Annotated in this window: 52 protein-coding genes and 1 tRNA gene (2 of these 53 cut by a window edge); 32 read left to right on the top strand and 21 right to left on the bottom strand. The window is 38.8% G+C overall.

Features of this window, described 5'->3' with window-relative positions:
• The 4 genes from ACWIB3_RS06140 to bglX all read left to right on the top strand — a co-directional run.
• A protein-coding gene (locus ACWIB3_RS06140) for a RagB/SusD family nutrient uptake outer membrane protein (RefSeq protein ID WP_185212130.1) crosses the window boundary here: on the top strand, nt 1-328 show its end. Its footprint begins 1,097 nt before the window's first position; only the last 328 of its 1,425 coding nucleotides appear in the window; its start codon lies beyond the left edge, outside the window; the stop codon is at nt 326-328.
• A gap of 59 nt (nt 329-387) precedes the next feature.
• On the top strand, nt 388-2,025 hold the full coding sequence (locus tag ACWIB3_RS06135; protein WP_454291175.1) for a glucoamylase family protein: 1,638 nt from the start codon (nt 388-390) through the stop codon (nt 2,023-2,025).
• A gap of 6 nt (nt 2,026-2,031) precedes the next feature.
• Nucleotides 2,032-3,405, top strand: coding sequence for a glucoamylase family protein (locus tag ACWIB3_RS06130; protein ID WP_454291174.1), 1,374 nt, complete (start codon nt 2,032-2,034; stop codon nt 3,403-3,405).
• A 61-nt stretch (nt 3,406-3,466) separates the two neighbouring features.
• Entirely contained in the window at nt 3,467-5,749 is a 2,283-nt protein-coding gene (bglX, locus tag ACWIB3_RS06125) for a beta-glucosidase BglX (RefSeq protein WP_454291173.1), read from the top strand.
• A gap of 62 nt (nt 5,750-5,811) precedes the next feature.
• Here the strand turns inward: bglX and ACWIB3_RS06120 are convergent, their stop codons facing one another.
• From ACWIB3_RS06120 to ACWIB3_RS06110, 3 genes are all read right to left on the bottom strand, one after another.
• Nucleotides 5,812-6,429, bottom strand: a complete 618-nt coding sequence (locus ACWIB3_RS06120; protein WP_313259227.1) for a hypothetical protein — start codon at nt 6,427-6,429, stop codon at nt 5,812-5,814.
• Between the two features lie 71 nt (nt 6,430-6,500).
• A complete protein-coding gene (locus ACWIB3_RS06115) occupies nt 6,501-7,031 on the bottom strand; it encodes a YfiT family bacillithiol transferase (protein ID WP_454291172.1) in 531 nt (176 codons plus the stop codon).
• A 24-nt stretch (nt 7,032-7,055) separates the two neighbouring features.
• Nucleotides 7,056-7,910: a tetratricopeptide repeat protein gene (locus ACWIB3_RS06110; RefSeq protein ID WP_454291171.1), complete on the bottom strand. Its 855-nt coding sequence runs from the start codon at nt 7,908-7,910 to the stop codon at nt 7,056-7,058.
• Nucleotides 7,911-8,102: 192 nt separating this feature from the next.
• On the opposite strand from ACWIB3_RS06110, the gene ACWIB3_RS06105 reads away from it, so the two are divergent.
• A tRNA-Ser gene (locus ACWIB3_RS06105) sits at nt 8,103-8,187 on the top strand.
• A gap of 230 nt (nt 8,188-8,417) precedes the next feature.
• Nucleotides 8,418-9,191, top strand: coding sequence for an alpha/beta fold hydrolase (locus tag ACWIB3_RS06100; protein WP_454291170.1), 774 nt, complete (start codon nt 8,418-8,420; stop codon nt 9,189-9,191).
• 50 nt (nt 9,192-9,241) lie between these two features.
• Here the strand turns inward: ACWIB3_RS06100 and ACWIB3_RS06095 are convergent, their stop codons facing one another.
• Complete coding sequence (locus ACWIB3_RS06095; RefSeq protein WP_185214453.1) at nt 9,242-9,598, bottom strand: hypothetical protein; 357 nt, start codon at nt 9,596-9,598, stop codon at nt 9,242-9,244.
• A 161-nt stretch (nt 9,599-9,759) separates the two neighbouring features.
• Between ACWIB3_RS06095 and ACWIB3_RS06090 the strand changes: the two genes are divergently transcribed.
• From ACWIB3_RS06090 to ACWIB3_RS06070, 5 genes are all read left to right on the top strand, one after another.
• A complete protein-coding gene (locus ACWIB3_RS06090; protein ID WP_214648406.1) occupies nt 9,760-10,104 on the top strand; it encodes a DUF3129 domain-containing protein in 345 nt (114 codons plus the stop codon).
• An 84-nt stretch (nt 10,105-10,188) separates the two neighbouring features.
• The gene (locus ACWIB3_RS06085) at nt 10,189-10,950 is read left to right on the top strand and encodes a histidine kinase (RefSeq protein ID WP_313259215.1); all 762 of its coding nucleotides are present in this window, start codon (nt 10,189-10,191) and stop codon (nt 10,948-10,950) included.
• Nucleotides 10,916-11,638: a LytR/AlgR family response regulator transcription factor gene (locus tag ACWIB3_RS06080; protein WP_454291169.1), complete on the top strand. Its 723-nt coding sequence runs from the start codon at nt 10,916-10,918 to the stop codon at nt 11,636-11,638. Before ACWIB3_RS06085 ends, ACWIB3_RS06080 begins: the two co-directional genes overlap by 35 nt.
• Before the next feature lie 147 nt (nt 11,639-11,785).
• A complete protein-coding gene (locus ACWIB3_RS06075; protein ID WP_454291168.1) occupies nt 11,786-14,056 on the top strand; it encodes a cation:proton antiporter in 2,271 nt (756 codons plus the stop codon).
• A gap of 89 nt (nt 14,057-14,145) precedes the next feature.
• The gene (locus tag ACWIB3_RS06070) at nt 14,146-14,763 is read left to right on the top strand and encodes a hypothetical protein (protein WP_454291167.1); all 618 of its coding nucleotides are present in this window, start codon (nt 14,146-14,148) and stop codon (nt 14,761-14,763) included.
• Between the two features lie 53 nt (nt 14,764-14,816).
• Here ACWIB3_RS06070 and ACWIB3_RS06065 read toward each other — a convergent pair whose 3' ends face one another.
• The 4 genes from ACWIB3_RS06065 to ACWIB3_RS06050 form a co-directional block, all read right to left on the bottom strand.
• On the bottom strand, nt 14,817-16,106 hold the full coding sequence (locus ACWIB3_RS06065) for a sugar porter family MFS transporter (RefSeq protein WP_254527126.1): 1,290 nt from the start codon (nt 16,104-16,106) through the stop codon (nt 14,817-14,819).
• A gap of 21 nt (nt 16,107-16,127) precedes the next feature.
• Nucleotides 16,128-17,291 carry a glycoside hydrolase family 130 protein gene (locus ACWIB3_RS06060; protein ID WP_454291166.1) on the bottom strand — a complete coding sequence of 388 codons (1,164 nt, stop codon included), beginning with the start codon at nt 17,289-17,291 and terminating at the stop codon, nt 16,128-16,130.
• 105 nt (nt 17,292-17,396) lie between these two features.
• A complete protein-coding gene (gene pdeM / locus ACWIB3_RS06055; protein WP_185214446.1) occupies nt 17,397-18,047 on the bottom strand; it encodes a ligase-associated DNA damage response endonuclease PdeM in 651 nt (216 codons plus the stop codon).
• Complete coding sequence (locus tag ACWIB3_RS06050; protein WP_454291165.1) at nt 18,040-20,484, bottom strand: ligase-associated DNA damage response DEXH box helicase; 2,445 nt, start codon at nt 20,482-20,484, stop codon at nt 18,040-18,042. The genes pdeM and ACWIB3_RS06050 overlap by 8 nt, the downstream gene beginning before the upstream one ends.
• Nucleotides 20,485-20,567: 83 nt before the next feature.
• Here ACWIB3_RS06050 and ACWIB3_RS06045 point away from each other — a divergent pair, with 83 nt between their 5' ends.
• Nucleotides 20,568-21,125: an NADPH-dependent FMN reductase gene (locus ACWIB3_RS06045; RefSeq protein ID WP_454291164.1), complete on the top strand. Its 558-nt coding sequence runs from the start codon at nt 20,568-20,570 to the stop codon at nt 21,123-21,125.
• A gap of 73 nt (nt 21,126-21,198) precedes the next feature.
• On the opposite strand, the gene ACWIB3_RS06040 is transcribed toward ACWIB3_RS06045, so the two are convergent.
• Together ACWIB3_RS06040 and ACWIB3_RS06035 are read right to left on the bottom strand one after the other, a co-directional pair.
• Nucleotides 21,199-21,837 carry a carbohydrate-binding family 9-like protein gene (locus ACWIB3_RS06040; RefSeq protein WP_454291163.1) on the bottom strand — a complete coding sequence of 213 codons (639 nt, stop codon included), beginning with the start codon at nt 21,835-21,837 and terminating at the stop codon, nt 21,199-21,201.
• A 1-nt stretch (nt 21,838) separates the two neighbouring features.
• Complete coding sequence (locus ACWIB3_RS06035; RefSeq protein WP_313259196.1) at nt 21,839-22,954, bottom strand: phosphotransferase enzyme family protein; 1,116 nt, start codon at nt 22,952-22,954, stop codon at nt 21,839-21,841.
• A 221-nt stretch (nt 22,955-23,175) separates the two neighbouring features.
• On the opposite strand from ACWIB3_RS06035, the gene ACWIB3_RS06030 reads away from it, so the two are divergent.
• Entirely contained in the window at nt 23,176-24,495 is a 1,320-nt protein-coding gene (locus ACWIB3_RS06030) for a hemolysin family protein (protein WP_185216267.1), read from the top strand.
• A 373-nt stretch (nt 24,496-24,868) separates the two neighbouring features.
• Here the strand turns inward: ACWIB3_RS06030 and trxA are convergent, their stop codons facing one another.
• Nucleotides 24,869-25,165, bottom strand: a complete 297-nt coding sequence (gene trxA / locus ACWIB3_RS06025; RefSeq protein WP_093096417.1) for a thioredoxin — start codon at nt 25,163-25,165, stop codon at nt 24,869-24,871.
• A gap of 99 nt (nt 25,166-25,264) precedes the next feature.
• Nucleotides 25,265-26,110, bottom strand: a complete 846-nt coding sequence (locus ACWIB3_RS06020) for a glycoside hydrolase family 25 protein (RefSeq protein ID WP_185214440.1) — start codon at nt 26,108-26,110, stop codon at nt 25,265-25,267.
• A 49-nt stretch (nt 26,111-26,159) separates the two neighbouring features.
• On the opposite strand from ACWIB3_RS06020, the gene ACWIB3_RS06015 reads away from it, so the two are divergent.
• Complete coding sequence (locus ACWIB3_RS06015) at nt 26,160-27,044, top strand: bestrophin family protein (RefSeq protein ID WP_185214439.1); 885 nt, start codon at nt 26,160-26,162, stop codon at nt 27,042-27,044.
• A 338-nt stretch (nt 27,045-27,382) separates the two neighbouring features.
• On the opposite strand, the gene leuS is transcribed toward ACWIB3_RS06015, so the two are convergent.
• Complete coding sequence (leuS, locus tag ACWIB3_RS06010; RefSeq protein ID WP_454291162.1) at nt 27,383-30,166, bottom strand: leucine--tRNA ligase; 2,784 nt, start codon at nt 30,164-30,166, stop codon at nt 27,383-27,385.
• A gap of 171 nt (nt 30,167-30,337) precedes the next feature.
• On the opposite strand from leuS, the gene ACWIB3_RS06005 reads away from it, so the two are divergent.
• The 5 genes from ACWIB3_RS06005 (at nt 30,338) to ACWIB3_RS05985 (ending at nt 34,279) form a co-directional block, all read left to right on the top strand.
• Complete coding sequence (locus ACWIB3_RS06005; protein WP_093096407.1) at nt 30,338-31,216, top strand: cell division protein FtsX; 879 nt, start codon at nt 30,338-30,340, stop codon at nt 31,214-31,216.
• A gap of 29 nt (nt 31,217-31,245) precedes the next feature.
• Nucleotides 31,246-31,500: a DUF3098 domain-containing protein gene (locus ACWIB3_RS06000; RefSeq protein WP_185214437.1), complete on the top strand. Its 255-nt coding sequence runs from the start codon at nt 31,246-31,248 to the stop codon at nt 31,498-31,500.
• Entirely contained in the window at nt 31,500-32,318 is an 819-nt protein-coding gene (locus tag ACWIB3_RS05995) for an undecaprenyl-diphosphate phosphatase (RefSeq protein ID WP_185214436.1), read from the top strand. Before ACWIB3_RS06000 ends, ACWIB3_RS05995 begins: the two co-directional genes overlap by 1 nt.
• Before the next feature lie 231 nt (nt 32,319-32,549).
• On the top strand, nt 32,550-33,272 hold the full coding sequence (gene truB, locus ACWIB3_RS05990) for a tRNA pseudouridine(55) synthase TruB (protein ID WP_254527111.1): 723 nt from the start codon (nt 32,550-32,552) through the stop codon (nt 33,270-33,272).
• A 26-nt stretch (nt 33,273-33,298) separates the two neighbouring features.
• On the top strand, nt 33,299-34,279 hold the full coding sequence (locus ACWIB3_RS05985; RefSeq protein WP_185214434.1) for a bifunctional riboflavin kinase/FAD synthetase: 981 nt from the start codon (nt 33,299-33,301) through the stop codon (nt 34,277-34,279).
• 147 nt (nt 34,280-34,426) lie between these two features.
• Here ACWIB3_RS05985 and bshB1 read toward each other — a convergent pair whose 3' ends face one another.
• The 3 genes from bshB1 to ACWIB3_RS05970 are packed head-to-tail and all read right to left on the bottom strand — an operon-like array spanning nt 34,427 to nt 36,350.
• On the bottom strand, nt 34,427-35,146 hold the full coding sequence (gene bshB1, locus ACWIB3_RS05980; protein ID WP_185214433.1) for a bacillithiol biosynthesis deacetylase BshB1: 720 nt from the start codon (nt 35,144-35,146) through the stop codon (nt 34,427-34,429).
• Between the two features lie 49 nt (nt 35,147-35,195).
• Nucleotides 35,196-35,693, bottom strand: a complete 498-nt coding sequence (locus tag ACWIB3_RS05975; protein WP_454291161.1) for a glutathione peroxidase — start codon at nt 35,691-35,693, stop codon at nt 35,196-35,198.
• Between the two features lie 12 nt (nt 35,694-35,705).
• Entirely contained in the window at nt 35,706-36,350 is a 645-nt protein-coding gene (locus ACWIB3_RS05970) for a DUF4294 domain-containing protein (protein ID WP_237219462.1), read from the bottom strand.
• Nucleotides 36,351-36,487: 137 nt separating this feature from the next.
• On the opposite strand from ACWIB3_RS05970, the gene ACWIB3_RS05965 reads away from it, so the two are divergent.
• The 6 genes from ACWIB3_RS05965 to ACWIB3_RS05940 all read left to right on the top strand — a co-directional run bounded on the left by ACWIB3_RS05965 (nt 36,488) and on the right by ACWIB3_RS05940 (nt 44,562).
• The gene (locus ACWIB3_RS05965) at nt 36,488-38,692 is read left to right on the top strand and encodes a RelA/SpoT family protein (protein WP_185214431.1); all 2,205 of its coding nucleotides are present in this window, start codon (nt 36,488-36,490) and stop codon (nt 38,690-38,692) included.
• Between the two features lie 81 nt (nt 38,693-38,773).
• Nucleotides 38,774-39,268 (top strand): Fur family transcriptional regulator, encoded by a 495-nt coding sequence (locus ACWIB3_RS05960; RefSeq protein WP_093096388.1) that lies wholly within the window; start codon nt 38,774-38,776, stop codon nt 39,266-39,268.
• 126 nt (nt 39,269-39,394) lie between these two features.
• Nucleotides 39,395-40,666, top strand: a complete 1,272-nt coding sequence (locus ACWIB3_RS05955; protein WP_185214429.1) for an adenylosuccinate synthase — start codon at nt 39,395-39,397, stop codon at nt 40,664-40,666.
• Nucleotides 40,667-40,671: 5 nt separating this feature from the next.
• Nucleotides 40,672-41,952, top strand: coding sequence for an anthranilate synthase component I family protein (locus ACWIB3_RS05950; RefSeq protein WP_454291160.1), 1,281 nt, complete (start codon nt 40,672-40,674; stop codon nt 41,950-41,952).
• A gap of 143 nt (nt 41,953-42,095) precedes the next feature.
• The gene (asnA, locus tag ACWIB3_RS05945) at nt 42,096-43,100 is read left to right on the top strand and encodes an aspartate--ammonia ligase (RefSeq protein ID WP_185214427.1); all 1,005 of its coding nucleotides are present in this window, start codon (nt 42,096-42,098) and stop codon (nt 43,098-43,100) included.
• Nucleotides 43,101-43,170: 70 nt separating this feature from the next.
• Complete coding sequence (locus tag ACWIB3_RS05940) at nt 43,171-44,562, top strand: exonuclease domain-containing protein (RefSeq protein WP_454291159.1); 1,392 nt, start codon at nt 43,171-43,173, stop codon at nt 44,560-44,562.
• Here the strand turns inward: ACWIB3_RS05940 and dinB are convergent.
• Nucleotides 44,554-45,621 carry a DNA polymerase IV gene (gene dinB / locus ACWIB3_RS05935; protein ID WP_313259183.1) on the bottom strand — a complete coding sequence of 356 codons (1,068 nt, stop codon included), beginning with the start codon at nt 45,619-45,621 and terminating at the stop codon, nt 44,554-44,556. The genes ACWIB3_RS05940 and dinB overlap by 9 nt on opposite strands.
• Nucleotides 45,622-45,730: 109 nt before the next feature.
• Between dinB and ACWIB3_RS05930 the strand changes: the two genes are divergently transcribed.
• The 5 genes from ACWIB3_RS05930 (at nt 45,731) to ACWIB3_RS05910 (ending at nt 50,877) form a co-directional block, all read left to right on the top strand.
• A complete protein-coding gene (locus ACWIB3_RS05930) occupies nt 45,731-46,606 on the top strand; it encodes a carbon-nitrogen hydrolase (RefSeq protein ID WP_454291158.1) in 876 nt (291 codons plus the stop codon).
• A 73-nt stretch (nt 46,607-46,679) separates the two neighbouring features.
• Complete coding sequence (locus ACWIB3_RS05925) at nt 46,680-47,753, top strand: agmatine deiminase family protein (protein WP_454291157.1); 1,074 nt, start codon at nt 46,680-46,682, stop codon at nt 47,751-47,753.
• A gap of 1 nt (nt 47,754) precedes the next feature.
• Nucleotides 47,755-48,957, top strand: coding sequence for a porin (locus ACWIB3_RS05920; RefSeq protein WP_254527103.1), 1,203 nt, complete (start codon nt 47,755-47,757; stop codon nt 48,955-48,957).
• 129 nt (nt 48,958-49,086) lie between these two features.
• Nucleotides 49,087-50,205: a lipid-A-disaccharide synthase gene (gene lpxB, locus ACWIB3_RS05915; RefSeq protein WP_454291156.1), complete on the top strand. Its 1,119-nt coding sequence runs from the start codon at nt 49,087-49,089 to the stop codon at nt 50,203-50,205.
• Nucleotides 50,206-50,250: 45 nt separating this feature from the next.
• Nucleotides 50,251-50,877, top strand: coding sequence for a hypothetical protein (locus ACWIB3_RS05910; protein WP_454291155.1), 627 nt, complete (start codon nt 50,251-50,253; stop codon nt 50,875-50,877).
• A 237-nt stretch (nt 50,878-51,114) separates the two neighbouring features.
• Here the strand turns inward: ACWIB3_RS05910 and ACWIB3_RS05905 are convergent, their stop codons facing one another.
• From ACWIB3_RS05905 to ACWIB3_RS05890, 4 genes are all read right to left on the bottom strand, one after another.
• Nucleotides 51,115-52,305, bottom strand: a complete 1,191-nt coding sequence (locus tag ACWIB3_RS05905) for an ABC transporter permease (RefSeq protein WP_454291154.1) — start codon at nt 52,303-52,305, stop codon at nt 51,115-51,117.
• Between the two features lie 5 nt (nt 52,306-52,310).
• The gene (locus tag ACWIB3_RS05900) at nt 52,311-53,276 is read right to left on the bottom strand and encodes an HlyD family secretion protein (RefSeq protein WP_185214418.1); all 966 of its coding nucleotides are present in this window, start codon (nt 53,274-53,276) and stop codon (nt 52,311-52,313) included.
• A gap of 2 nt (nt 53,277-53,278) precedes the next feature.
• Nucleotides 53,279-54,670 carry a TolC family protein gene (locus ACWIB3_RS05895; protein ID WP_454291153.1) on the bottom strand — a complete coding sequence of 464 codons (1,392 nt, stop codon included), beginning with the start codon at nt 54,668-54,670 and terminating at the stop codon, nt 53,279-53,281.
• 179 nt (nt 54,671-54,849) lie between these two features.
• On the bottom strand, nt 54,850-55,410 hold the full coding sequence (locus ACWIB3_RS05890) for a Crp/Fnr family transcriptional regulator (RefSeq protein ID WP_454291152.1): 561 nt from the start codon (nt 55,408-55,410) through the stop codon (nt 54,850-54,852).
• 179 nt (nt 55,411-55,589) lie between these two features.
• Here ACWIB3_RS05890 and ACWIB3_RS05885 point away from each other — a divergent pair, with 179 nt between their 5' ends.
• Both ACWIB3_RS05885 and ACWIB3_RS05880 read left to right on the top strand, forming a co-directional pair.
• Nucleotides 55,590-56,336 (top strand): head GIN domain-containing protein, encoded by a 747-nt coding sequence (locus ACWIB3_RS05885; RefSeq protein ID WP_454291151.1) that lies wholly within the window; start codon nt 55,590-55,592, stop codon nt 56,334-56,336.
• A gap of 1,062 nt (nt 56,337-57,398) precedes the next feature.
• Nucleotides 57,399-57,671, top strand: the 5' portion of a protein-coding gene (locus ACWIB3_RS05880) for a hypothetical protein (RefSeq protein ID WP_454291150.1). It continues 66 nt past the right edge of the window; only the first 273 of its 339 coding nucleotides appear in the window; the start codon lies at nt 57,399-57,401; the stop codon falls past the right edge of the window.

Here is a 57,671-nt window from a genome sequence, read left to right as displayed (position 1 = left end):
TGAAATCTACTTAATCAAAGCGGAAGCTGCCAATGAATTGGGCAATACATCCGAAGCCTTGACTGCTTTGAATGCTGTTCGCTCTCGTGTTAAGCTGGCTAATTCAACAGCTTCAGGCCAAGTAGCCATCCGTCAAGCGATCTGGAAGGAACGTCGTTTAGAGTTGGCAATGGAACATGATCGTTGGTTTGATTTGGTAAGGACCAAACAAGCTGAAGCAGCGATGAAAGCTGCCGGCAAACCGTTCGTTGCTAAACATTATCTATTCCCTATTCCAGATAATCAATTGATTCAGACACCAGATATGGTTCAAAATACTGGCTGGTAAATTTTCATACAATTAGAGGGAAGGTCTTCGGATCTTCCCTTCTATTACCACTTTCAAGCATGAGAAATCTATACTCCACTATTTTATTGTTCAGTTCAGTTTTCATGGCTTGTTCTAAAAACGAAGCCCCTGATAAACCTTCTAGTACCAGTTTTGCACTGACTTCTGTTAGCAACGGAAATAAGGTGTTGCAAATTGCTTCCAAAGGAATTGAGCTTCAGCCTGAATTTATTCTTGAGTTTGATGAGAATGTTTCGAATCAAGATCTAAATAACTCCATTCAGATTTTGGATGCCAATAAATCCACAATTTCAAGCACTGTAAAACTACTTGAAGCAGGTAAAAAGGTTTCCATTACTCCGACTAAAGCCTTAAACCCACTATCCAAATATGAGGTATTGGTAAATAATTCCCTGAAAAGCAATGCTAATAATCCCTTAAACCAACAATACAACTATTCATTCAACACAGCGTTTGACCCTTCTGACAAGTTCAAGAGGATTTCACAGGATGAGTTAATGACCTTGGTTCAAAAGCAGACCTTTAACTATTTCTGGACCTTTGCACATCCTAGCTCTGGAATGATCAGGGAACGAAATAGCTCTACTGAAACAGTTACCACTGGAGGAACTGGATTTGGTTTAATGGCTATCGTAACTGGGATTCATAGGAACTTTATCAGTAAATCTGAAGGATTGGAAAGAACCAAGAAAATTGTTTCCTTTCTCAAGACAGCGGATAGATATCATGGCGCTTTTTCGCATTGGTACCAAGGTGGGACGGGAAAAACCCAGCCTTTTAGTGAGAAAGATAATGGCGCCGATATCGTTGAGACCTCCCTACTCTTTCAAGGGCTAATGGTCGCTAGGGAATATTTTCAAGACGCCAATTTAACGGCTGATATCAATGCTTTATACCAAGCGGTGGAATGGAATTTCTTTCAGAACGGGCAGAATGTTCTCTTTTGGCATTGGAGTCCTAACCATAATTGGGATATGAACCTGAAGGTTCAAGGATGGAATGAATCATTGATCACTTATGTATTGTCGGCTGGAAGCAATAAGTTCAGCATTGACAAAAAGGTTTATGATGAAGGATGGGCCAGAAATGGACAGATGAAAAATGGAAAGCGTTTCTTTGAGATGGAACTACCTTTAGGTCCAGATCAAGGTGGACCACTTTTTACAGCACAATATAGTTTTCTTGGAATCAATCCAATGGGATTAAAAGATGCTTATGCCGATTATGAGGTACAGGTGAAAAACCAGACATTAATTAACCGAGCTTATTGTATTTCAAATCCGAAAGGATTTTATGGGTATTCTGCAAGTAGTTGGGGTCTTACAGCAGGTGATATCCCTAATGGATATTCAGCGATGTCACCCAGCAATGATCTAGGGATCATCAGTCCAACAGCTGCATTGACATCCATGGCATATACACCAAAAGAATCTATGGAAGCCATGGAGTTCTTTTATTATAAACTTGGTGACAAATTATGGGGCCAATATGGTTTCAAGGATGGCTTCTCCCTGGATGAACCTTGGTTTGCGGAAAGTTATATCGCAATCAATCAAGGACCTATTATCATAGGGATAGAGAACCACCGTAGTAAATTAATCTGGAACTTATTGATGAAGAGTCCAGAAGTAAAAAACGGATTAAAGAAATTAGGGTTTAATTCTCCTAACATTTAATATATTATGAAGATACGAGCAATTACAATCGGGTTATTATTAGCAGCTGCAGGGATTCAATCTTGTCAAAACGTACAGAAAACGGATAACAAGAAAGAAACAAGCCAATCTGTAGATAGTGTTGCCCATTCAAACGATTCCCTGATGAACAAGATTCAGCAGCAAACTTTCCAATATTTCTGGGAAGGTGCTGAACCTAATTCAGGAATGGCTAGAGAAAGAATCCATATCGATGGGGTCTATCCTGAGAACGATGAAAATGTCGTTACCATCGGTGGAAGTGGATTTGGCATTATGGGATTGATCGTGGGAATGGAGCGTGGCTATATTTCCAAGAAAGAAGGAGAAGATCGCTTAAACCATATCATGGATTACTTGGGGAAAATCCCAAGATTCAAGGGAGCTTGGTCACATTGGTACTATGGAGATACCGGAAAAGTTAAAGCTTTCAGTGAAAAGGATAATGGTGGTGATTTGGTGGAAACGGCATTTCTAGCACAATCACTGATCGTTGTGAGAGAATATTTGAAGAATGGGTCTGATACCCAGAAAACCATTGCCAACAAAGCTGATGAGCTATGGAAAGAAATCGACTGGAACCATTATACCAATGGTAAGAATGTCTTGTTATGGCATTGGAGTCCGACCCACGATTTCGGAATGAATCATCCTATCCAAGGATATGATGAATGTCTGGTAACCTATGTATTGGCGGCTTCCTCTCCTACACATGCCATTGATACCGCGGTGTACAACCAAGGTTGGGCAAGAGATGGAAAAATTAAGTCGGACCTTAAAAAATTTGATATTCCAATAGGTATCAAGCATAATGCAAAAGAAGGTCAGGTAGGACCTTTATTCTGGGCCCATTACTCCTTTTTAGGATTAAATCCAACGGGCTTAAAGGATCAGTATGTTGATTATGGTGAAGTAGTCGTGAACCATGCTAAGATCAATATCGCCTATGCTGAAGAAAATCCTAATCATTATAAAGGATATGGTGCTGATAAAGGTTGGGGATGGACCGCTTCATACTCCATCAAAGGATATGATGCCCATCATCCTGACAACGATAAGTCAGTGATCAGTCCGACTGCCGCCTTGTCCTCTACCCCTTATACCCCAAAAGAAAGTTTAGCATTTGCGAGGTATCTGTTCAATAATTTAGGTGATAAGGTATGGGGAAAATATGGTTTTTATGATGCTTATAGTGAAACTGAAAATTGGTTTCCGCAGCGATACTTAGCCATCGACCAAGGTCCTATCGTAGTCATGATGGAAAATTACCGTTCTGGTCTGATCTGGAATCTGTTTATGCAAGCTCCAGAGATTCAGTCAGGATTGAAAAAGTTAGGGTTTCAAAGTCCAAATTTGAAATAATAAGTGGTTAGTAATGAATGCTCAGCCCTTCCTGGGCTGAGTTTTTATGAATCAATTTGCAATGAAATTTTTTAAGAATATACTCTGTTGCGGACTAATCCTTAGTTCCAATACGTTATTTGCCCAACAGGATCAAAAGATGGATTCTTTCATCGATGGCCTGATGAACAAAATGACCATAGAAGAGAAAATTGGGCAATTGAACCTGGTTACCGCTGGTGAGGCGACGACTGGTTCTGTAGTATCTACGGATGTGGAATCTAAGATTAAAGCTGGAAATATCGGGGGAATATTTAGTATGACCTCTCCTGCTCGAATCCGTAAAGCCCAGGAATTGGCAGTAAATCAATCTCGTTTAAAGATTCCCATAATATTCGGAATGGATGTTATCCATGGTTATAAAACCATTTTCCCGATTCCATTGGGATTAGCGGCAACCTGGGATATGCCATTAATCCAAAAAACGGCGCGTGTAGCTGCTGTTGAGGCTTCAGCCGATGGGTTGAACTGGACCTTCTCACCAATGGTCGATATTTCGAGAGATGCCCGTTGGGGAAGAATCTCCGAAGGAAGCGGAGAAGACACCTACTTAAGCTCTCGGATTGCCAGAGAGATGGTCGTTGGCTATCAAGGTGATGATCTGAGCAAGAACAATACACTAATGGCTTGCGTCAAGCATTTTGCGCTCTATGGAGCTGCTGAATCTGGTAGAGATTATAATACCACAGACATGAGCTTGCATAGGATGTACAATGAATATCTACCTCCTTATAAAGCGGCTTTGGATGCAGGTGCGATGTCCGTAATGACTTCATTTAACGATATCAACGGAGTGCCGGCAAGTGCAAACCATTGGTTGTTGACCGATCTTTTGCGTAAAGACTGGAAATTTAATGGGCTTGTTGTAACGGATTATACGGCAGTCAATGAATTGATCGACCATGGCTTAGGGGATCTTCAGAAAGTTTCCGAATTATCCTTGAAAGCTGGAGTGGATATGGATATGGTCGGTGAAGGATTTTTGACTACCCTAAAGAAATCATTGGATGAAGGTAAAGTTTCAGAGGATGATATCAATAGGGCCTGTCGTTTTGTTTTGGAGGCAAAATATAGATTAGGATTATTTGAAGATCCTTTTAAATATTGTAGTGAAGACCGTGCGAAGAAAGAAATCCTGACTCCGGAGCACCTGAAACTTGCTAGAGAAGCAGCAGGTAAATCCTTCGTGCTCCTGAAAAATGAAAGCAATACATTACCCCTGAAAAAACAGGGAACGGTTGCTGTCATTGGACCATTGGCTAATACTGGAGCAAATATGCCAGGAACATGGAGCGTCAGTGCTGATCTGAAAAACACGCAGTCATTAGTGGAAGGCATGCAATCTGTTTTGGGTGATAAAGTAAAAATTGTAACTCATTTAGGCGCCAATCTTACCGATGATGCTGTCTTACAGGAACGTTCTACAATGTTTGGTCGTACCATTCCGAGAGATGACCGTAATCCAGAGGAAATCATTGCTTCAGCCATCCAGGTTTCTCAGGAAGCTGATGTAATCGTTGCTGCTTTGGGTGAAAGTTCAGAAATGAGCGGTGAAAGCTCAAGCCGTACTGACCTCAATATTCCTGAAAGCCAAAAGCGCTTGTTAGAAGCTTTAGTGAAAACTGGAAAGCCAGTGGTATTGGTGTTATTCGCAGGGAGACCTATGACGCTTTCCTGGGAAAATAAAAATGTCCCAGCAATCTTAAATGTATGGTTTGGTGGTACTGAAACCGGAAAAGCTGTAGCTGATGTGCTTTTTGGAGATGTAAATCCTTCAGGAAAACTTCCTGCAACCTTTCCTCAGAACGTTGGTCAAGTGCCCATGTACTACAGTCAAAAGAATACTGGAAGGCCTTTGGCTAAAGATGCCTGGTTTCAGAAGTTTAGGTCTAATTACCTAGATGTGAGCAATGAACCTTTATATCCTTTTGGATACGGATTGAGCTATACTAAATTTGAATATGCGGCTGTAAAACTGGATAAATCAAGCATCCATAAAGCAGATAAACTAAAAGTTTCGGTTACAGTAAAGAATAACGGTAATTTTGATGGCGAGGAAGTCGTTCAGTTGTACCTTCAAGACTTAGTAGGCTCCCAAACAAGACCTGTTAAGGAATTAAAAGGCTTCCAAAAAATCTTTATAGAAAAAGGGAAATCAATAGAAGTTGAATTCATTATTGAAGAAGAAGATCTTCGATTCTATAATCAACAGTTAGAATTTGTATCAGAGCCTGGAAAATTCAAGGTCTATGTGGGCACCAATTCAAGAGATGTTCAGGAAGCTGAATTTGAATTAATGGACTAGAAGAACTTGCATAATAATAGTTAAAACAATGAGTAAGAGCGACCATAATTGGTCGCTCTTCTTTATTTTGCTTCGCTGTAAAAGTCTACTTCAATAAACTTCTGGAATTCGCTTTCGTCATCCTGGGCCAATTGAAATTGTTTGATTACTCCAGCAATATTCAATTTTGCTTCTGCCAATAGTCCTGCATCCTTATCATGTGCTACCAGAACCGATTGACCAGAAAGCTCATCTTTTATTTCATAGACGATATAGGTTTCACTGATTGGTATCAGGGTAAATACATCAATTACCGGAATCGAGATATAACCAGAAATAACTCCTTCTCCTTCGATTTTTCTCGGTACTCCAGTTATAATAACAGCAGTCCCAGCATCCAAGGATTCCAATTCCCCATGTGAGTTTATTACTTGAGGTGCATACTTCTGGAAACTATCAGAAAGATTATCATCAAACCTACCCTCAATTTCCTGTTGTTCCCTAGGGGAAAGGTTTTTCATTGCTAAATTCAGGAACAGGACTGCCTTTTGTTTTTGAAGGACCGCCCCAGCAACCTTGGAAACCTCTGACTGTGAGATGAGATCATCGTCTGCTTTTGTGAAAATATTATAAAATTGACCACCATTGTCCAAGGCATCGATGGCTTGACTGGCACTATTAAAAGGTGTTATTTGTTCCATGTGTGAATTTATTATTGATATACTTAAATCTAAGGATTTTATTGTTCTAATAATAGCGATTTACCGGTTATCTAGGGTTTTTTAGCATTTATGACATGGGTAAGATGATGATTACAGTGCCAAGCATAGATTCCAATGGCAGTTTCAATACTGATTGTCTTCTTGCTTTCAGGATTAATAAATTGCTTTTTCAAATCCTCTTCCGAAAGACTTTCCAGTAGTGTCGCCCAGCGTTGATGTAGACCCTCCAATATCTTTATTGAACTTTCAATTTGTTGCAAACTATCTGCAAGGCAAGCCCATCTGTCTTCTTTATAAGGTTTTATTATCGGTGTATCTTCCGTGAGTGCCAGTTTAAAACGAATAAAACTATTCATATGGCTATCGGCGCAATGATGAACCAATTGTCTGATAGTCCAACCTCCTTCCCTATACGTCAATTCTAAATCTTTTTCCTGAAGCTTCTGTACTTCATTTTTTAGGTATTCAGGAAACTTAGCTATGGTATTGATCCAGCTTTCAATGGTTTCTTTACTAATATTTTCAGGTTGACTGAACTTACCGATTGGGTACCTCAGCTTTTCAAGTTGATCTTTTAGCATTTCATTAGGCTGTTATTCCTCAATTTAATTGGATTTATGCCAATTTTCCTCGAAGTAATTAATGTATTGACGATATTGCGATTCAGGTTCAGCATGCTGTACTACAATGCTTTTCCACTCATCAAATTTAGCTTTATCCTTGGCATGAAAGTAACTCTGAGCCATATTAATGGCCATTTCAGCGACTTGGTTTTTATCAGAAGCGAGTTCTATTCCTTTTCTATAAACCTTTTCGGCTTCAGGTAAGTTATTGAGATGCTTTAGGGAAAATCCAAGTTCACGGTAATACCAAAAGTTACTTGGATCATTTTCAATTGCCTTATTTAAGACGATTACAGCCTTATAAAAGCTTCCAGTAGCATTATAGGCATATCCAAGTTCAAATTCTAATCCCGGATAATGTGGATCTTCCTGATAGGCCTTTTGCAGGATTGGCAAAGCTTTGATACTCGCACCAGCACCATTCATCATGGATGCTCTATGGACGCGTGTCTCAATAAAATCAGCATTCTGTTTATAATTTTGGAGCCATTCTGGAGGGTTGGCTAATCCTAGCTTTTTAACTTGTTCATCTGTCAGGACCTTCACATTAAAAGTATTGCGATCTAGCCTCATTAATATATTGCTGCTAGTGTCCAATCTAGGGACTTTATGGAATTCACTGTTTTTATATTCCAATTCGCCCTGATAGCTAAAGGTATAACCAGCCTCAGAGTCCAAATAGACAAATCCTAATGCATAAGTATTCTGATTCTCCTTTTTATCAAAGATTACCCACCTGTCCTCGGCATCATAAAACTTGGTTTCAAAAGTCAGAGAGGACTTTTGAGCAAAGGCAAATTGTATCAAAGAAATAAAAAGGATAACAATTTTTTTCATGTCGTATGACTTTATGCTAAAATCGGGAAATAAACGGTAAAAACTAAAAGTTGCTATGTATTTTAAGGGTATTTAACTGAAAATATATGGTTAATTGCAGATTTTTTCGTTGAATAAAAAATAATCAGGCTCATTTTCAGGCTAATAATAATTAAGTTTTGGAGAGCGTACAAAAATTTCTACTTTTGTCGCGGAGAGTTGGCAGAGTGGTCGAATGCGGCGGTCTTGAAAACCGTTAACTGTCACAGGTTCGGGGGTTCGAATCCCTCACTCTCCGCACAAAAAGCCTTCATCGTAAGATGAAGGCTTTTTTGCGTCAGTGAGGGATAGAACCTTGTGCCGGACGGGATTCGACCCGGAGGGGGTTCAGGGTTTGAGTCTGGGGTATTTGGGGCTGAACCAATCCCTCACGGTTGCTGTGATTAGATATACCAAATTTCTTGTCCCAGGACAATTCAATTCCCCCTCCCATTCCTTAAATTTATCCTATCACAAATCCTCTTCAACATGCAACCCTCAATATCCAACAACGCCCTAATAAACGACATCCAAATCTACTACGAGATTTACGGCAATGGTTTCCCATTAATTATGCTACATGGTGGTGGATCTACCATCCAAAGCAGTTTTGAGCGAATCATTCCCTTATTATCAAAAAATCACCAGATCATCGCCATAGAATCTCAAGCCCATGGCAGAACAGCAGATAGGAATTCACCGTCTTCCTTTACTCAAGATGCCGAGGATGTCGCCCAACTCATGAACTATCTAGACATCAAGAAAGCAGATATTCTAGGCTTCAGCAATGGTGCAACTACAGCACTGCAACTAGCCATCAACCATACTCAGAAAGTAAACAAGCTTATCTTAGGATCTCCATTGGCGAAGCGCAATGGCGTACCGGATTGGTTTTGGGGATTTATGGCTAATGCCAGCTTAGATAATATGCCAACACTTTTAAAAGAGGCATTTCTAAAGGTTAATCCATCAGAGGATGCTTTAAAAAACATGCATGATAAGGATGCGGCAAGAATGATAAATTTTAAGGATATATCTGATCAAGATCTTCAATCTATCCAAGCTCCGACAATAATAATTATAGCAGAGCAAGATGTAATCCTTCCAGAACATGGAAAGGAACTTGAAAGATTAATTCCAAATGGCCAGTTGGCCATTGTTCCAGGCGTACATGGCGAGTATTACGGAGAAATCACTACTGTAGGTCCAGATTTCATGGATGAAGACCTTCCAGTTGCCATGATAGAAAAGTTTCTGAAATAAATAAAAATGCTGATTTAATCCTTAAATCAGCTTTTAGCATTTTATAGATATTACTTAATCTTTTGCAATCGGATAGTATCACCCTTTAAACTGAAGAACTTAAGCGTATCTACCTTTATATTAAATGGGATTTCCATGTCGGCGGTATCAATGATAATACCTTCATTCGATTCCAAATTAAAATTATAGGTTCCCTCCCACTTTGTTGTATCATAAACTGCATGGAGCATCCCATCTTTAAAGAAGCTTAATTCGAGATCTATAGAATCGGAATCTGCATCCAATTTTCCTTTTCCTTTCCATATCGAACCAACAATGGAAACTTCGTCATCTACATTAAATTCATCTTTCACACAGGCTGTAAATCCAATAGAAACCATTAATAAACCAATAAGCAGTTTTCTCATCTTAACCTAAATTTCTTGATAAGCCATCAAAATATCAAGATTAATGCCAATATCAGGTAATGGAAACAAAAATGCAGAACTATCTTTTTCATTTTTTTTCTTTGAAAGAACTATGATTTTAAAGATGAATGAAATAAATTTATTAAAAAATTATTCCTATTATGTTAATGGTAAACTATCATAACAAATCATTCCGCACGGTAAGTAATTCCGAAAACGGAGAAACTTCCTCAGAAACCATCTTTCATTATAAACAAATTGGCAATATTGTTTTTGCTGACTATCAGGGTGGCAATATTAAATACGGACATCTATTAGGCATAGTCAGTGAATATGGAACGATTGAAATGACATATCATCAGGTAAATAGCTCAGGCGCATTGATGACAGGAAAATGTGAATCAATACCTGAAATATTGGACAATGGAAAAATCAGGCTTCACGAAAATTGGGAATGGACTTCCGGAGATTTTTCAAAGGGAAAATCTATGGTAGATGAGCAATAATTTGCTTTAAAAGCATAAATCATTCATAAGCAATCTATTCAATATTTTTGGATACCATTTGAAATCCAGTATATTTAATCCCATATGTTACTGGTACAAATTCAATTCAATACCTATTCAGTCATCCTATTGGCGGCGCTACTGCTTGTCATAATCCTGCTATTGATTTATTTATTAAAGAGCCAAAAAGAGGTGAAATCATTGGCAAACAAACTTAATAAGATCGAAGGTGAACTGCATAGCCATCAATTGAAAGATATAGATTACAAGCTCAATCCCCATTTGTTCAAGAATGTATTAAATTCAATTCAATCCCATGCCTACCAGACTTTCCATTCCTTAGATTCGCTTTCCAATGTACTGGACTATATATTATACGAAAGCAGCAAGAAGTTTGTCACGCCTCAACAGGAGATTTCCTTTGCGATGAGCTTGATTGAAATCAATAAGATAAAACTGAGCCCATTATTCGATCTAAAGGTTAAACAGAAGGTAAGAGAAAATGAACCACTATTGAACCAAAAACTGATGGTTCCCATGTTGAGTACAGACCTGATCGAAAATGCCTTCAAACATGCTGATATCCAAAGTCCAAATGCATTTATTTCGGTTACTTTTGAATTCAAGGATAATGTATTCTCCTTGACTGTAGCCAATAAAATATCAAAGAAAGGGCCTATTCAAAAAGATAATGATGGCTATGGATCCAAAATGTTAGAACAAAGATTAAACATAGTCTACAAAGACAATTACAAACTTGATAAATTCATTGAAGGTGATGTCTACATCGCCCATTTAAAAATCAATCTACTTGACTACAAAGCTAAGGTGCTTGCTGCTCGATGATGAGCTGCCAAGCCTACAATATCTGAAACTACTATGTCAGCAGATTCCAGATCTGGAAATCGTTAAATCCTTTAATTCTCCGAAAGATTTATTGGCGGAACTTCCTATGCTGGAATATGACCTTTTGATCTCGGATATTGAAATGCCGGGCTTAAACGGCCTCGAATTAGCTGAACAACTAAGTGGCAAGCCCATTATTTTTATTACGGCTTATGCTGAATATGCAGCTGATGCATTCGACTTACAAGCTGTTGATTATATCCGGAAGCCATTAAAGATTGACCGCTTAAAACAAGCAATCCAAAAGCTATTAAGTATTCGTGGTAGTAAACCAATTGAAGAAAAAAATTTTGTTCAATTAAATACCGATCAAGGAAAATATCTGCTTTATTTTGATCAGATAGCATATATCCAAACATCCCCACTTGATAGCCGCGATAAAATCGTTCGCCTCCTAGACCAAAAAGAAGTAACATTGAAAAATATATCCTTTGATAAGTTAATGGAAATTCTTCCCGAAATGCAGTTTTGCAGAATCAATAAAAAAGAAATCATATCCATGAACATCATCAGTTCCTTTTCACATGATGAAATCAAAGCAAACTTCAGTTTAGGAACAGATGCTCCCTTAACCTTTAACTTGAGTGAAATCTATAAAACCACATTTATCCAAAAGCTGAGTTTATAGTTTCGCTACATAATAGCTCCCTTTCATTACATTTTTTGCCCTCTCAGAGCACTGAGCAGGTTATTTAAGTTTATTATTTTCTATTTTCAACCCGTCAGACTGCGCAGAAACTGACGCCAAAACAAAAATTGAAGAAGGAATTATTGTATGAAGAACTTAAAAAGCAGCTTCTTTTATATTGTTATCATTGGTGGATTTTCATTATTGATTTATTGGATCATCAACCATGGTGCTTTTATGGAAGAAGGTCGTCATGTAGAAAATATGGGCTCCAATCTTTCCAATTGGGAAGAGTTCCTGAGTTCCATGTTGCACAACTTACAGCATCCATTAGCTATTTTATTGGTACAGATTATTGTTATCATATTAGTCGCAAGGCTTTTTGGATGGCTCTTCAAAAAGATTGGCCAACCATCCGTTATCGGTGAAATTATTGCAGGTATTGTCTTAGGGCCATCTTTTTTAGGTATGTATTTTCCAGACTTTTCCGCTGCCCTATTTCCAGAGGCTTCTTTTGGAAACCTTCAGTTTTTGAGCCAGATTGGACTGATCCTATTTATGTTTGTGATCGGCATGGAGTTGGATTTAAAGGTCCTTCAGAAAAAAGCCCATGATGCAATAGTCATCAGCCATGCCAGTATTATCCTTCCGTTTGCTCTAGGAGTAGGATTGGCCTATTTTATCTATCAAAGCTTTGCTCCCGAGGGAATCGCATTCTCTTCCTTTGCCTTGTTTATTGGTATTTCGATGAGTATTACGGCCTTTCCAGTGTTAGCAAGGATTGTTCAGGAACGTCACATGCAGAAAACAAGGGTTGGAACCATTGCTATCACCTGTGCCGCTGCTGATGACATCACAGCTTGGTGTCTTTTAGCTGCTGTTATTGCTATCGTGAAGGCAGGTTCTTTTGTTAGTTCACTTTATGTGATAGCATTGGCAATTGCATACGTACTGTTGATGATCAAGGTAGTCAAACCTTTCCTTAAAAGGATTGGTGATATTCATTCTACTCGGGAAAACCTCAACAAATCCATTGTTGCCATCTTCTTTTTAACTTTACTGGTATCTTCCTACCTTACAGAGGTCATCGGTATTCATGCGCTGTTCGGAGCATTTATGGCCGGTGCTATCATGCCTGAAAACTCCAGATTTAGGAATATATTTATCGAAAAGGTAGAAGATGTAGCCTTAGTTCTTCTCTTGCCCTTATTCTTTGTTTTTACAGGATTAAGGACAGAAATAGGCCTGTTAAACGAACCCTATTTATGGAAAGTAACTGGCTGGATTATTTTAGTTGCTGTTGTCGGTAAATTTGTAGGGAGTTCCCTAGCTGCCAAGTTTATGGGGCAAAATTGGAAAGATAGTCTGACCATAGGTGCATTGATGAACACCCGTGGCTTGATGGAATTGATCGTACTGAATATTGGATTTGATCTAGGGGTATTGAATGCTGAAATATTCGCCATGATGGTTATTATGGCTCTGGTCACCACCTTTATGACCGGACCAGCAATCGATCTATTCAATAAGATTTTTAAATCTACGGAGGATGTCGTTCCAGAAGAAATCAGTCGTCAAGGCAAGTATAACATACTAATATCCTTCGGGAATCCAGAAACAAGTCCTTCTCTTCTGAGGCTTGCCAACGCTATGGTAAAGCAATTGGACCAAAGTTCATCCATTACCGCTATGCACCTCACACCTACGAGTGACTTGACCTATCTAAATTCAGATTTATATGAATTTGAAACTTTTGAACCTATCGTACAAGAATCAAAGTTCTTGGAGCAAAAGATCAGTACACTATTCAAGGCATCCAGTAATCTGGAAGCAGATGTAGCAGAAATTGCCAATGATGGTGATTTTGATCTACTTTTAATTGGAATAGGACAATCAATTTATGATGGAACATTCTTGGGTAAAATCCTTGGTGTTACCACTAGGATCATCAATCCGGAAACTTTGATCTATAGAGCTAAGGAAAAGGAAAGTCCTTTTAATAATTCTTCATTTTCTGATAGTACCATACAGATCATGCATAAAACTAAGGTGCCTGTAGGGATTTTCATGGACAAAGGATTAAAGAATTTGGATAAAATCCTACTACCTATTTATGGAAAGGAAGATTTGGATTTATTACTCTATATCCAAAAATTCATCCATAATTCCCAATCTCAGGTCACTATAATCGATTTCCATCATATTCTGCAGGATGATAAAAAGGCATCAGAAATGGTTCGCGCCATCGCTTTAAAGGCACCTAATCACATTAGCAAATTTGAAGCAATAGATCTGGATGCACAATTATTCAAGGATCATGATCTATTATTGATCAGTGCTGAAAGCTGGCGGGAATTGATCGAAAGTAATAAGGTATGGCAATCCGAAATGACCTCCGTATTAGTCTTAAAGAAATAATAGAACATGAATTAGCATTTACATTCAGCTTAATTTGAATTGATTATTATCATCAGATTTTATTTTTTAATCAATTTTTAATATTTTAAATGAAATCACGCTATATCAATATGGAAGAACAAGATCAAGAATTAAGAGCAATTATAGAAGAATTCAGGGTTAATCCAGATCCATCAAAACTAGATCGCTTTAAACTGGATACACATCCTACTCCAGACAACAAATGGTCCTATGATCGAAATGCTTGGGATCGGGCCATGTTGATTCTGGAACTGTTCAATGAAAACAATGCCGCCGATAAACCCTTGATTAAATGGATTCTTGACGAAGAGATCAAAGGTCAAGAACTTGAAATACCATATTATGCTTTAGATGTAATTGCCTATCTATTGTATAAGCATATGGACAATGAAGACATCTATCAACTTTTTATGTCCAAATTTGCCTATGGAAATGTATTCCATTTGGATGTTGAATTAATCTTCGGTCATGACAGGGAAGAAATGAAGGCCTACTTGAAAGATTCCCAAAATGCCAACCCTATGAGCAAAGATATATTGGCAACTATTTCTTCTTACGAGGAAAATCAAGATGCAAAATTCAAGAGTCGTGAGGAATATGTCAATTATTATGAAAACAGGAAAATTAAACATATCCGCAATGATATTGAAGCCAGCAAAAAATATATGCAAACTGGAGATTATTGATAATACATGCTCCAATCATAAAATGGGCTACAAGAAATTGTAGCCCATTTTATTTATTTTAATTCTTCTTGAATCTGTTCTAGAGACTTTCCTTTGGTCTCCGGCATGCGCATCACAAAGAAGAAGGATACTACCACCATGATGGCATAGAACAAAAAGATATAGAAACCACCAGAAGCAAAATTTTCGACCACGATCGGGAATACCCAAGAAATTAACGCAGCCATCACCCAATGCGTGGTACTCCCTAAGGATGTGCCTTGAGCTCGGACGGCATTCGGGAAAATTTCAGAAATAAAGACCCAAATTACGGCTCCCTGAGATAGTGCAAATGATGCAATAAAACCTATGATATAGAATAACAGGAACTCCGATGCTCCACCTTTCAAGCCAAATGCAGTCAATACCAAAAAGATAAACATCCCCACTGCCCCACTTAACAAGAGTTTCTTTCGACCATATTTATCGATAATGCTCATCCCGATCAGGGTAAACAACAGGTTGGTACCACCTATGAAAATTGGTTGTAGAAAGGCCAGATCCCTACTGAACCCTGCCATTTCAAATATTCGTGGCGCATAGTACAGAATGGCATTGATCCCAGTGAATTGGTTAAAAACCGCCAATAGGACTGCGTATATGATCGGTTTCCTATATTTCGCCTGGAACAATGGAACTTTTTCTGAACTTGCATTTTCTGTATTGAGCGTTTCCTCATAGGTTTGGCCTAAGTCATCAAATACTTTCTTGGCCTCTTCTTTTCTGTTATTCAATGCTAGCCAACGTGGAGAAAACGGAATGGTATTGAGCAATAATAGAAAAGCTAATGAAGGTATGGCCATGATTCCTAACATGTATCGCCAAGCATCGTCTCCGAAATTTGCAAATAAATAATTCGTCAGGAAAGCGATAAAGATACCGCTGACAATCATAATCTGGAACATTCCAGTCATTCTTCCCCTTAGTTTGGCTGGTGCTATTTCTGATATATATAGAGGACCTACCACGGAACTAACCCCAACAGATAATCCGCCCAAGAACCTGAAGAATAAAAACATATACCAGTTAAAAGATAGTCCACAGCCTATTGCCGAAAATAGGTACATTACGGCAACCACCTGTAGCACTCTTTTCCTACCATATTTTTGGGCAGGTTTTGCAGCAGCGATGGCTCCAAAGATGGTTCCGATCAAGGATATCGAAACTGTAAATCCATGCCAGAATGAATTAAGATGCCACAATTCCTGTATGATCTTTTCGGCTCCCGAAATGACAGCAGTCTCAAAACCGAATAGGAATCCTCCTAAAGAGGCTATAAATACGTATTTCCAAATTTTACTCATAGGTTTAGGTGTTTTCAGTGGTTATTTACTTTCGGGTACTGGATCAAAATCAGTTAATTTTGTGGGATCATAGACGGCAACTGCCACTCTAGAATCCGCACAGCCATAATAGAGATACCATTTATTCTTAAAATAGGTCAATCCTTGAATAAATACTGTCCCATCCTTATACTGACCTGATTTCTCAAATTCTTCCATAGGTCTCAGGAAAGGGACATCCATACGTTGGATGACATGTGTAGGATCGGTATTGGAAAATAACACCTGCCCTGCACTGTAAGTACCAATATTAAATCTTGGATCTGCTAATTCTTTTTTATCATGGTTCTTACCATTGTACAATAGTAAAATACCCTTATCGGTTAGGACAGCTGGAGGCCCGCATTCGGTCAGGGCTGAATCAAAATACCCTTCGCGAGGAGAAATAAATTTCGCTAGGTGTCCCTCTTCATCCAATACCGGTTCCCAATTGATCAGGTCTGTGGAAGTTGCTCCAGATACGCCATGTTCACCCCAATACATAAAATATTTGCCATTTACTTTACTTATGACCAATCTGTCATTCTTTAGGGTGGTCACAATCGAGGCCGATTTATGAGGCTCCTGATAGACCTTTTGGTATTTGGCATTCTTGAATATTGGTCCATGCTTTTGCCAAGTGATCAAATCTTTGGAAGTTGCAACTCCTAAGCGCGGCATTTTCCTGTTCCATTGTGTATAGAACACGACATAAGTGCCATCTTCTGTAACGGCCAATCGTGGATCTTCCAAACCTCCTGGCCATTCATATTCGCGTTGGCTGTCCTTATCCGGAAATAAGACAGGTTCTTTGCGCCTCTTAAAGTGGATGCCATCATTACTCTCCGCCAAACCCAATCTGGAAGTCCTAAAACCGATCCCAATGCCAAATTTATCCTCAGCACGGTACAGAACATATACTTTACCATCTTTCACGACAGCGCCAGGGTTAAAAGTGTCATTTTCCTCCCAACGGACCAAGGAGTCACTCATCGGATCCATAAAAGTAGAAGTGGAATCAGGAAGGATAATGGGATTGACAGCATTGGGCCGTTCAAATCCGCCTAAGGTCCAGACAATATCCTTAGTTATCGCCGCATCTGGTTTGGTCGATATGCAGCTGACAAAAAGAAACAATAGAGCAATGGAAAACAATCTATTGGACATGCTTTTCAGATTAATTAGGTTAATAAATCAAATCAGTAAACCGCTTTAGCAATTTGATATATCTAATATAAGACTAAAAATTATTTCTACAATAGCAATTGTTTATTAAAGCTCAAGTACAGAATCGTTTACAATGACGAAAATCTTGTTGTTTCTATCTTTCTTCACCAGGTGCAAACCTGTGTATTTTCCAAATGCCGGCATCGTGAGCACTTTATCCTGAATAAAAAAGCAAGGCAGTCGAAAAGATTGCCTTCCTCCTGCTTCGATGAGACAGCCTGGATGAATATGCCCTACTATATTGAACATGTAATCTGGTAAGCCAATTATAGGTTCATGGGAGAGAATCACTCCTTCAGCTAATAATACTTCATCCTTGATCTTCATGTTCATATCTTGAAAATGCTTTTCCTTCAAGATATCATGGTTCCCTTTGGTCAGGGTAAATTGGATCGAGTATTTACTGATGCTGTTTATATGGGATTTTAATTTTTCCCAATCGGAATTCCATTCGGAATGGAAAAGATCCCCTAAGAAAACGATTTCCTTGATATCAAGGTCATCAATCAATAGGTTCATCCTTTCCAGCTCTTCATCAATGTTTGGTGCTGGAACAAAAAGACCTTCCTTGCGAAAATGGGCTAATTTACCGAGATGCCAATCGGAGATGATCAACATAAAATATTTGGGAATATACATCACCTTTTGGGGTAACAGATACATTTCCAATCCATTTAACTCTAAGCGTTTAGCCATCTAATAGTTGATTTTTCAGCTTTTCCAATCGACTTTGCCAATCTTCATTGGAATAGCGCTCTCGAAAAGATTCTGCAAATATAGGGAACGCAAAGGGAGTTAATTTAGAAGGTCTACTAAAAATAATCTTATGTTTCGAGATTCGTTCAAAGGCAAGCTGCATTCTCCCTTCCTCCAATTGAAAATCAAAAACTTCATCATAAGCCTCCCGTAACAGAAGATTGGAGGGCTCATATTCAGAAAAAACAGAAAAAAACAGCCCGGCATTCGCCTGCAAATGCTTGCTTTTCATCTGCTTTCCTGGAAAACCCTGAAATATCAGTCCTGCAATACCAGCTATGTCCCGAAACCTCCTTCTTGCCATTTCCTGAACATTGATTCCAGAATTGATGTCCTTGTGCAGGTTCTGTGGACTGAAAATTTGCTTTAACAGTTGGGTGTCTATTTCATAATCTGTTTCGGAAAGAAGCTCAATCCCATATTCATTTGTCGCAATGGAGAAGGTTGCAGGTTTTAACAGACTCAATCGATAGGCCACAACCTGAGCCATTCCTTCATGGACGAGCTTTCCTTCAAATGGATAGAAAAAGAGATGGAAGCCATACTTTGTCTGTATATATTCGACCAAGAGCTCATCTTCTTTCGGAAGGGCCGAGAATTGCTCCTGCTCTTTAAATAATGGTTTCAAGAATTTTATTTCTGGACTTATCCCTACAGTTTTATGGATACTCTTAAAACTATGTCGAATGGCAATTCCAAGGTCTGGAGAAATGGCAAATCGCCCACCCATCCAGGATGGTACCACTCCTTTTTTCTTTTCGGATGCCTTCACAATGGCATCATTTGCTATAATCTGAACCAGCTCCAGCTGCCGACCGGAAAACCAAAAAAAATCGCCGATATTCAATTTTGAGATAAAGGACTCTTCTATGGATCCCAAATATTTTCCAGAAAGGAATTTCACCCGCATCATCAGATCTGATACAATGGCACCTATAGACAATCGATGTCGCATCGCCAACTTTCTTGAAGTCACCTTGTATACCCCTTCTTCCAAAACCAAGCGATGGAAATCATCATACGCTTGAAGGGTTGATCCCCCATGGATCAATAAGGACATGCATTGGTCAAATTCCTCTTGGGTTATCGATTCAAAACAGTGGGTTTGAGCTACTTCTTGCAGGATTTCATCTGCATAAAATCCATCTCCTACAGCCAAGGTCATAAGATATTGGATCAAAACATCAAAAGATCTTAAATAGGGAATCCGACTTTCCACGATTTTCTCCTTCACGGCAAATTTCAAGGAATCTCCCTCAATGATCTCTAAGGAATTGGTAGGCACGTAATAGATGATAGAGGTAGCATCAGGCCTATGGCCCGAGCGTCCTGCCCTTTGCAGGAACCTGGCAATACCTTTTGGCGATCCAACTTGGACTACGCAGTCCACAGGCCTAAAATCAACACCTAGGTCCAAGCTGCTCGTACAGACTACCGCCTTTAATTTTCCTTCATGCAGGGACTCCTCTACCCAATTGCGGACCTCGTCACTTAATGAGCCATGGTGGATGGCCAGCAGTCCGGCAAATTCTGGATAATAGGTAATGATCTGCTGGTACCAGATTTCGGCCTGCGACCTTGTATTGGTGAAAATTAAAGTTGTTTGGTAATTATTGATAATATCGACGACCTTGTCCAATAGTTTAATCCCTAAATGGCCAGCCCAAGGAAATTTCTCCAGATTATCCGGAAAGACCGTCTGAATGTCCATTTTTTTATGGATATCAGCCTTAATGAGAGTTCCAAGGGTTCCTGGACCTAATAGTATATCTTTTGCTTCCTCTAGGTTACCGATCGTTGCCGATATACCCCAAATCTTCAGGTTAGGATTTATGGCCTTTAAGCGACTTAGCGCAAGCTCAATTAACACACCTCGCTTGGATCCCAACAGTTCATGCCATTCATCAACTACAATGAACTCCAGATTCTTAAAATATTCCTGTCCTCCTTTTGTTGCAAGGATAAGATGCACACTCTCCGGCGTCGTAATTAAAGCTTGTGGTGGGTTTTTTCGCTGTTTCTGGCGAATGCTGGTGGAAGTATCTCCTGTCCGAAATTCAATCTGATAATCAAGGTCCAAGTCAGTTGAAACTTGATTGGTCGCTTTATGGATTTCCTTGGAAAGCGCTCGCAACGGGGTAATCCAAAGGGTATGCAGGTGTTTTTTCTTGCTTGCTTTGGGATTTGCCATTTTAGCATAGTATTGAGCAATGATCCCAAACCAGATCGCAAAGGTCTTTCCATAGCCAGTCGGCGCATTCAGGATTCCAGATTCTCCATTGGAAATTGCCTTCCAACACTGCTCCTGAAAGGCATGCGCCTTCCATCCCTGGTTAAAGAACCATACTTCCGCAAATTCATTTTTCACTGTAGACATCCAAAGAATGAAAATAAGAATTAATAATATCTTAATAACTTTTTATGAAGTAATTTGTTATAACCAATAACAAAGTAAATATTATGACAAATAAAAAAATAGGTGTTTTTGTAGGAAGTTTGAGAAAAGAGTCTTTCAATAAGAAAATCGCTAACTATCTGGTTTCTAATCCACCGGCAGGTTTGGAATTAGAGATTCTAGAAATTGGCCAACTTCCATATTATAACGAAGATTTAGATCAAGGAAATCCTCCTAAGGAATATGTTGATTTCAGGAAAGCCGTGTCCGAATTAGATGCACTGCTTTTTGTCACTCCAGAATATAACCGTGGGGTATCTGCAGTGCTGAAGAATGCCATAGATGTTGCTTCAAGACCATATGGTAAAAATGTTTGGGATGGTAAACCAGGCGGCGTGATCAGCTCCTCTATTGGAGCAATCGGTGGATTTGGTGCCAATCATCATTTAAGGCAATCATTGGTCTTTATCAATGTGCCAACCATGGCTCAACCGGAAGCCTATATAGGTAATGTTGCAGCAAATTTCGATGAACAAGGAAAATTGGTTAACAAAGATTGTCAGAAATTCTTGGACTCCTTTATGGTAGCCTATAAAGAATGGATTGAAAAATTCTTAAAATAGCCGAATAGTATAGGCTAATTGAATGCAATGTCGGCAAGTTGAAACTCAATCCACTTGCCGATGTTTTTTATTTTTATTGAAACTTGATTTCACCAAAGAATGCTGGCAAATGAAAATTAGGTTTCGGAAAATCGATGTCATTCCAAGCTACAAAATGAGGATTTGGTAAACTGTCACCACATTTATAGAAATTCGCTTGAACTGTTTTTCCCCCTAATTCATCCGCATTTTTACCAAATAAAGAAATCGGAATGACCAAGATCATATCCCAAGTCTTATCACCTTGAAGATTCTTTACTTGGGTGAAGGTACTCACACTTAATATCTCCTCCGCAGTCAATCTATTTCTGGATGTCTTATCCGAGGTTCCATAACCGATCAGACCTGCGCCTAATACATTAAATTCAAAATTATAATAGGTCTTGCGATCATCAAATGAAATAAAGAACTCAACACAGCTATCTTCCCAAATATTTTCATTCGGACGGATATATTGAGCCTTTACAAATTCCTCCTGAACATGATAATGGACATAAATCGACTCCTGATCATAGGCAATCTGAAATCTTACTTCTGGGTTTACCGGAAACTCAGTTTGCCAAGGTGCTTGGTCTATTTGGTTCCAATCTAATCCAAACAGTCCCTTTGAAAGGCTGGCGTAATCTAATTCAACGCCTGTAAGATCGATTTTTTTAACAATAAGTTCCTTCATATTAGTTAGACATTAGATTCTCCGCTAATATACTTGTTAATTTATCATTGTTTTCTTCAAGTTCATGAACAAGCTTCAATTGAGCTTTTGTCCTTACCAGGTTATGTTCTGGGTAAGCGATTTTATAATAGGTGTCCCCATTGATATAATCGGTCAAGAACCTGACTGCTTGCATATAGGGCAATAAATGAACAGCAGGAATAAGAGAATCCACTTCTGTTTCGGTCAAAAACTCCTTAGCTTCTGATAGATATCCAGCCGTAAATGATTGGAACAATGGAATATTTAAGACAATTTTTGATACATCAGCTTCATCTTCTGCTGCTGAATTGATAATGGTACGGATGGCGTCTCCAAAATCATAGGCTACATAACCTGGCATTACCGTATCCAAATCAATGACACATTGCACGTTATCGTCCTTATCCAACAAAACATTGTTGAATTTTGTGTCATTATGGGTAATTCTCAAAGGCAATTGATTGGAACGGCCTAATTCTAGGATCGTCCTCATCTTTTCCTCGCGCTCAAAGATATAATCCAATAGATCCTGGATTTTCTCCACACGCTTTGCCGGATTTTTCTCAATTGCTTCGCGAAGGTTATTCAATCTAAATTCGATGTTGTGGAAATTGGGAAGTATTTCAACTATGGTTTTAGGATCCAGGTCACTCAATTGTTTCTGGAATTGTCCAAATGCCATTCCACCAGAATAAGCCTGCTCTTGGGTCTCCAAGATATCATAACTCCTAGTATCAGGAATCAAATGGAATACGCGCCAATAATCACCATTTTCATCTTGATAGTAGTTTTTTTCATCTATGGTAGGAACAATAGTCATTGTTCTCTTCAAGACTTCCTTTTCCCCTAAGTGTGCTAATTTTTTCTTGAGGTGCTCACAGACACTTTCAATATTATTCATCAGGCCTTCCACGTCTTGGAAAATATGATGGTTAATGCGCTGCAATAAATAAAGGTTATTTTGTTGGCTATTGGTTGTTATCTTAAAGGTATCATTGATATGACCAGACCCAAAAGGTACAGAATCAATGATTTCACCTTCTAATTTAAATTTCTCCGCCGATCTAATGCTATTTTCAGTTTTTTTGGTTGACATTACTCTTAATTCATTCAACATGCTATGTAATGAATGCAATATCTATAAACAGAATCAATAAATAAAATATTTTTTATAATCAAACGGTTGCATAATAAAATTGCATGCAGTCAATTTAAAGTATTAATTATAGGTTGTTTCCTTGCTTTAAAATCAATTTTAATCAAGTATTGAAAAGAAAATTTCGTATTTTGCTACATGATTAGCGAGTTATATCCCATATGGTCACGGAAATAGTAATTATTCTTATATTAATAGTTTTAAATGGTATCCTATCTGCTTCTGAAATAGCGATAGTATCCAGCAGAAAAGCAAGATTGCAAGCTGCAAGTTCTAAAAATCAAGGTGCCAAAACCGCCCTTGAATTAAAAGAAAACCCAAACAACTTCTTATCGACCGTACAGATCGGTATTACCTTAATCGGTATCTTGACTGGTTTTTTCTCCGGAGGTTCAATCTCAGTCTACATTGCAGAACAACTCAATAAAATAGAAGCCTTAGCGCCTTACAGTAATCAAGTTTCTGTTTTGGTCGTGGTATTGATTATCACATACCTTTCCTTAATTATCGGTGAATTGGTTCCAAAACGAATCGGTATGGCTATTCCTGAAAAGTATGCTTCCTTTATTGCAGTTCCTATGAATGTACTGAGTAAGATCGTAAAACCATTTGTGTGGTTGCTGAGCATCTCTACTGAGTTTATCGTGAAGTTATTCAATATCAAGGTAAATCAGAATGCAGTGACCGAGGAAGAAATCAAGGCCTTGGTCGACGAAGGTGTGGATAGTGGAGCCATTGAAGGAATTGAACATGATATGGTGGATCGTGTATTGAGCCTAGGTGATAAAAAGGCAATAAACCTGATGGTACACCGAAGCAAGATCACTTATTTGGATATCCAAGATAGTTTTGAAGAAAACAAAGCTTGCATTATCGCTGATGAGCATACCGAATATCCTGTCTGTGACGGTAATTTTGACCATGTCATTGGAGTGGTGCATGTCAAAACCCTATTGAAGGAATACTTAACCTCCAAGGAAATGGACCTGGCGAAACTGGTCACTCCTATCCCCTTTGTCAACGAGAACACATACGCCTATAATGTCCTGAAAACCTTGAAAATTGGCAAGGTTCTACAGGCTGTAGTTGTTGATGAATACGGTAGTCCTCAAGGGATCATTACCATGACTGATATTGTAGCCTCTTTGGTAGGTGGTTTCGATTCTCCTGAAACAGAAGAGAAGAAAACTATCAGGCAGCGTGAAGATGGATCTTTTGTTATCGATGGTAGTTTCCAGCTGGATGATTTTATCGAAATGTTCAACTTGGATCTTACGGAGGAAGATGAAGATGAGATCGGTAATTTAACCACTGTGGCTGGATTGGTATTCTTATTATTGGATCATATACCTGAAGAAGGCGAAAAAGTGATGTACAAGAACCTAGAATTTGAAGTCTTGGACATGGATGGTCATAGGATCGATAAACTTAGTCTTATCGTCAAAGATCCTGCATCTGACGAAACAGCAAATATTGACTGATAATACTCATATAAAGACATCCGAAAAGCCACCAAATTTGGTGGCTTTTTTTATGCATATTAAGGAGCATATATTCTGAATTCTTCTTCATTTTTGACCGAAAAATTTTAACAGATATTCTACACCTCTCAGTTTACCCTTATTCGAGACATGTTCGGAAAATTCGGAATGTGTCTCGAATAAGGTCCATATAAAACCTAAGTATTTTTATCAATTTTTGGATTGAATTTCTAATCTTGGTACAGCAAATTTGGAAAGGAGACTTTAACCTAAAAAAGGCATAGTTAAAAGTCGAAATAATCGATTGAAAACCGAAAGATTATATTCAAAAAAATAAGAGGAAATCAGTTTTTGACTTCCTCTTATATATTCCTTAAGAAAAGGAATTAATAATTTTCAGAAGTTCATGTTTCGGCTGTAATCCACTTTGACGCCATACCTGATTTCCATCTTTATATAGGATTAAGGTTGGAACACCTTGAACATGGAATTTGCTTGCTACTGCTTGGTTCTTGTCGATGTCTATCTTAATGATCGAGAGCTTCTCTCCCATTTCATCTTTAACTTCTTTTAAGATTGGTGCCAACATTTGACATGGTCCACACCAAGCTGCTGAGAAGTCAATCAAGACCAAAGAATTTTTTTGAAGTATATCGTTAAATGATGCCATTGTATAATAATTTATGAAATTGAGCATTTAAGCCCATGGATTAAATGCTTCGTTAATTCACTTGTTTCTATTAATAATACAAAATTAAGCCTATTTCGTTTATTCTAAGCTCAATTTTTCTAGATCTTCAATATCGCCACTGAATAGATTGAGGTCCACTGGTCCCTTAATTCCCTTGACGGTGCCTTTCTCTGAGAATTGCCAGAAATTCCAATGTTTCTTGGGCTTCTCTACCCAAAAGTTATAGTTAGCAATCCAAAGGGTATAGTCTGCAAATTCTTTTTCCAGGAAGTCAGCAAAATATTTATCTCCTGAGTATAAAACGGGTTTTATTTTATAATGTTTTTCAACTTGGACCAGCCATCTCTTTAAGCCAGTCTTTAAACTGTCCATGGACTGGTTCCTAGGCATTTCTTCGATATCCAATACCGGAGGTAAGTCTCCAGGTTCAAGCTCTACAGTTTTGATAAAGTTATTAGCCTGCTTAACAGAATTTTCGTTTGGTCGGAAATAATGGTAAGCCCCCCTGAGTTTATTTCTTTTCTTGACCGCTTTCCAATTGGATCTGAATTTGCTGTCCTTTGCTTTTTCCCCCATGGTAGCTCGGATATATATGAAATCTACCGGGAATTCCCCATTGATCGTTAAGACCTCGTCCCAGGAAATATCACCTTGATACTGCGAAACATCGATTCCGAAGATTTTATCATCGTGCCTACGCATCAATTCGACATTTCGGATATCATATTTGCTATTATCCTCAGCGATCATCTTGTCCTTCTCAAACCATTTGACCATCAGGTAAGATAGACCCGCACGGTGCTGCCAAGCAAAAATACCTATGACGATCAGGCATGGAATGGCAATACTCCAAAAAAGTAGATTACGGTTAATTTCTCTTTCGGAGACAACTTTTTTCTTGACCGTTTTGCGCTTTTTTGTCATATTGCGTGAAATTAGGCTATTTATAGATTATAGCCAAAAAAATTATTCAATGATTGTTTACAACCCCAAAGACTGGTTTAAAACCATTTCCTACCTTCATAACAGTAAAATTTTCAAGAGACTTCTTCCCTATCTTATTATTTCGGTTTTGGTATCCTGGGCTCTAGCTTATTGGGAGTTGGAATACCTGAAATTGTCCGATAGGACTTGGATGAAAAACATTACCACGGTACATAATCTATTGGGCTTTGTCCTTTCCTTATTATTGGTTTTTAGAACAAATACTGCCTATGACCGCTGGTGGGAAGCCAGGAAACAATGGGGCGCCCTAACCAACACTAGCAGAACGCTTGCCATCAAGCTGAATGCCTTTTTAGCACCGGATGACAAGGTAAACCGAAGTTTCTATAAAAAGTCGATTGCCCTTTTTGCAGAGACGCTCTTTAGCTATTTAAGGTCTGACTATACCAAATTTATGCTGGATGAGAATGAACATCCTGAATTACAGGATCTGGATGAAAAGAAACATGGTCCCAACCAGGTTGCTGCCCTCATCTATAAAAAGACCAACAAAATCTATAAGGAAGGAATCCTTACAGGAGATCAACTTATTGTGCTGAATAAGGAATTGACATCTTTGACCGATGTGACCGGGGCCTGTGAAAGAATCAAGAACACACCTATCCCATTGGGTTATAGTGCTTTCATAAAAACTTTTATTGTGTTGTATACAGCCACATTGCCCATTGGCCTGGTCTTTTCAATGGGTTATTTTGTAGTAGCAGCTGTTCCATTTATATTTTATGTATTAGCTACGCTAGAAATGATTGGCGAATCTATCGAAGACCCATTTGGCGCAGATTCTGATGATCTACCGATCGATAAGATCGCAGCAAATATCAAAAAGCATTGCAATGAGATATTGTTGGGCTAATCTGGAAAGTTCCTAAATCTATCTAACTAACTGTCGTGTTGAGGAACGAAACATCTCGGAGTAAAACAAGGATTGCACTGGCTTACAGTTCCTGTGCCGAAAGTTCAGGTTGACAGGCCATTTTTTATAAGAACCGTACAGATTCTTCACTAATCGTTCAGAATTGGAAATGTGCTAAAGAAACATTGGCCAATTAATTGTTTGATGGGCTTAAAATCCTGGCCCATCCTCTAATCCCTTTAATCCTGGTTCAAATAACCCAAACCCAATCATCAATCCCCAAAAAAAGGGATAGCTTTCGCCATCCCTTTCATATTCATGTTTTGCAATGCTATTCCTTACACCACAATATTGATAATCTTTCCTTTTACAAAAATCACCTTTTTCACAGCTTTGCCATCCAATAATTTTTGGATATCTGCATTTTCTTTCAATATTCCTTCTACTGCTTGTTGATCAAGATCTAAAGCAAGAGGAAGGTTCATTTTCATCTTTCCGTTAATGGAAACAGGGTATGCAAATTCACTTTCTACCAAATATTCAGGATTGAAGACTGGGTAATTTGCATAAGAAATGCTGCCGGCTTCATTTCCTAGTTTAGACCATAGCTCTTCGGTAATATGTGGAGCATATGGTTCCAGGATGATCAAAAGATCTTGAAGGATCTTACGTTTGTTGGTTTTAAGATCGGTCAATTCATTTACACAGATCATAAAGGCCGATACGGAAGTATTGAAAGAGAAACGCTCAATATCTTCTTCAACTTTCTTGATGATCTTATGTAATGCTTTGTATTCCGCTTTTGTTGGCTCTTCATCTGATACGTTGAAGTTTCCTTCAGCGTCATGGAATAAGCGCCATACCTTACGTAAGAATTTATATACACCTTCAATACCATTTGTGTTCCAAGGCTTTGCCTGTTCCAAGGGACCTAAGAACATTTCATATAGGCGAAGGGTATCGGCGCCATATTGTTCGATGATATCATCAGGGTTGACCACGTTGAATTTAGATTTTGACATCTTTTCAACTTCTGTTCCGCAGATATATTTACCGTTTTCTAAAATGAATTCCGCATCATTATAATCAGGTCTAGACTGTTTGAATTTCTCCAGGTCTAGAACATCGTTATGTACAATATTTACATCCACATGTAATGGATTCACGGTATATTGATCTTTCAATCCTAAGGAAACAAATTGATTGGTTCCTTTTCCATCAGCATCCAATACACGATAAACAAAATTGGATCTTCCTTGGATCATACCTTGGTTGATCAATTTCTTGAACGGTTCTTCTTCGTTGTGATAACCGATATCTTTCAGGAACTTGTTCCAGAAGCGTGAGTATAGCAAGTGACCTGTAGCATGCTCAGAACCACCAATGTATAGATCCACAGCTTTCCAGTAATCCACTGCTTCTTTGGAAGCAAAATCCTGTTCGTTTTTAGGGTCCATATAGCGGAACCAATACCATGAAGAGCCTGCCCATCCTGGCATGGTACTCAATTCATACTCGTATTGGTCTTGGTATTTCCAACCTTCTGCACGACCCAATGGCGGCTCACCGGTTTCAGTTGGAAGGTATTTATCTACCTCAGGAAGTAATAAAGGTAATTCCTCTTCTTTGATCAAATAAGGTAATCCATCCTTGAAATAGACAGGAACTGGTTCTCCCCAGTATCTTTGTCTGCCGAAGATGGCATCGCGCATACGGAAGTTGATTTTTGCCTTTCCTAATTTGATGGCCTCCAATTTTTCGATCAATGCCGGAACAGCCTCTTGATAGCTCATTCCATTGATGAAATCCGAATTGATATATTTTCCATCCTTATTGGGATCTGCTGCTTCAGAGATATCCTGTGAATCAGAGATCGGAATGATAGGAAGGTTAAAATGCTTAGCGAATAGATAATCACGTTGATCACCAGAAGGTACTGCCATAACGGCTCCCGTCCCATATCCAGCCAATACATAATCAGCAATCCAGATCTGTACATCTTCTCCAGTCAACGGATGTTTGGCATATGAGCCTGTAAATGCTCCGGAAACGGTCTTGGTATCCGCCAGACGATCCAATTCGGATTTCTTGGAAGTCTTATCGATATAAGATTCGATTTCAGCTTTTTGAGCCTCCGTAGTTAAAGCAGAAACTAATTCATGTTCTGGAGCTAAAACTACAAAGCTAACACCGAAAATAGTATCAACACGTGTGGTAAATACTTCGATATTATCATTTAATTGAGGAACAGGAAATTTGACACTTGCACCTACTGATTTACCGATCCAGTTGCGCTGCATCTCAACCAAAGGTTCTGGCCAATCGATGGTATCCAACCCTCTTAATAGACGGTCTGCATAAGCAGTGATACGCATTGACCATTGCATCATTTTCTTTTGTTCCACTGGGAATCCACCACGTTCTGACAAACCGTTGATTACCTCATCGTTTGCCAATACAGTTCCTAACGCAGGACACCAGTTCACTGTACTCTCTCTCAAGAAAGCCAGTCTATATTTTAATAGTTCAGTTTGTTTTTCTGTTTCGGAGAATGCCTTCCATTCATCCGCTGTGAAGGTCAATACATCTTCGTCAGATTCGGCTTTGATACCTTCGGAACCTGATGTCTCAAATTTTTGGATTAAGGTAGAGATCGACTCAGCCTTATCGGACTCCTTATTATACCATGCATCGAATAGCTGCATAAAGATCCATTGGGTCCAACGGTAATAATCGGGCTCAGAGGTACGGACCTCACGAGACCAGTCATAGGAGAAACCAATGTTATCTAACTGCTCTCTATAGCGGTTGATATTCGCTTCAGTGGTGATAGCTGGATGCTGTCCAGTTTGGATGGCATATTGTTCAGCTGGCAGACCAAAAGAGTCATAACCCATGGGGTGCAATACATTGAAGCCTTTTAATCTCTTGTAGCGTGAAAAGATGTCGGAAGCAATATAGCCGAGCGGGTGACCAACATGCAGCCCAGCACCAGAAGGATAAGGAAACATGTCCAAAACATAGTATTTTGGTTTTTCAGTAGATTCAGAAGTCTTGAAGGTCTGGTTATCAGCCCAAAACTTTTGCCATTTTTGCTCGATAGATTGATGGTTATACTCCATTATAAATTATAAAAGTATGGTACAAAGAATTGCGAAATTAGCGAATTTAGGGTAAATTCGGTATAAAAGTTTTTTATTCTATACAATAAATTCTGATATTCGCTGTTAGAAAATTAGTATTGGGAAAAAATAAATCCTTACTTTCGCAAGGATAAACGCAGAATCAAATATATGTCAGTGATCGAACAGGGTTCACCAAGGAAAAAAACTAAATCAGTATACGTATCTACAGTAATCAGTATTGCACTGGTTTTATTGATGACAGGTCTTTTGGGACTAATTCTAGTCCATGCTAAAAACTTATCTCGCTATGTAAAAGAGAACATCGTCTTGAACGTCATCGTCAATGATAATGTCAATGAAGGTGATGTGCTGTCGCTACAAAAGGATCTTGAAAAAGACCCTTATGTTTTACGTTCGGAATATGTGAGCAAGGAACTCGCTGCAAAGAACCTTAGAGAGGATTTGGGTGAAGACTTTGTTGAATACTTAGGTAGAAACCCTTTGCTGCCATCTATTGATGTGTACATGAAGGAACAATACGCGAATAGCGATTCGATCCAGACCTTCATCAATAAGATTGGAAAAAACAGCCGCATTAAAGAGGTGGTTTACCAAGAGTCATTGATTGATATGGTCAACAAAAACATCCGTGTGATCAGTATCGTGATTCTTGCCTTTACCGTGATTCTTTTGATCATAGCCGTAGCTTTGATCAACAATACCATTCGTCTAGCAATCTACTCTCAGCGTTTCTTGATCAAGAGTATGCAGTTGATCGGTGCTACGAAAGGGTTCATCCGCAAACCATATATATTATACGGGATTGCCCATGGATTGATCGGTGCCTTGATTGCTATCTTACTATTGATTCTAACCTTACAATTTGCTCAAAAACAAGTGCCTGAATTGGTATTCTTACGCGATTGGTTTGAATTTGCAATGATTTTTGCCATCGTTTTAGGATTAGGTATCTTGATCTCTGGAGCAAGTACATACTTTGCCGTTACCAAATATTTACGTGCTAAATCAGCAAGTTTATATAGATAAAATCGATCAATTGTTAATCCGTTCAGAAAATGAGTCAAACTAAGAATGTAAAAGGAACTCCAGCAAATGCTTCAAATGCGGGGTTTGTATTTAAGAAAATAAACTATCAATTATTCGTTTTGAGTATCGTTGTGGTGGCCATTGGCTTCATCTTGATGATGGGTACAGAGGATATCTACAGCTTTACCAAAATCACTTTGGCACCTATTGTTGTGGTTGCTGGTTTTGCATTAGGATTTGTAGCAATTTTGTATAAACCTAAGAACAAAACAAACCAGGAATAATGAGTTATTTAGAAGCAATTATCCTCGCTATCGTCGAGGGTTTAACAGAGTACCTTCCTATTTCTTCTACTGCTCACATGGGCTTTACGGCCGCATTGATGGGTATGGAAGAAAGCGAATACCTAAAGATGTTCCAAGTTTCTATTCAGTTTGGAGCTATCCTTTCCATTGTTGTCCTTTATTGGAAAAGATTCTTTGATTTCAAAAACCTTAAATTTTACTACAAATTAGCCATTGCCGTTATTCCAGCCCTAGTATTGGGTAAATTATTGGATGATAAGATTGAGGCGGTGTTAGGAAACCAGATTGCCATTTCGACCGTATTGGTTTTAGGTGGTGTGGTCCTATTGTTTGTGGACAAATGGTTTAAGAATCCAAAGATTACCGATGAGAAGGAAATTCCGGTAAAGAAAGCCTTTATTATTGGTATTTGGCAATGTTTGGCGATGATGCCAGGAACTTCACGTTCTGCAGCATCCATTATCGGTGGTTTGACCCAAGGACTGGACCGTAAAGCAGCTGCTGAGTTTTCATTCTTTTTGGCCGTACCTACGATGCTTGCCGTAACTGTCTACTCCATTTTCGTAAAAACATGGGCTGAAGGAACAGAACATGCGGCAAAAGGTTATGAGATGATCATGGCCAGCAATGAAAACATCATGATTTTTATCATCGGGAATATCGTTGCGTTTATCGTTGCCATGATTGCCGTAAAAACCTTCATCAGCGTACTAACAAAATATGGCTTCAAATTCTGGGGCTGGTATAGAATTGTTATCGGTATAGCCCTGTTGGTGTTTTTTTATACGCAAGGATAGGTAAGACAATAGACCTGATACTTAAGACACAAGAAAATTCTAGCTGTATATGTTAGATAATATATTTAAGGACCTTTTTAGGTCCTTTTTTATTTCAAGTCTTTTGTCTGTTGACTGATATCTGATGTCTTGTTTCAAAATAAAATTCCTATTTTTGCAGAAAATTAGCCAGAGGAGACATTCTGAACTGATGCACAGATTGGAATGAATTCCATGAAACTTTAAGATTAAATGAGCGAAAATATAGAAGGACAAGCTAAGCCAAAATTTGCTTTTGCGGAGGGTGAAGTGTTATTAATCGATAAGCCATTAACGTGGACTAGTTTTGATGTCGTTGGTAAATTGCGAAACAGCATTAAACCGATGAAGGTTAAAGTTGGACACGCTGGTACCTTAGACCCTTTAGCAACAGGACTGCTGATCGTTTGTACTGGTAAGATGACCAAGCAAATCGATGGGTTCCAAGCTGAAGACAAAGAATATACTGGAAGCATAACCTTAGGAGCTACCACTCCTTCATATGACCTAGAAACTGAAATTGACCAAACTTTTGACTATTCTTTCTTGAAGGATGAAGATATCTTGAATACAGCAGCTTCTTTTGTTGGTGTCCAAGATCAGTTCCCTCCTGCCCACTCTGCTATTAAAATTGGGGGAGAGCGTGTTTATGAGAAAGCAAGACGTGGTGAAGAGGTCGAGTTAAAGGCCAGACGGGTTGAAATCATGGAATTTGATGTTGAAAAGATCGAATTGCCAAAGGTTTACTTCCGGATTAAATGCAGTAAAGGAACTTATATCCGTTCCATCGCCCATGACTTCGGCAAAAAACTGAATTGTGGCGGACATCTATCTTCTTTGAGAAGAACAAAATCGGGCGACTTTGATGTAAAAGACGCCTGGGAATTAACTGAATTAATTAATCAAGTAAGGGAGTTAAAGAACCAAACGGTTTAATAGTTCTAAGCTTAGAAAATCATATAATGAAAATATACAGAAATCTGGATGAATTCAAGGCGTTGGATTATGCTATCGTCACGATAGGGACATTTGACGGCGTGCATGTTGGTCATCAGAAGATTCTAAATAAGTTGACCGAATTGGCAAAGGATAATACTGGCGAGACAGTTTTGTTAACCTTTTTTCCGCATCCAAGATTAATTATCAATCCAGATGACGATAGCTTAAGGCTGATCAATGATATTGAAGAAAAGGTGGAGCGATTGGCACTGGCAGGTATCGACCACTTGATCATCACTCCTTTCACTAGAGACTTTTCCAATCAAAACCCAGAAGAATATATTTCAGATGTTCTGGTCAATAAAATTGGATGTAAGAAAATTGTAATCGGTTATGACCACCATTTTGGTAAGGACCGAAAAGGTACCATCAAGGATTTAATTCATTTTTCTGAGATCTTTGACTATACCGTAGATCAAATCCCTGAACAGGACATCGAAGATGTAGCGGTTTCTTCCACCAGAGTGCGAGAATCGTTGATCAAAGGTGATATTATAACGGCTAACAAATACTTAGGTTATCCCTTTGAATTGACGGGAACAGTGATTAAAGGAGATCAGATTGGACGTGAGATTGGTTTCCCGACCGCAAACTTACACGTGCATGAATCCCATAAATTAATTCCTGCTTATGGTATCTATGCCGTGGATGTGGAAATCTTCCCTAAAACCACTGAAGTAGTAACAGGCGATTATTTTGAACCGGTACCAGAACGTGTGGCAAAAGGTATGTGCTATATTGGAACCCGTCCTACCGTGGATGGCATGAACAGGAAAATCGAGGTCAATCTATTGGACTTCAACGATGATCTTTATACCAAAACCATCCGTGTAAAATTCCTTGAATTTATCCGCCATGATCAATGGTTCGAAAGCCTTGAACTCATGCAGGAACAGATCAAAAAAGACGAAGCTGATATCAGGAAATATTTCGAAGGGAAGTAGTTTTAGAAGATGTGAGATCTGAGTATTGAGATTTGAGATAGTAAATTAATTAAATATCAAGATTATAGAAAAGGACCAATTTGGTCCTTTTTTATTTCTCATATCTCATATCTCACATCTCATATCTCACATTTCCATCTAATAAAGCTAATAGAGATCAAACAGGTCATTCACACCTAAGATCTTTCTACTGGTAAATCCTTCGGCATACTTTACCTGGATGGATCTTCCGAACTCATGTGCCCTTGCTTTTGTGGAATCCATGAAGTCAGGGTTTGAGATATAGGTCTGCGGTTCGTCATCTTGGTTCTCGACATTGAATTGAGAGGTGTAAGCCAATATTGAACGCTCTTTGATACCCCAATACTTCGTAATGTCTATTAAGATGTCTGGTTGAATATATTTGTCTTGGATCAATTGAAGCTGTAGCCTAGGACGAAAGGGTTCTTGAGACTGACCTTCCAATTCAGTTTCTATCCTTCTCAGACCAGCAAGGAACAATGCGTCATTAACAAGCTTGCTAGCACGGCCATGGTCTGGATGACGGTCCTCCCAAGCATTGGTGATGACGATTTCAGGTTGAAACTTTCGAATTGCCTTAATCACTTCCTTCTGACCTTCTTCGTTGTTCTGGAAGAATCCATCACGTAACCTAAGGTTCTCACGAACGGCTACACCAAGTATTTTTGCAGCGTCTTGAGCTTCCTGGGCACGGATTTCTGGAGTACCACGTGTACCCAATTCGCCTAAAGTAAGGTCTACGATCCCTACTGTTTTACCTTCAGCTACATATTTGGCAATAACACCACCGGCTCCCAATTCTGCATCATCAGGATGTACGGTCATGACAAGTAAATCTAATTTCATCAAATTGTGTATTAAGTACAATACACAAAACTACTAAAATTTAAAGCGATTACTTATCTCCTAGAAGCTCTTCAATGCGATTGTGGACTTTTTTTGACATTGGGCTTGTCAATGAGTAGAAATGATCGACTACTTCACCTTTTTTATTAATTAAATATTTATGGAAATTCCACTTCGGGATAGTGCCAATCTTTCCGTTTTCCTCAATGTTGGTTAGATATTTGTAAAGTGGGTCAGTAAACTCCCCTTTCACATGGATTCGCTTAAAAACAGGAAATGTAACTTGCCTATTGATCCGGCAGTAAGTCTCCAAGGTCCTTCCGGTCAAGGGTTCTTGGTTCCTGAAATCATTGGAGGGAAAGGCCAACACCTCAAAACCCAACTCTTTATATTTCTTATACAGATTTTCAAGGGTCCTGAACTGTCTGCTGAAAAAACAATTGCTTGCGGTATTGACAATGAGTAAAACTTTGCCTTCAAAATCTCGAAGTGATCTCTTCTGTCCACTAAACTCTAATGCATCATAATCATATACGGTCTTACTCATAATAATAGGTTTTTAACGTTTTACCATCGGCCGCGAACGTTCGTACTCGCGAATAATATTCTCTATCTCATAATCTTCCTGAGGATCATATGTACTCTTTAAATTATGGCCAAATATCTTGGCCACACCTTGATATACAAATGCGGAGATACCGCCTTTCATGTCTTTTACAAGGTCATAACTGGTGTTTCCAGTCTGTCTTTCTATCAATTTGATCAAGATCTTACCTTGAGAAACGCTGAGGTTCTTGACTTCCGAAGTGATCTTATCCTTGATTTCCCGCTCACACTCCTTGATCAATCTTTTCTCTTCACGCCTTGAATTGGCCAAGGCTAAGTCCCGGTCTAATTGCTCATATCTTTTTTGGGCATAGATAGCATAAGGAAGAACCCGAATCACATTCCTTCTTAACCTTAAATATTTCTGCCTGTCTTCTTCTGTTTTAAATGTTCGCCTAGCGTATATGACAACTTCCTCAATTGGGAACCAAGGAACAACTTCACCATTATCAAGGGTTGTAGTTGCATAATGTTCTACCACCTCAGGTTTACCCGGTCCATACTGTGGTTTTATCAATGTTTGAGCAAAGCCAATCCCTGGCAATACAAACAAGATCGCTGCGATAAAAACCCACTTTATGTTACTTCCACACATCATCAATATAATAAGCCCTATGCGATAAAATTCATTTTTTTTCTGTATATTTATACTTTACAATTTAGTATAAAATCTTTAATTATTTGTTCAATAAATATAGCAAATTATTTTATTTTTTTTGATAGCAATGCAATTTTATGGAAGAATATGTGATTGATATTGAGGCTGAAAATAAGGAAATCCGTAAAAGATACCGCGCACTTTTAAGGGCTTGTAAGCCCACTCTTCAAAAAGGAGATAAGCAACAGATCAGAAAGGCCTTCGATTTAGCACTGGAAAGCCATAAAGATATGCGCCGGAAATCTGGCGAACCTTATATTTACCATCCTATCGCTGTAGCACAGATCGCTGCAGAAGAAATCGGACTTGGAACTACTTCTATTGTTTGTGCATTGCTACATGATGTTGTTGAGGATACTAGTGTTACCCTTCAAGATATCGAAGAACAGTTCGGAAAAAAAGTGGTCCGTATTATCGACGGCCTGACCAAGATCTCTGGGATCTTTGACCCGAACAGTTCCATGCAAGCCGAGAACTTTAGAAAAATGCTTTTGACCCTAGCGGATGATGTTAGGGTAATCTTAATTAAACTGGCTGACCGCCTTCATAATATGAGGACCATGGAATTCATGGCCCGCCATAAGCAATTGAAGATCGCTTCGGAAACCAGCTACCTTTATGCTCCCCTAGCCCATCGACTGGGATTGTATGCCATAAAATCTGAGCTGGAAGACCTCTCGATGAAATATACGGATCCCGATACGTATAAGTTTATCGCCAAGAAACTGAATGAAAAGAAGGCTGAACGTGAAAAGTTTATCGCTGACTTCATTTCTCCTATTCAGGAGATTCTTGCTGAAGAAGGTATCAATGCTTCTGTTTTTGGAAGACCTAAGTCCATCCACTCCATCTGGAACAAGATGCGCAAGAAGTCCATTCCTTTTGAAGAGGTTTATGACCTATTCGCCATCAGGATCATCATTGATACGGATGATGAAAAGGAAAAAACAGAATGTTGGAAGGTATATTCAATCGTAACTGACCTTTATCGTCCGAATCCAGACCGCTTGCGCGACTGGGTGTCTTCTCCGAAGGCAAATGGCTATGAGTCTTTGCACACTACCGTTATGGGCCCGAGAGGTCAATGGGTAGAAGTGCAGATCAGGACGAGAAGGATGAATGAGATTGCCGAAAAGGGTTTTGCTGCCCATTGGAAATATAAAGAGTCGAACTCTGACAATGGTTTGGATCAATGGATCCAAAAGGTACGAGATATTTTGAACAATCCGGAACCTAACGCCCTGGACTTTGTGGATGATTTTAAAATGAACTTGTTCTCGGACGAGATCTTTATCTTCACGCCTAAAGGTACCTTGGTGCAGCTTCCGAACGGTGCTACGGCCCTTGACTTTGCCTTTGAAATCCATACCGATATTGGGGCAACCTGTATTGGTGCCAAGGTAAACCATAAATTGGTGCCCCTGAGCCATGAACTTCTAAATGGTGATCAGGTAGAGATTATCACCTCCAGCAAACAGACTCCAAAAGAAGATTGGCTAAACTTTGTTGTAACGGCAAAGGCGAAGTCAAAAATCAAATCTTCCTTGAAGGAAGAGAAACGTCGTGTAGCTGAGGACGGTAAGGAGATCTTGGAAAGAAAACTGAAATCTCTAAAGATTACCTACAACACGGAAAACATCAATAAAATCGCTAATTTCTTTAAATTCCCTAGTTCGCAGGAGCTATTCTATAATGTAGCAAAGGGAGCTATCGATATTAAGAACCTTAGAAATTTTGTTGCCAATGAGCGTTCTGAAGACGCAAATCAAAATCAATTCCAATCCCATATCAATGGGTTGGTTGAGAAGATCAACAAAAAGGATGATACCATCCTGATCGGCGATGATTATCAGAAAGTAGATTATACATTGGCACCATGCTGTAACCCAATCCCTGGTGATGATATCTTTGGTTTCTTGACCGTTAATGATGGCATTAAGATCCACCGCACAAGCTGCCCGAATGCTTCGAAGTTGATGGCTAATTATGGCTATAGGATATTAAAAGCTAAATGGGCCTCATTGCACAATAATGTTGCCTTCTTAACCGGATTGAAGATTGTCGGTATTGATGATGTGGGCTTAGTAAATAAGATCACTACTGTCATTTCGCAGGACTTCAAGGTGAACATCCGCTCTCTTTCCATTTCCAGTAACGAAGGGATATTTGAAGGGGATATCATGGTCTTTGTAAACGACACCAATCAATTAGATAGTTTAATCAAGCATTTGAAACAGATTCCAGGCATTACTGGAGTAACACGATATGAGTCAGAAAACTAAAGACTTACAAGGTCTTGACATTTTCACATGGATATTACCATCCTATTTTGGTAAATTTGGAACTTATAAAGGAAATACCTTATGAAACAAGGGGAAAATTACGAAACCGTAAAGAAGATTTTTGAAGCCTATTTAGAAAACAAAAATCTCAGAAAAACACCTGAGCGTTATGCAATCTTAGAAGAAATCTACTCGAGATCAGATCATTTCGATGTAGAATCTCTATATATCCACATGAAAAACAAAAAATACCGTGTAAGTAGAGCGACGGTATATAATACCCTAGAATTATTGGTGTCATGTGACTTGGTGACCAAACATCAGTTTGGCCGCAATATGGCTCAGTTTGAAAAATCGTATGGTTACAAGCAACATGACCATGTTATCTGCATCGAATGCAATAAAGTAGTGGAGTTTTGTGATCCTAGGGTTTACCAGATCCAATCTATGATTGGCGACCTATTGAACTTTGATATCAAGCACCATTCCCTAAACCTATATGGAATCTGTGCTGACTGCAGAAAAAGTAAACTCAACCAAGAGGCACCCGTAAAAGAAGCAGTAATTTCAAATTAATTTAACATTCGAGGAATTAATATATACCTTTGTTCGGAAAAAGGCACATGAGCACCTTTTTCCGAATTTTTTTTTGATTCGTGAATAAACAAAATAAATTTTAACTAATAAATTTCAAGTAATACTATGCAAGTTGATGTGCTATTGGGATTGCAGTGGGGAGACGAGGGAAAAGGAAAAATCGTTGATGTTTTTTGTCCAAAATATGATTTGATCGCTCGCTTCCAAGGCGGACCAAACGCGGGACACACTTTAGAGTTTGACAACAAGAAATTTGTATTGAACACTATTCCTTCAGGAATCTTCAATGAAGGAACCCTAAACCTAATCGGTAACGGCGTTGTAATCGACCCTATCATCCTAAAAAGAGAATTGGACAACCTTAAAGCCGCTGGATTTGATCCAGTTGGTAAAGGAAACTTGGTAATTGCGCGTAAAGCACACTTAATTTTACCAACCCATCAACTATTGGATGCAGCATCTGAATCTAATATGGGCGCTGGTAAGATCGGTTCTACACTTAAAGGTATCGGTCCAACTTATATGGACAAAACTGGCCGTAATGGCTTAAGAGTCGGAGATACTACTCTTCCTGACTTTATGGAGCGTTACGAAAAACTTAAGCAAAAGCACCTTTCCATGTTAGCTCACTATGGTGAGATTCCTGATTTTTCTGAAAAGGAAAAAGCGTTCATGGATGCTATTGAATTCTTGAAATCTATCCCTCATGTAGATTCTGAACACTTAGTAAACCAATACCTAAAAGACGGTAAACGTGTGTTGGCAGAAGGTGCACAGGGAACTCTTCTGGATGTTGACTTCGGTTCTTATCCATTCGTAACTTCTTCAAATACCACTACTGCTGGTGCTTGTACAGGTTTAGGAATTGCTCCAAACAAAATCGGTGAAGTATTCGGAATCTTTAAAGCTTATGCAACCCGTGTAGGTGGCGGTCCATTCCCGACAGAACTTGAAAATGAAACTGGCGAGAAATTACGCCAATTAGGTCATGAGTTTGGCGCGACTACAGGTAGAGCTCGTCGTACCGGATGGATTGATCTTCCTGCATTGAAATATGCCATTATGATCAACGGTGTTACTGAATTGATCATGATGAAAGCGGATGTATTGGATACTTTTGACAAGATCTACGTTTGTACACACTATAAATACCAAGGTGAAACTATCGATTACATGCCATATGAAATCATAACTCACCAACCTGAGCCTATCCTGAAAGAAGTTGAAGGATGGAATACAGATTTAACTGGTATCCGTAGTAAAGATGAAATTCCAGCTGCATTGAACAATTACATCGCATTCTTAGAACAAGAATTGAATGTGCCAATTAAGTATTTGTCAGTAGGTCCAGATCGTACGCAAACTATTGTTTTATAAGAAACATGGCAAAAGCCATTTTTGAAACGGACCCTTCTGCATTTTTACTTCAGGCACTTAATTGGTCTAAAGGATTTGATACGGTATGTCTTTTTCAATCAAATGGTTTCCAAAATCAATATTCAAAGATTGGGAATCTATTAGCCATTGGTGCTAAGGAAGAATTCTCAGCCAATGTAGGATCAGTCTTTACTGATCTAGAAAACTTTAAATCCCGGTATCCAAACACTTTGATACCGGGATTTCTTAGTTATGACCTCAAAAACGAGGTCGAAGATCTTCAAACTAACCACCCTAACCCACTTGGTTTTCCAGACGCGTACTTCTTTATTCCTCAGATATTAATTGAATTCGACAAGGATTCAATCAGTATAACTGCGGAGGATCCTCAAAAAACATTTGAAGAGATCAGTATGTTCCCAAGCCTGGATCTGCATTATCAATTTAAGGGCAAGATACAGCCTAGAATGGATCAAGCGGCATATTTTGATGCTTTCAATAATATCCAAAGGCATATTTATCAGGGTGATATATATGAAGCCAACCTCTGTCAGGAGTTTTATGATGACCAGGCAGAGATTGATAATCCTGAGGCCCTGTACCTACGTTTGAATAGCCTTTCCCCTACTCCATTCTCATCTTTCATCAAGGTTAGGGACAAGTACGTCATCAGCGCTTCTCCCGAACGCTTTCTTGCAAAAAGAGGAAAAACTTTGGTTTCCCAACCGATCAAAGGAACTGCAGCTCGAGGAAAGAATGCAAAAGAAGATGAAGAGTTGAGGAACAATCTTGCAAGAAATCCCAAAGAGATTTCGGAGAACGTCATGATTGTGGATCTCGTTCGAAATGACCTGACGAGAAGTGCCATTCCGGGAACAGTTGAGGTGACGGAGAAACTCGGAATCTATACCTTTGAGCATGTCCACCAAATGATTTCCACGGTATCTTGCGAAATGGATGAAAGCCTAACTGAAACTGAAGTTATCCGAAACACCTTTCCGGCAGGTTCAATGACTGGCGCACCAAAGATTTCAGCCATGAAATTATGTGATAAATACGAAACATCACGTCGCGGAGTGTATTCAGGTGCTATTGGATACTTTTCTGCTGACGGTGATTTTGACTTTAACGTGGTCATCCGTACCATTCTCTTCAATAAAACCCAACAATACCTATCCTTCCATACCGGCAGTGCCATCACTGTAGATGCCAATGCAGCGCATGAATTCGCCGAATGTTATACCAAAGCAAGTGCGATTTTGAAAGCTTTAGAACAAAAGCTTTAAATAAATTCATCAGATACCCAATATATTGTAGTTATTTTTTCAATAAAATCTGCAAATCATTAACATTTTGTTATTTTTGTTTCGATTATGAAAATTAGTGGACAGATGTCTTACTAAGCTATGTTTATATTGTAAAATTTTTAATGGGACGTCATATTTTAAAAAGAGAGCAAGCGATCACGTTTGTTAAGGAAACATTTGCATCTCGATTGAAGGAAGTATTAAACCTCACACCTGTTTCTTCACCAATAGTGGTTTTGGATGGGACAGGAATTAACGATGATTTAAATGGAATCGAGAGACCTGTGTCTTTTCCGATCAAATCATTATCAGACCAAAGAGCCGTTGTAGTACACTCCTTGGCAAAATGGAAAAGAATCAGATTGAAAGAATTGGAAATGGAACCTGGAGAAGGTATCCTAACTGATATGCGAGCATTACGCCCCGATGAAGATTATTCCCCGATCCATTCTATATATGTGGATCAATGGGATTGGGAAAAATGCATCCGCTATGATGACCGTAATCTAGATTTCCTGAAAGAAACTGTAGAAAAGATCTACGGAGTAATCTATTCTACCGAACAAGCAGTTGCCGAAAAATATCCACACGTTGAGACTATCCTTCCAAAAGAAATCAAGTTCATTTCTTCCGAAGAATTGTTATTAGCTTATCCGCACCTATCTCCTAAAGAGCGTGAAAACGCTATCTCAAAAGAATATGGTGCCGTATTCCTATATGGTATCGGAGGCGCTCTTTCCAACGGGCTTGCCCATGATGGTCGTGCAGCAGATTATGATGATTGGAGCACAGACAATAGCCTTGGATACAGAGGATTAAACGGTGATATCTTGGTATGGAACCCTATCCTTGGTTCTGCCTTTGAACTATCATCTATGGGAATCCGTGTCGATAAAAAAGCACTGATGACCCAATTGGAAATCAGAAACAGCCTAGACCGTCAAAAACTGACCTTCCACCAGATGTTATTGAATGATCTATTGCCAGAATCCATTGGTGGTGGTATCGGTCAATCCAGAATCTGTATGTTTATGTTGAAACTAAAACATATTGGAGAGGTTCAAGTAAGTATCTGGGATCCAAAGAAAAAAGAAGAACTCCTAGACCAAGGAGTTGAATTACTATAATCTTTAAAGATTAATCGAAAATAATACTAATAATTTTAGTAAATAAAATTATTAGTATTATTTTTGTTTAATGGAGTCTTCACACTTTGCTATAGTCGATATCGAAACCACTGGTGGTTATGCCTCTGCCAGTCAAATTACTGAAATAGCGATTTTCATTTATGATGGCGATCGGGTAATAAACGAATACAGCACCTTAATCAATCCTGAACAACCTATTCCATTCCATATCCAAGCCCTTACGGGCATTACGGATGAAATGGTCAAGGACTCCCCTGTTTTTGCTGATGTGGCAGAAATGGTCTTTAATCTCTTGGAGAACAAGATTTTTGTTGCCCATAACGTACATTTCGATTATTCCTTCATCCAATCTTCACTGAAGAATTCAGGTTACGACTGGAAAGCATCCAGGCTCTGTACTGTCAGGTTATCAAAAAAGATCTTTCCAAACCTTAATTCATATAGTCTTGGGCGTCTTTGCCAATCCTTAGGCATTGACATACAGGATAGGCACCGTGCGAAGGGAGATGCCGAAGCTACGGTTACCCTATTCCAGCAACTTCAGGAAGCCGATAGCCATCAAATTATTGAAAATTCCATCAAACATAAGGCTAAGGAGCAGCGAATCCCGACCCATATTTCTTCAGAGCAGGTCAATAACCTTCCCATGAGTACCGGAGTGTATATTTTTAAGAATTCCAGTTCCAAGGTCATCTATGTCGGTAAAGCAAACAATATTAAGAAAAGAGTAATTTCCCATTTTACGGGAAATAATACCGGACAAAGGAGACAAAGCTTTATCAATGAAATCTGCGATATTGAATTCCAGGAGACTGGAACCGAATTAATGGCATTTCTACTGGAGTGCCATTTGATCAAGAAAAACTGGCCGATCTATAACCGAGCTTTAAAGAAGTTTGAACCCAAATACGGCTTGTTGGACTATGAAGATCAAAATGGATATATCAGGCTATCCATTTGCCAGGTCCGCAAAAATGTAAAACCCATTTACTATTTCAATAGCGTTCATGAATCCACACAGCTTTTGCTCAAATTAGTTCAAGAATTCGAGTTAGATTTACGATTATGTTCTTTCTTTTCTAATCCTAATGCACCGAAGGAATCTAAGGATGTTCCCTCGAACAAAACATTACCCGAATTGGAGGAGTACAATCTCAAGGTAACCCAAGCTATTGAGTCCTTGACCGATCAGAAACGTAGTTTTGTTATTTTGGACAAAGGAAGGCACATGAACGAGAAAAGCTATGTATATTATAAGGACAATAAGGTATATGCTATTGGATTCGTTGAGAATGATGATGAAAACATAGATATTGAAAACATTGTCGGCCAAGATGATTTGGTGATCAATAACTTTTACATGAACCACTTGGCAGAAAGCTATGCAACATTATACCCCAATAAAGTCCTGCAATTAAAAGGTGTTCCTTCTCTAGAATAGAGTCAATTGATAACCCTCTTCCACAGCTTCTAAATCATGAAAATTCGATATCGTTACTCCCAGTAACCTGACCCGACTTTCTTGCAGATCCAGTTTATCCAAAAGGTCCAGGGCCTGATTCTCGATATCCTCAAGCTGTTCCATGGGCGTGAAAAAGGTCCGGCTTCTTGTAATCTGCGTAAAATCTCCAAACTTCACCTTTAAGGTAATGGTCTTACCAAACTTCTCTGCTTTTTTGAGGCGCTTGAATAATTTACTTGAAATCCTTTTTATTTCTTCCACCATATCCTCCCGTTCCCTTAAGTCCGTCTCAAAAGTATCTTCCACCCCGATAGACTTACTGATCCTATTAGGTTTAACAGGCCGGTTATCCTCCCCACGGACAATTTGATAGAAGAACTTTCCCGACTTTCCGAAATGCTGGATCATCTCTATTTCCGAAAACCTCTTCAGGTCATGTCCATTAAATATCCCCATTTGGTTCATCTTTTTGGCCGTTACTTTTCCGACACCAAAGAACTTCTCGATAGGCAATTTTTCCAGAAATGAAACTATCTTCGAAGGCCCAATAAAAGTCAAGCCATCAGGTTTCTGGAAATCAGAGGCGATTTTAGCTACAAACTTATTGACCGAAACCCCAGCAGAGGCAGTTAAATCCAGTTCATCAGAAATGGCATCTTTAATTTGCTTCGCGATTTCAATTGCTGATCCAATCCCCTGCTTATCCTCTGTTACATCCAAATAGGCCTCATCTAGGGACAATGGCTCGATCAAATCCGTATAGCGGCTGAATATGGAACGTATATGATTGGAAACTTCCTTATAGACATCAAATCTCGGATAGGTAAAAAGTAAATGTGGGCACAGTTGTAGGGCCATCCGCGATGACATTGCTGATTTCACCCCAAATTTTCGGGCTTCATAGCTAGCCGTGGCCACAACTCCCCTGCCATCTGGCGAACCACCAACGGCAAGAGGCTTTCCCCTAAATTCAGGGAAATCGCGCTGTTCCACAGAAGCATAAAATGCATCCATGTCGATATGAATGATCTTTCGCATTATCCAAAAGTAAAAAAATGGTATTAATACTACATATCCAAAGCCCAAATTTGACTTTAAGCCATGAAATTATAGTATCTTTGCGCTAAGTCCAATATATTATTAAAAAATGAGTAAAGTTAAAGTTGGTATGGTTCAAATGTCTTGTGTAAAAGACAAACAAACGAACCTAAACAAAGCTATTGTGAAAGTTCGTGAAGCTGCTGCCAAAGGTGCACAAATTGTATGTTTGCAAGAGTTATTTACTTCTTTGTATTTCTGCGATGTGGAAGATTACGATAATTTTGATTTAGCAGAAGCAATCCCTGGACCTTCTACAGATGCCCTTTCTGCCGTGGCTAAAGAGTTAGGAGTAGTAATCATTGCTTCTCTATTCGAAAAAAGAGCGCAAGGATTATATCATAATACCACAGCTATCTTAGATGCAGACGGTTCTTACCTTGGTAAATACCGCAAGATGCATATCCCTGATGATCCCGCATTCTACGAAAAATTCTATTTCACACCAGGTGATTTAGGTTATAAAGTATTCAATACAAAATTTGGTAAGATTGGGGTATTGATCTGTTGGGATCAATGGTATCCAGAGGCTTCTAGGATTACTGCTCTTATGGGTGCTGAAATCATGTTCTACCCTACTGCTATCGGATGGGCGACTGATCAAGACGAGGAAACCAATCAAGACCAATACAATGCTTGGCAAACTATCCAACGTTCGCACGCCGTTGCAAATGGAGTTCCGGTAGTATCGGTAAACCGCGTTGGTTTTGAACAAGATGGTGCCATGAAATTCTGGGGCGGTAGTTTTGCTACCAATGCACAGGGTAAATTATTGTACTTAGCTTCTCACGATAAAGAAGAAGTGGAAGTCGTGGAAATCGATTTAAATCAATCCGATTATTTCCGCAAACACTGGCCTTTCCTACGTGATCGACGTATTGAAACCTATAGCCCAATTACCAAAAGGTTTATTGACGAAGATTAATAAGCTTTAATTTAAAATATAATAAGAACTATGTTTTGTACCACGAAACATAGTTTTTTTACGCTAATTTATTATGACAGCGCATATCAACTCAGATTTATATTCATTTCAAGATACTCCCAAAGCTCAAGGCTTTGTTTTTCCAGCAGAATGGGAAAAACAGGATGCACTTTGGTTAAGTTGGCCGCACAAGGAAGAATCATGGCCAGGAAAAATAGAAACCATTTACGAACCATATTGCCAGTTTATTAAACTGGTTGCCGAGGATCAACTTGTCCGCATCAATGTTGCTGATGAAGAAATGAAAGCATTTGCTCTCGGCCATATTGAAAAATCGGGTGCTAAAATGGAAAACATCAGTTTCTATTTCAACCCGACCAATGATGCCTGGTGCCGTGACCATGGCCCTGCCTTTGTAATCAATCGCGAAACGGGCGAAAAAGCTATCGTAGATTGGGGATACAATGCTTGGGGCGGAAAATACCCACCATTTGATCTAGATGATGTAGTTCCTACAAAGATCGCAAAAGAATTCAACCTTAAACTATTTACTCCACCAATCGTAATGGAAGGTGGATCTGTAGAATTTAATGGGAAAGGAACTATCTTGACCACTACCGCTTGCCTATTGAACGAAAACAGGAACCCGCATCTCAATAAAGAGCAAATTGAAACTTATTTGAAGGATTACTATGGCCAAGACCAAGTCCTTTGGTTAGGTGACGGAATTGTTGGCGATGATACGGATGGGCATATCGACGATATTACGAGATTTGTTTCAGAGGACACCGTTCTAACGGTCGTTGAGGAGGATAAATCGGACGAAAACTATGCTTTATTACAGGAGAACCTAGACAACTTAAAAGGCATGAAGCTTTTGGATGGTCGCTCTCTAAATGTAATTGAGTTGCCGATGCCAAGACCGGTAGAATACGATGAGCAAAGGCTACCTGCTTCATACGCAAACTTTTACATTGCAAACAAAGTGGTTATTGTACCTGTTTTTAATGATAAAAATGATCAAAAAGCCTTAGAAATTATTCAAAGTGTCTTCCCTGATAGAAAAGTAATCGGAATCGATTCTGTAGATATTATTTGGGGATTGGGAAGTTTTCACTGTTTAAGTCAACAAGAACCTTCAATATAATATGAAAAACCTAAAACAGCTCTTATTAACCTCAGCATTCATCTTTTTAGGCCTATGTATGGCTCAGGCTCAAGAAAGAGATGACCGTGCAACGATATTGAATTTCAAAGGTATTCAGTATAAATCGAATGATTCTTTGTTCTATATCAACTTTCGTTTTAGAATGCAAAACCGATTAGGTTTCAAACAGGAACTGAATGATATTGACGATGGTAAATTTGATGCCAGGATCAGAAGACTGCGTATGCGTATGGATGGATACATCTATACCCCAAAGATTTCCTATTCGGTACAATTAGCCTTTACCCGCAGTGACCAAGATTACGATGATACCAAGGTAGCAAATATAGTAAGGGACGCGGTGATGTTCTATAACTTTTCAGATGACTTCTATATCTCTTTTGGACAGAATAAATTACCGGGTAACCGCCAACGTGTAAATTCCTCAGGGCAATTGCAGTTCGCCGATCGTTCCTTGGTAAATGACAACTTTACCTTAGACCGTGACTTTGGTATTTCCCTGAATTTGAGTAAGAAAATCGGGAATATGCCATTCAACGCAAAAGCCGCTATCTCAACAGGTGAAGGTCGTGCTGCAGCTTCAACCGATCCAGGTTTAGCATATACCGGTCGTGTTGAATTCCTACCTTTGGGTAAATTTACCAATGAAAATGATTACCAAGAAGGTGACTTAGAACGAGAAGAAACACCAAAAGTATCTATTGGTGCTGGATACAGTTATAACGATAGAACCAAAAGAGAAGGTGGTCAGTTAGGTAGGTTCGTACAAAATCCTTTTACTTTCAAAACCACATTTGCAGATGCGATGTTTAAATACAGTGGTTTTGCATACCAAGCTGAATACATGCGTCGTGATGTAGATAATCCATTTAACATCACAGATGAAGAAAAGCCACAGGAAACTGTCGCGTATAAAGGATGGGGTATAAACCAACAAATGTCCTATCTTATGAACCATGGCTATGAAATAGCTGGTAGATACACCTTAGTTCAGCCGGATAGTGAAATCAAGGCATTTGAAAGACAAACCGAAGTGGTGGAGTTAGGCCTTACCAAATATATGAAAGCCCACCGCTTGAAATTCCAATTGAATGGTAATTATACCTTCAAAGATGGCCATTTCAACAACAGTAATGACAAAAGCTCTTGGGGCGCCATGTTCCAAGTTGAATTGGGAATCTAATACTTTCCAACACCTCATATCCAAAGGCTGCAAGTAATTTTGCGGCCTTTGTCATTTAATCCTATGGATTTTCCCCTTTTATTGCATCATGGTTATAAGAATCCTTATCTTTAAAGATTAATTGTTGCAATGAAATATTACTTAATAGCCGGTGAAACATCAGGCGATCTGCATGGTGCAAACCTGATCAAAGCATTAAAAAAAGAAGACCCCGAAGCTGAATTCCATATTGTTGGAGGCGATCAGATGCAAGAGGCTGCTGAAGTCCCTGTCCTGATCCATACCTCTGATATGGCATTTATGGGCTTCGTGGAGGTTTTGATGAACCTTCGAAGCATTTCCAGGAACCTTAAAAAAGTAAAGGAGGATATACAAAAGGTCCAACCTGATTGTCTGATCCTGATTGATTTCCCTGGTTTCAATATGAAAATAGCCGAATTCGCCAAGAAGCTCGGAATTCCTGTCAACTATTATATTTCGCCCAAAATTTGGGCCTGGAATCAGAAACGCGTTTACAAGATCAAAAAAGTTGTCGATCATATGTTCTGTATCCTTCCATTCGAGGTCAAGTTCTATAAAGAATTCAGATATGATGTGGACTATGTAGGCAATCCCTTATTGGATGCAATTTCTGCCTATAAGTTCCAACCTGATTTCCGAGAAAAAAATGGCTTGGACAAAAGTCCGATCATTGCCTTATTGCCGGGAAGCAGAAAAATGGAAATCGAGCATCTCCTTCCTGAAATGGTAGATCTGTACAATCGTTTTCCTGCGCATCAATTGGTCATCGCCGGAGCCCCTAACATTGACCTGAGCCTCTACCAAAGGTATATTGGCGATTACCCTATCCCAGTCATATTTGATCAAACATATGACCTTCTAAAGCATGCTGAGGCAGCAGTAGTGACCAGTGGTACAGCGACATTGGAGACCGCACTCCTAAGGGTGCCCCAGGTAGTCGTTTATAAAGCAAATCCTATCTCGGTCATGATTGCTAGACAGGTCATTAAAGTTCGGTTTATCTCATTGGTAAATCTGATCAACGATTATCTTTCCGTAATCGAATTGATCCAGAAAGATTGTACCACGTCTAATATTTCGGATGAACTTGGTTTATTGATATCTAACCCTGAGCATCGGGCCAGTGTATTAGAAAATTATGATGTCCTTATGGAGAAAATGGGAACTCCAGGTGCGTCCGAAAAAACCGCTAGATTGATAGTGGAATATATGAAGGCTGAAAATTAAACTTTTTTCCAATAATATTGTCCTAATATACAGGAGGATAACGAAATGAAATATATATTAAGTTTAGCGTTTATTTTAGGAAGCTTCTTTACATATGCGCAAGAAGTTCAACATATTCCGCGCCTAGAGCTTGGAAAAAAAGACAAAAAAGTTTTCAGCAGAGGAGACTCTTCCATGATCTTGAAAATAGATACCTTGATCATGAAAGATAAATCCAAAATAGAGTTCTATGCCAAAAAGGATGTAAAACTCGAAATTGGATATGCTGAAATCGGTAAAAATGTGGTGATTACCGGGCAAGACAGCAAGAACAATGCAACCAATATTGATATGGACGTCAAATTTAAAAAATTGGGATCCCTATTCATAATTGCTAGAGGTCTAGATGCTTTCAACGGTACCAAGACATTCCCAAATGGCAACGGTGGAAAAGTGAGTATTACCTATGATCCAACAGGAGTCAATCCACAAACCAAGGATAAAAAAGGAAACAACTACCTATTTGTTGACATTAAGGAAGGTGGTCTTAGGGTTAATCCAACAAGTGAGATTGGCCAGATATACAGCCGTATCTCTATGTCCTACCCTGGGTTAAGAGGAATGCCGCAAGGACAGATTTACTCTGGTTCTCCTGGTAGAGAAGGATCAGTGGAAATAAAAGCAAAGGAATAATAACAGAATAAAATGTTAGTCCGCGCTATTTTCGGAGCATAAAAAAAACGATCAGGTGTAAGCATCTGATCGTTTTTTATTACCCTTTATTCTTGATATTGAGTTCAAATTATTCGAACCATGTTTTGACCTTATTCGAGACATATTCGGAAATTTCGGAATGTGTCTCGAATAAGGTCAGAAGGAGCTATACAATTTTATCAGTTGTTATTCTTAAAAGAAAAAATTGAATGGGCTCTACCCTATTGCATGTTGCGTATTTTCTTTTGTTTTATTTTCTTTTTTAGCCTTATTGATCTTCAACTGCAAGAGAATTATTGAAGCTATAAAGGTAACTACTGCAATAATGGCTAATCCTAAAATCGGGCCATGCAGATAAGCAGATGTACCTTTTTCGATCATTAAGGTACGGAAAATCTGTAAATAATGGGTCAATGGAATCATTTTCGCAATGCCTACCACCCAATCCGGCATTTGGCTCAATGGCCATGTAAAACCACTCAAGATAAAACTTGGGGTCGCAATGACCATCAGGATCTCGGTAGCCTTCAACTGACTTGGAATAGCAATACTGACCAGCACACCGATGAAGCTTACTGCCAAGAGGAATAACATGGTTGAACCAAAGAAAGTCCAGCCATCGAGTTCTAATGGCATCCTATACCAAATCGAATAAGCATAGTACAGTCCAAAGATCAGGAAGGACATTAAGATGTAAGGCAAAATTTTCACCAGGATCAGTACAAGTACGTTTTTAGATCTGTTGACCAATTCGTTGAACGTGCCTTTTTCAAATTCTGAGGCAAAGCTCAGTGCCAGTCCAAGCATCATGACCTGTTGCAAAACCGTTAACAGCACTCCCGGCAACATAAAATACAGGTAGTTACCACTGCGGATATTTTGCTTGATCATGGTAATCTTAAAGGGTTCAAACTGTTTGCTGGCAACAAATTCAGGTACACCTTTCTTCTGCTGTGCTTTGATCTGTATACCAGCTTTTAAGGTTGATGCAGCAACATTCACGGCCATCATGGCGTAATTGGAAGTCAAGGTGTTGGAGGCATTGACAAACAAGGTCAGTTCCGTACTTCGATTATAATTAATGTCGGACGAAAAATTACGAGGGATCTGAACGACTACGGTTGATTCCGTTTTCATGGCTTCATCTTTAGCCTTGAAAGGATCGTTGAGAACCTTTGCCACATAAATGACTTCATTTTCCTCAAACATATCGATCAACTGTCTACTCAATGGGCTTCTGTCTTCATCCACCACTATGATGGGTAAGTTTGTCACTTTACCCTTCTTATATACTCCGCCAACCAAAACACCATATAGGACAGGAGCACCAAGGAAAAGCACAAGCAATACTTTATTCTGAAAGAAAAGCTTGAATTCTCTTATTATTAAACTCCAAAAATTCTTCATGCTAATTAGTTTTGTTTGACTAAGAAAGTCGCTTTAGTTAATAGATCCTTAGATTCCTGTTTGTCCACTGGTTTTAAATGGATTTCAAACAAGGTCTCCTGTTCTTCAAAATCAGGGTATGCCGTGGAGATATTTGCATAAGAACTCAATGGTTTTATGGTTTCCACTTTTGCCTTGATTTCCTTATTGTCCAAATATGGAACGGTCAGGATTTTCTCTTGTCCTTTTGTAAAGTCTTTCACTTTGCTTTCAGGAATGGTTACCCTAAAAAAAGTGGCATCATTGATGTATCCCGAAACCAAGCTGTATCCTGCTAAGGCAAGTTCACCTACCTGCAAATTGATGTTTTCTACAGTCATATCCTGAGGTGCTAGAATATACCTTTCCTTGCCGGCAACTTTCACTTCGTCCACAGCACCTAGGGCACGCTCTTTCTGACCTAAGGCCATTCTTTGTTGCTCTATACGGGCACCATGTTGTACATCTGCTAATTCAGCCTGAGCAGCAAGGTATTGATTCTTTGCACCTTGATATTTTGCATAGACTTCATCATATTTCTGTTGGGCGATCAATGAATCCTTGAGGAGGTTGTTCATGCGGTCCAGGGATTTCTGAGCAAAATCAAATTGTTCCTTGAGGCCATCTACCTTGGCATGCAGTTGCTTCAACTGTCCATCAGTTGCACCCTTCACAGCCATTTCGTATTGAGCCTGAGCGGCAGCTAATGCCCCTTCAGCTTGAATTGATTTCGCATCTACTTCAGGTAACTCCAGTACGATCAAGGTATCCCCTTTGTGGACGGACTCTCCTACCTCCACTAAAATCTTCTGGATCTTTCCCGGGATTTTTGTGGTCACCGCGATCTGATCACGCTCAATTTTTCCTTCTAATTTTGGTTCCTTTTTAGCATTGTCCCCAGAACAACTTTGTAAAAGAATAATGCCTGCTATTGTGTATATAATGTTTTTCATGATTATCTAGTGATGGTTTGGTATAAGTTTCCGTTTGCTTTTAATAACTCCGATGCTGCCAAGCGCTGATTTAAGACTTGGTTGTAAAAGCCCAATGACTGTTTGTAAAATTCATTTTCTGCTTCCAACCTTTCTGTCACATCCGCCAAGCCTTCTTCAAACTGTCTAGAAGCTAAGTGTAGATTGTTCTTGGCAATTTCAACCTGTTGGTTGCTTACGCTTATTTTTTTCATGGCCAAATTATAATCTACTTCAGTTTTTCGCTGCAATAGGGAAAGCTTCTCCTTGGTGTCAGCAAGTTTGTTTTCATTGATCTGAATATCCAATCTAGCCTTATCTATGGCAGTTTTATGGGCCTTTCCTTCAAATATGGTCCATTTGACCCCTACCCCCAAAGCAAAATTGGGTGCCATCCTTAAATGATTGGCCTCTAATTTTAAATCACCCAAATGAGGTAGATCTTTCAGGGTAGCATTTGTACCAAAAGCATTGAAATAGGAGACATTTCCAAATGCAAATACCTGCGGAAGCTTTGCGCCTTTTTCTTTTTTCAACACAAATTCATAGGCTTTCTGGGAGGCTTCCAGTGCTTGAAGCTCCTTTCTGTTCATCTGTTTAGCCGATTCCATTTCCAGATTGATTTCTTGAAGTTGGTAATTAACAGCTTCCAACTCATTGATATCCATCCCTGTCAGTTCCTGTAGCTTGAAGTACAGGAGCTCCCTATTACTTTGCACCTCTGCTTTTTTACTTTCCAATTCCAACATCGCCAATTTAATCTTATCGCGATCATATGGGATTGCAAAGCCGTTTTCAATTCCTTTCACCACTTTGACATGCTCCTTATTCAATCTTTTTTCAGAGTCGATAATCAAAAGGTCGACTTCTTTCAGTAGCATTAATTGGTCAAAACTGTGCAACACTTCTTGAGCCAATTCATCATAACCAGCTTCAGTCATCAATTGTTGTGCTTTAAACTTCTGTTCCAATGCCTTTTGTCCGTTTGTGATCTGCAGACCACTGAAAATTACCTGAGTAGCTGTTACACCAGCCATTCCAATTTGAGTAGATAAGTTCATGCGTTGAGAACCATCAAAAATGCTGGTACCTAGCAAAGGCAAGGTTTTGGCAGGAAGATCCACATCTATGTTGCTGTTCAGATAACCATACATTGCGTTTGCAGAAACGGTTGGCAACAACTTTCCTTTTACGTTTTCACGGTCCAATGCTACCTTTTGATTTTCAAGGTTGGCATTGATCAGTGATTTATTATAATTAACCGCCTTCTCAACAGGTGCTTTGAAAGCTTCCAGCCCCTCTTGCCCATAAGCAATCATGGTTGTAAGCAACACGAAAGCTAAGCTTGATAAGGTTTTATTAATTTTAAAATCCATTTTGAATCAGTTTGACTTAATCTTTTAACAAGACAAAGATGCAAGTGTTTTAGATGAATAAATTTCAGATATCTTAAAAAAGAACATTAATCTAAAATTCAATCCATAATAAATACCATTAAAATGATCTTATTGAGTAAGGAAGATAAAATTAGGTGCAGGCTTATATAGAAAAATTACTATTTGATCCCTCGTATTACCGATAGTGTCTGTTGGGAAATGCCAAGGTATGATGCGATGTGACCTAAAGACGCATTTTGGAACAACTCCGGGTTTTCTTCAATCAGTGCATTATAACGCTCATGCGCAGTTTCAAACTGCGTTTTGTAGAACCTATTGGAAAAGTTTATCAGGGAGTCTAAAAGGACTTTCTGAATAATCTTATTGACGGTAATATCTGTATTAGAAAGTTCTTCAATTGCAGCAAACGGAATCAAACAGACCTTGGAAGGAGCCAATGCCTGAAAGCCAAAAAGAGATGGCTTTTTATAAAAGACACTTTCAATACCGGTTCCAAAGGTATTTGGACCAAAGAAATAATGTGTTATTTCTCTTTTGTTTTTATAATAGTAAATCCTGGTAAATCCAGATTCGATAAAATAAATATATCTTAAGTAAGTATCAGGCTCAAAGATTACATCCCCTTTAGCATATTCCTTAATTTCAATAATAGAATCAAAGAATTGTTCGAGGTCATCATTGATATGGTAAAGTTCCTTAAAATATTTTAATAGGGTCATCGGAAATTTCTGCTGATAAACATTGAAAATATTGTTTTTAATTGGCCTAAACAAATGAATTATGCATTATTTTTTTGGTTAAAGGGGTCCATTCAAAAAGATATTTTCTAAAAAATTAATTACATTTATGGCTAGAAAGCTGTTGGATATTGCAGCTTTAAACTAATCAATTATAAAAAATGAAAATTACACTAACAGTCATCATGTTAGCCTTTATGACAATGGCGCATGCGCAGCATCATGAAACTAGAAAAATTGGTAATATTTCAGGGATTTCGGTTGCTTCAGGTATTCAAGCTAAGTTTATTAAGTCCTCTAAAAATGAAGTGGTAGTCGATGTTTCAAGACAAGATCTATTAAATAAAATTGTAACTGAGGTCAAGGGTGGCAATTTAAAGATCCAGGTAAAAAGAGGCAGCAATATCAGAAATGCTAATTCATTGAAAGTTACTGTGTATAGCAATTCTACCATTAATTCGATAGCAATCAGTTCAGCAGGATCATTAGAGATTTTAGATCCAATAAGTGTCAATAATTTCAATGCAGACCTTTCCTCAGCGGGAAAATTGAAAACTGGAAAGGTTGAAGCTACCTCATCGGAAATAAACCTAAGTTCTGCCGGTAAAATGTCAGGGGAATTAAAGACCGAGAAATTGGCAATCAATGCTTCCAGTTCTGGAGAATTGACCTTATCTGGTTTGGCCAAACAGACCACTGTAAATATGTCCTCAAATGGTAAAGCATTTTTACAGAACTTGAAAACCACAAATTTAACAGTTAATGGTAGTTCAGGTGCCGGATTGAAAATCAATGTATCGAATGAATTAAACGCAAATGTTTCATCTGGTGCAAAAGTAGAATATTCAGGTAATCCAAAATCAAAATCAGTCAATCATTCATCAGGTGGTTCGGTTAGCCAGCTATAAAGTATTTTAAGAATGTATCAAAGGAGCTAAATTAAAACTTAGCTCCTTTTTTGTTTAAATCCATGTCTTTGGTAGCAGAGCGAACGAACTGTTTCCTTTCTAAAGAAAAAGTTTACATTTTACCCCCCTTAACTGTCGTCCTGACAAAGGAAGTGTCTCTGGATATTTCAGAATCAAAATATTAAAAACTAAGATGCGTATTGCTGTACAGTTCCTTGCCCTTCACCCTCCCCACCTGTCGTCCTGAGAAGTAAAAATTTACGCAAAATTTATTGGAAGGTTATGACAGCAAGTTGGCAATGAAAATAAATTAGCTCTTTTATTTTTTTAAGTATAGAACCCCTTTTGGGGTTCCATTATTTTAGCAAACATGGCACGTTAGTCTGGAAGTCGCGCAAAAACGATGTTCGATTAATCGAACATCGTTTTTGCATTAGCCCTATATTGTTTACCATCCATGCTAAAATAATTCTGCCCTTCTAGGGCAGTTTGTCGCAAAGAAGAGATTTTTCTGGAAAACAAATATGTGCCTGAATGGCTAGAAACACATTTCTATTAAACTTGTCATTGGTGCAAAGGAAGGATCTCGGAATTTTACAAATAAGATTGTATTAGCGTACAGGTCCTCAATCTTCGATTGAGAATGACAAGGTCATGAGGGGCAGAACCATACAGATTCCTCACTGATCGTGCAGAATCAAGATTGCTCTTTTGGCTGATTGTTTTTTTTCGGATAGCGTCCCTAATTTTTCCTTTTACGTTATAAAATTATTTTGAACTGTCCTGAGGAAGGGTTAAGTTTGTAGTGTTATTTATAATCATTCTAAATAATTATTGATAGGCATTATTTGACTTTAGATAAAGTCCACAAAGAATCTCCATAATCTCTTTACTACTATTTCTATTGAGCTCCTGTATCCTTTCCACCGATACGGGAGCCATAGAAATAATGTAGCCCTGCCTTAGCCCCTTTTCCCAGATTTAAAAAATTAAGTTTCAATTCTATTCTAAGCTTTAATTTTCATAAAATATATTCTAAATTCAGGTTGTAAAATTACCCTTATGAAAGCTATCTTCTTTATTGGATTTTGGCTCTGCCAGATCAGTTCAAGTATTATTTTCAAATATGGAGGTATTCAACCGAAATATCAGTGGATGGCATTGATCGGTGGGAACATCATCCTACTTTCTGCTTCCTGGTTTTTGGTCCAATTATTCAAAACCGTTCCACAGCCTATAGTAATAGCTCTTTGTTCAGGCGGAACCTTTTTAACCGTGCAATTGGCCATGGCGTTATGGTTCAAGCAATCATTGAGCTGGATGCAGATATTGGGG

This window comes from Sphingobacterium sp. NPDC055431, from assembly GCF_053644255.1.
Note: the sequence above shows the minus strand (reverse complement) of the source record. Positions and strands in the feature narration are given on the sequence as shown.

Bases quoted from the DNA above. Each gene is read 5' to 3' on its own strand.
- ACWIB3_RS06135 (WP_454291175.1), top strand. From the start codon at position 388: ATGAGAAATCTATACTCCACTATTTTATTGTTCAGTTCAGTTTTCATG.
- ACWIB3_RS06130 (WP_454291174.1), top strand. From the start codon at position 2,032: ATGAAGATACGAGCAATTACAATCGGGTTATTATTAGCAGCTGCAGGG.
- bglX (WP_454291173.1), top strand. From the start codon at position 3,467: ATGAAATTTTTTAAGAATATACTCTGTTGCGGACTAATCCTTAGTTCC.
- ACWIB3_RS06120 (WP_313259227.1), bottom strand. From the start codon at position 6,429: ATGGAACAAATAACACCTTTTAATAGTGCCAGTCAAGCCATCGATGCC.
- ACWIB3_RS06115 (WP_454291172.1), bottom strand. From the start codon at position 7,031: ATGCTAAAAGATCAACTTGAAAAGCTGAGGTACCCAATCGGTAAGTTC.
- ACWIB3_RS06110 (WP_454291171.1), bottom strand. From the start codon at position 7,910: ATGAAAAAAATTGTTATCCTTTTTATTTCTTTGATACAATTTGCCTTT.
- ACWIB3_RS06100 (WP_454291170.1), top strand. From the start codon at position 8,418: ATGCAACCCTCAATATCCAACAACGCCCTAATAAACGACATCCAAATC.
- ACWIB3_RS06095 (WP_185214453.1), bottom strand. From the start codon at position 9,598: ATGAGAAAACTGCTTATTGGTTTATTAATGGTTTCTATTGGATTTACA.
- ACWIB3_RS06090 (WP_214648406.1), top strand. From the start codon at position 9,760: ATGTTAATGGTAAACTATCATAACAAATCATTCCGCACGGTAAGTAAT.
- ACWIB3_RS06085 (WP_313259215.1), top strand. From the start codon at position 10,189: ATGTTACTGGTACAAATTCAATTCAATACCTATTCAGTCATCCTATTG.
- ACWIB3_RS06075 (WP_454291168.1), top strand. From the start codon at position 11,786: ATGAAGAACTTAAAAAGCAGCTTCTTTTATATTGTTATCATTGGTGGA.
- ACWIB3_RS06070 (WP_454291167.1), top strand. From the start codon at position 14,146: ATGAAATCACGCTATATCAATATGGAAGAACAAGATCAAGAATTAAGA.
- ACWIB3_RS06065 (WP_254527126.1), bottom strand. From the start codon at position 16,106: ATGAGTAAAATTTGGAAATACGTATTTATAGCCTCTTTAGGAGGATTC.
- ACWIB3_RS06060 (WP_454291166.1), bottom strand. From the start codon at position 17,291: ATGTCCAATAGATTGTTTTCCATTGCTCTATTGTTTCTTTTTGTCAGC.
- pdeM (WP_185214446.1), bottom strand. From the start codon at position 18,047: ATGGCTAAACGCTTAGAGTTAAATGGATTGGAAATGTATCTGTTACCC.
- ACWIB3_RS06050 (WP_454291165.1), bottom strand. From the start codon at position 20,484: ATGTCTACAGTGAAAAATGAATTTGCGGAAGTATGGTTCTTTAACCAG.
- ACWIB3_RS06045 (WP_454291164.1), top strand. From the start codon at position 20,568: ATGACAAATAAAAAAATAGGTGTTTTTGTAGGAAGTTTGAGAAAAGAG.
- ACWIB3_RS06040 (WP_454291163.1), bottom strand. From the start codon at position 21,837: ATGAAGGAACTTATTGTTAAAAAAATCGATCTTACAGGCGTTGAATTA.
- ACWIB3_RS06035 (WP_313259196.1), bottom strand. From the start codon at position 22,954: ATGTCAACCAAAAAAACTGAAAATAGCATTAGATCGGCGGAGAAATTT.
- ACWIB3_RS06030 (WP_185216267.1), top strand. From the start codon at position 23,176: ATGGTCACGGAAATAGTAATTATTCTTATATTAATAGTTTTAAATGGT.
- trxA (WP_093096417.1), bottom strand. From the start codon at position 25,165: ATGGCATCATTTAACGATATACTTCAAAAAAATTCTTTGGTCTTGATT.
- ACWIB3_RS06020 (WP_185214440.1), bottom strand. From the start codon at position 26,110: ATGACAAAAAAGCGCAAAACGGTCAAGAAAAAAGTTGTCTCCGAAAGA.
- ACWIB3_RS06015 (WP_185214439.1), top strand. From the start codon at position 26,160: ATGATTGTTTACAACCCCAAAGACTGGTTTAAAACCATTTCCTACCTT.
- leuS (WP_454291162.1), bottom strand. From the start codon at position 30,166: ATGGAGTATAACCATCAATCTATCGAGCAAAAATGGCAAAAGTTTTGG.
- ACWIB3_RS06005 (WP_093096407.1), top strand. From the start codon at position 30,338: ATGTCAGTGATCGAACAGGGTTCACCAAGGAAAAAAACTAAATCAGTA.
- ACWIB3_RS06000 (WP_185214437.1), top strand. From the start codon at position 31,246: ATGAGTCAAACTAAGAATGTAAAAGGAACTCCAGCAAATGCTTCAAAT.
- ACWIB3_RS05995 (WP_185214436.1), top strand. From the start codon at position 31,500: ATGAGTTATTTAGAAGCAATTATCCTCGCTATCGTCGAGGGTTTAACA.
- truB (WP_254527111.1), top strand. From the start codon at position 32,550: ATGAGCGAAAATATAGAAGGACAAGCTAAGCCAAAATTTGCTTTTGCG.
- ACWIB3_RS05985 (WP_185214434.1), top strand. From the start codon at position 33,299: ATGAAAATATACAGAAATCTGGATGAATTCAAGGCGTTGGATTATGCT.
- bshB1 (WP_185214433.1), bottom strand. From the start codon at position 35,146: ATGAAATTAGATTTACTTGTCATGACCGTACATCCTGATGATGCAGAA.
- ACWIB3_RS05975 (WP_454291161.1), bottom strand. From the start codon at position 35,693: ATGAGTAAGACCGTATATGATTATGATGCATTAGAGTTTAGTGGACAG.
- ACWIB3_RS05970 (WP_237219462.1), bottom strand. From the start codon at position 36,350: ATGATGTGTGGAAGTAACATAAAGTGGGTTTTTATCGCAGCGATCTTG.
- ACWIB3_RS05965 (WP_185214431.1), top strand. From the start codon at position 36,488: ATGGAAGAATATGTGATTGATATTGAGGCTGAAAATAAGGAAATCCGT.
- ACWIB3_RS05960 (WP_093096388.1), top strand. From the start codon at position 38,774: ATGAAACAAGGGGAAAATTACGAAACCGTAAAGAAGATTTTTGAAGCC.
- ACWIB3_RS05955 (WP_185214429.1), top strand. From the start codon at position 39,395: ATGCAAGTTGATGTGCTATTGGGATTGCAGTGGGGAGACGAGGGAAAA.
- ACWIB3_RS05950 (WP_454291160.1), top strand. From the start codon at position 40,672: ATGGCAAAAGCCATTTTTGAAACGGACCCTTCTGCATTTTTACTTCAG.
- asnA (WP_185214427.1), top strand. From the start codon at position 42,096: ATGGGACGTCATATTTTAAAAAGAGAGCAAGCGATCACGTTTGTTAAG.
- ACWIB3_RS05940 (WP_454291159.1), top strand. From the start codon at position 43,171: ATGGAGTCTTCACACTTTGCTATAGTCGATATCGAAACCACTGGTGGT.
- dinB (WP_313259183.1), bottom strand. From the start codon at position 45,621: ATGCGAAAGATCATTCATATCGACATGGATGCATTTTATGCTTCTGTG.
- ACWIB3_RS05930 (WP_454291158.1), top strand. From the start codon at position 45,731: ATGAGTAAAGTTAAAGTTGGTATGGTTCAAATGTCTTGTGTAAAAGAC.
- ACWIB3_RS05925 (WP_454291157.1), top strand. From the start codon at position 46,680: ATGACAGCGCATATCAACTCAGATTTATATTCATTTCAAGATACTCCC.
- ACWIB3_RS05920 (WP_254527103.1), top strand. From the start codon at position 47,755: ATGAAAAACCTAAAACAGCTCTTATTAACCTCAGCATTCATCTTTTTA.
- lpxB (WP_454291156.1), top strand. From the start codon at position 49,087: ATGAAATATTACTTAATAGCCGGTGAAACATCAGGCGATCTGCATGGT.
- ACWIB3_RS05910 (WP_454291155.1), top strand. From the start codon at position 50,251: ATGAAATATATATTAAGTTTAGCGTTTATTTTAGGAAGCTTCTTTACA.
- ACWIB3_RS05905 (WP_454291154.1), bottom strand. From the start codon at position 52,305: ATGAAGAATTTTTGGAGTTTAATAATAAGAGAATTCAAGCTTTTCTTT.
- ACWIB3_RS05900 (WP_185214418.1), bottom strand. From the start codon at position 53,276: ATGAAAAACATTATATACACAATAGCAGGCATTATTCTTTTACAAAGT.
- ACWIB3_RS05895 (WP_454291153.1), bottom strand. From the start codon at position 54,670: ATGGATTTTAAAATTAATAAAACCTTATCAAGCTTAGCTTTCGTGTTG.
- ACWIB3_RS05890 (WP_454291152.1), bottom strand. From the start codon at position 55,410: ATGACCCTATTAAAATATTTTAAGGAACTTTACCATATCAATGATGAC.
- ACWIB3_RS05885 (WP_454291151.1), top strand. From the start codon at position 55,590: ATGAAAATTACACTAACAGTCATCATGTTAGCCTTTATGACAATGGCG.